At 44.9% G+C, this 46,334-nt stretch carries 41 protein-coding genes and 2 tRNA genes; 25 read left to right on the forward strand and 18 right to left on the reverse strand.

What is annotated here, in order from left to right:
* Positions 1 to 252: 252 nt before the first annotated feature.
* From CUN85_RS11450 to CUN85_RS11470, 5 genes are all read right to left on the reverse strand, one after another.
* On the reverse strand, positions 253 to 1,182 hold the full coding sequence (locus CUN85_RS11450) for an energy-coupling factor ABC transporter ATP-binding protein (protein ID WP_135390455.1): 930 nt from the start codon (positions 1,180 to 1,182) through the stop codon (positions 253 to 255).
* Between the two features lies 1 nt (position 1,183).
* Positions 1,184 to 1,942, reverse strand: coding sequence for a cobalt ECF transporter T component CbiQ (cbiQ, locus tag CUN85_RS11455; RefSeq protein ID WP_135390456.1), 759 nt, complete (start codon positions 1,940 to 1,942; stop codon positions 1,184 to 1,186).
* Between the two features lie 17 nt (positions 1,943 to 1,959).
* On the reverse strand, positions 1,960 to 2,415 hold the full coding sequence (locus tag CUN85_RS11460; protein WP_135390457.1) for a carboxypeptidase-like regulatory domain-containing protein: 456 nt from the start codon (positions 2,413 to 2,415) through the stop codon (positions 1,960 to 1,962).
* A gap of 4 nt (positions 2,416 to 2,419) precedes the next feature.
* Positions 2,420 to 3,040 (reverse strand): cobalt transporter CbiM, encoded by a 621-nt coding sequence (cbiM, locus tag CUN85_RS11465; protein ID WP_135390458.1) that lies wholly within the window; start codon positions 3,038 to 3,040, stop codon positions 2,420 to 2,422.
* Between the two features lie 123 nt (positions 3,041 to 3,163).
* The gene (locus tag CUN85_RS11470) at positions 3,164 to 4,138 is read right to left on the reverse strand and encodes a DUF4198 domain-containing protein (protein WP_235856317.1); all 975 of its coding nucleotides are present in this window, start codon (positions 4,136 to 4,138) and stop codon (positions 3,164 to 3,166) included.
* A gap of 214 nt (positions 4,139 to 4,352) precedes the next feature.
* On the opposite strand from CUN85_RS11470, the gene CUN85_RS11475 reads away from it, so the two are divergent.
* Positions 4,353 to 5,327, forward strand: coding sequence for a radical SAM protein (locus CUN85_RS11475; protein ID WP_135390459.1), 975 nt, complete (start codon positions 4,353 to 4,355; stop codon positions 5,325 to 5,327).
* On the opposite strand, the gene CUN85_RS11480 is transcribed toward CUN85_RS11475, so the two are convergent.
* The 10 genes from CUN85_RS11480 to CUN85_RS11525 form a co-directional block, all read right to left on the reverse strand.
* Positions 5,302 to 6,105 carry an SAM hydrolase/SAM-dependent halogenase family protein gene (locus CUN85_RS11480; protein WP_135390460.1) on the reverse strand — a complete coding sequence of 268 codons (804 nt, stop codon included), beginning with the start codon at positions 6,103 to 6,105 and terminating at the stop codon, positions 5,302 to 5,304. The genes CUN85_RS11475 and CUN85_RS11480 overlap by 26 nt on opposite strands.
* A gap of 162 nt (positions 6,106 to 6,267) precedes the next feature.
* Positions 6,268 to 7,554 (reverse strand): phosphomethylpyrimidine synthase ThiC, encoded by a 1,287-nt coding sequence (thiC, locus tag CUN85_RS11485; protein WP_135390461.1) that lies wholly within the window; start codon positions 7,552 to 7,554, stop codon positions 6,268 to 6,270.
* A gap of 314 nt (positions 7,555 to 7,868) precedes the next feature.
* Entirely contained in the window at positions 7,869 to 8,789 is a 921-nt protein-coding gene (aglJ, locus tag CUN85_RS11490; RefSeq protein WP_135390462.1) for an S-layer glycoprotein N-glycosyltransferase AglJ, read from the reverse strand.
* A 20-nt stretch (positions 8,790 to 8,809) separates the two neighbouring features.
* The gene (locus CUN85_RS11495; protein ID WP_135390463.1) at positions 8,810 to 9,361 is read right to left on the reverse strand and encodes a TATA-box-binding protein; all 552 of its coding nucleotides are present in this window, start codon (positions 9,359 to 9,361) and stop codon (positions 8,810 to 8,812) included.
* 140 nt (positions 9,362 to 9,501) lie between these two features.
* The gene (gene scpB, locus CUN85_RS11500) at positions 9,502 to 10,605 is read right to left on the reverse strand and encodes an SMC-Scp complex subunit ScpB (protein WP_135390464.1); all 1,104 of its coding nucleotides are present in this window, start codon (positions 10,603 to 10,605) and stop codon (positions 9,502 to 9,504) included.
* A gap of 16 nt (positions 10,606 to 10,621) precedes the next feature.
* Positions 10,622 to 11,455 (reverse strand): segregation and condensation protein A, encoded by an 834-nt coding sequence (locus tag CUN85_RS11505; protein ID WP_135390465.1) that lies wholly within the window; start codon positions 11,453 to 11,455, stop codon positions 10,622 to 10,624.
* A complete protein-coding gene (smc, locus tag CUN85_RS11510) occupies positions 11,452 to 14,976 on the reverse strand; it encodes a chromosome segregation protein SMC (RefSeq protein WP_135390466.1) in 3,525 nt (1,174 codons plus the stop codon). Before smc ends, CUN85_RS11505 begins: the two co-directional genes overlap by 4 nt.
* A gap of 46 nt (positions 14,977 to 15,022) precedes the next feature.
* Complete coding sequence (locus CUN85_RS11515; protein WP_135390467.1) at positions 15,023 to 15,847, reverse strand: hypothetical protein; 825 nt, start codon at positions 15,845 to 15,847, stop codon at positions 15,023 to 15,025.
* Between the two features lie 154 nt (positions 15,848 to 16,001).
* Positions 16,002 to 18,665, reverse strand: a complete 2,664-nt coding sequence (locus tag CUN85_RS11520) for an AAA family ATPase (protein ID WP_135390468.1) — start codon at positions 18,663 to 18,665, stop codon at positions 16,002 to 16,004.
* Positions 18,662 to 20,227, reverse strand: coding sequence for a metallophosphoesterase family protein (locus CUN85_RS11525; protein ID WP_235856318.1), 1,566 nt, complete (start codon positions 20,225 to 20,227; stop codon positions 18,662 to 18,664). Before CUN85_RS11525 ends, CUN85_RS11520 begins: the two co-directional genes overlap by 4 nt.
* A 149-nt stretch (positions 20,228 to 20,376) precedes the next feature.
* Between CUN85_RS11525 and CUN85_RS11530 the strand changes: the two genes are divergently transcribed.
* The 19 genes from CUN85_RS11530 to CUN85_RS11620 all read left to right on the forward strand — a co-directional run bounded on the left by CUN85_RS11530 (position 20,377) and on the right by CUN85_RS11620 (position 38,562).
* Complete coding sequence (locus CUN85_RS11530) at positions 20,377 to 20,853, forward strand: DUF7287 family protein (RefSeq protein WP_235856319.1); 477 nt, start codon at positions 20,377 to 20,379, stop codon at positions 20,851 to 20,853.
* 49 nt (positions 20,854 to 20,902) lie between these two features.
* The gene (locus CUN85_RS11535; protein WP_135390470.1) at positions 20,903 to 21,472 is read left to right on the forward strand and encodes a DUF7288 family protein; all 570 of its coding nucleotides are present in this window, start codon (positions 20,903 to 20,905) and stop codon (positions 21,470 to 21,472) included.
* Between the two features lie 7 nt (positions 21,473 to 21,479).
* The gene (locus CUN85_RS11540; RefSeq protein WP_135390471.1) at positions 21,480 to 22,337 is read left to right on the forward strand and encodes a hypothetical protein; all 858 of its coding nucleotides are present in this window, start codon (positions 21,480 to 21,482) and stop codon (positions 22,335 to 22,337) included.
* Positions 22,334 to 22,807: a DUF7266 family protein gene (locus tag CUN85_RS11545; RefSeq protein WP_135390472.1), complete on the forward strand. Its 474-nt coding sequence runs from the start codon at positions 22,334 to 22,336 to the stop codon at positions 22,805 to 22,807. The genes CUN85_RS11540 and CUN85_RS11545 overlap by 4 nt, the downstream gene beginning before the upstream one ends.
* Before the next feature lie 10 nt (positions 22,808 to 22,817).
* Positions 22,818 to 23,606: a DUF7289 family protein gene (locus CUN85_RS11550; RefSeq protein WP_135390473.1), complete on the forward strand. Its 789-nt coding sequence runs from the start codon at positions 22,818 to 22,820 to the stop codon at positions 23,604 to 23,606.
* An 11-nt stretch (positions 23,607 to 23,617) separates the two neighbouring features.
* Complete coding sequence (locus CUN85_RS11555) at positions 23,618 to 25,084, forward strand: DUF7289 family protein (RefSeq protein WP_135390474.1); 1,467 nt, start codon at positions 23,618 to 23,620, stop codon at positions 25,082 to 25,084.
* Between the two features lie 84 nt (positions 25,085 to 25,168).
* A complete protein-coding gene (locus CUN85_RS11560; RefSeq protein ID WP_135390475.1) occupies positions 25,169 to 25,639 on the forward strand; it encodes a DUF7287 family protein in 471 nt (156 codons plus the stop codon).
* Positions 25,640 to 25,643: 4 nt separating this feature from the next.
* Positions 25,644 to 26,282: a DUF7288 family protein gene (locus CUN85_RS11565; protein ID WP_135390476.1), complete on the forward strand. Its 639-nt coding sequence runs from the start codon at positions 25,644 to 25,646 to the stop codon at positions 26,280 to 26,282.
* Positions 26,283 to 26,309: 27 nt separating this feature from the next.
* Positions 26,310 to 27,134, forward strand: coding sequence for a hypothetical protein (locus tag CUN85_RS11570; protein ID WP_135390477.1), 825 nt, complete (start codon positions 26,310 to 26,312; stop codon positions 27,132 to 27,134).
* Positions 27,131 to 27,640, forward strand: coding sequence for a DUF7266 family protein (locus CUN85_RS11575; RefSeq protein ID WP_135390478.1), 510 nt, complete (start codon positions 27,131 to 27,133; stop codon positions 27,638 to 27,640). The genes CUN85_RS11570 and CUN85_RS11575 overlap by 4 nt, the downstream gene beginning before the upstream one ends.
* Before the next feature lie 16 nt (positions 27,641 to 27,656).
* Complete coding sequence (locus CUN85_RS11580) at positions 27,657 to 28,430, forward strand: DUF7289 family protein (protein ID WP_135390479.1); 774 nt, start codon at positions 27,657 to 27,659, stop codon at positions 28,428 to 28,430.
* A gap of 16 nt (positions 28,431 to 28,446) precedes the next feature.
* Positions 28,447 to 29,955: a DUF7289 family protein gene (locus CUN85_RS11585; RefSeq protein ID WP_135390480.1), complete on the forward strand. Its 1,509-nt coding sequence runs from the start codon at positions 28,447 to 28,449 to the stop codon at positions 29,953 to 29,955.
* A 70-nt stretch (positions 29,956 to 30,025) separates the two neighbouring features.
* On the forward strand, positions 30,026 to 30,457 hold the full coding sequence (locus CUN85_RS11590; protein ID WP_135390481.1) for a peptidylprolyl isomerase: 432 nt from the start codon (positions 30,026 to 30,028) through the stop codon (positions 30,455 to 30,457).
* 242 nt (positions 30,458 to 30,699) lie between these two features.
* The gene (gene modA, locus CUN85_RS11595) at positions 30,700 to 31,500 is read left to right on the forward strand and encodes a molybdate ABC transporter substrate-binding protein (protein ID WP_135390482.1); all 801 of its coding nucleotides are present in this window, start codon (positions 30,700 to 30,702) and stop codon (positions 31,498 to 31,500) included.
* Between the two features lie 343 nt (positions 31,501 to 31,843).
* Positions 31,844 to 32,512 carry a molybdate ABC transporter permease subunit gene (gene modB, locus CUN85_RS11600; protein WP_135390483.1) on the forward strand — a complete coding sequence of 223 codons (669 nt, stop codon included), beginning with the start codon at positions 31,844 to 31,846 and terminating at the stop codon, positions 32,510 to 32,512.
* Between the two features lie 9 nt (positions 32,513 to 32,521).
* Positions 32,522 to 33,637 carry an ABC transporter ATP-binding protein gene (locus CUN85_RS11605; RefSeq protein ID WP_135390484.1) on the forward strand — a complete coding sequence of 372 codons (1,116 nt, stop codon included), beginning with the start codon at positions 32,522 to 32,524 and terminating at the stop codon, positions 33,635 to 33,637.
* 99 nt (positions 33,638 to 33,736) lie between these two features.
* Positions 33,737 to 35,029 (forward strand): hypothetical protein, encoded by a 1,293-nt coding sequence (locus CUN85_RS11610; RefSeq protein WP_135390485.1) that lies wholly within the window; start codon positions 33,737 to 33,739, stop codon positions 35,027 to 35,029.
* A 255-nt stretch (positions 35,030 to 35,284) separates the two neighbouring features.
* Positions 35,285 to 37,702: a phosphoenolpyruvate synthase gene (ppsA, locus tag CUN85_RS11615; protein ID WP_135390486.1), complete on the forward strand. Its 2,418-nt coding sequence runs from the start codon at positions 35,285 to 35,287 to the stop codon at positions 37,700 to 37,702.
* 251 nt (positions 37,703 to 37,953) lie between these two features.
* Entirely contained in the window at positions 37,954 to 38,562 is a 609-nt protein-coding gene (locus tag CUN85_RS11620; RefSeq protein ID WP_135390487.1) for a superoxide dismutase, read from the forward strand.
* 34 nt (positions 38,563 to 38,596) lie between these two features.
* Here the strand turns inward: CUN85_RS11620 and CUN85_RS11625 are convergent, their stop codons facing one another.
* From CUN85_RS11625 to CUN85_RS11630, 3 genes are all read right to left on the reverse strand, one after another.
* Positions 38,597 to 40,279: an ATP-binding protein gene (locus CUN85_RS11625; RefSeq protein ID WP_235856320.1), complete on the reverse strand. Its 1,683-nt coding sequence runs from the start codon at positions 40,277 to 40,279 to the stop codon at positions 38,597 to 38,599.
* Positions 40,263 to 40,730 carry a cache domain-containing protein gene (locus CUN85_RS13435; RefSeq protein WP_235856321.1) on the reverse strand — a complete coding sequence of 156 codons (468 nt, stop codon included), beginning with the start codon at positions 40,728 to 40,730 and terminating at the stop codon, positions 40,263 to 40,265. Before CUN85_RS13435 ends, CUN85_RS11625 begins: the two co-directional genes overlap by 17 nt.
* Positions 40,731 to 41,096: 366 nt before the next feature.
* A tRNA-Arg gene (locus CUN85_RS11630) sits at positions 41,097 to 41,171 on the reverse strand.
* Positions 41,172 to 41,322: 151 nt separating this feature from the next.
* On the opposite strand from CUN85_RS11630, the gene ilvE reads away from it, so the two are divergent.
* From ilvE to CUN85_RS11655, 5 genes are all read left to right on the forward strand, one after another.
* Positions 41,323 to 42,201, forward strand: coding sequence for a branched-chain-amino-acid transaminase (ilvE, locus tag CUN85_RS11635; RefSeq protein ID WP_135390488.1), 879 nt, complete (start codon positions 41,323 to 41,325; stop codon positions 42,199 to 42,201).
* Positions 42,202 to 42,323: 122 nt separating this feature from the next.
* Positions 42,324 to 42,572, forward strand: a complete 249-nt coding sequence (locus tag CUN85_RS11640) for a sodium:proton antiporter (protein ID WP_135390489.1) — start codon at positions 42,324 to 42,326, stop codon at positions 42,570 to 42,572.
* 10 nt (positions 42,573 to 42,582) lie between these two features.
* Positions 42,583 to 44,496 carry a molybdopterin biosynthesis protein gene (locus CUN85_RS11645; RefSeq protein ID WP_135390490.1) on the forward strand — a complete coding sequence of 638 codons (1,914 nt, stop codon included), beginning with the start codon at positions 42,583 to 42,585 and terminating at the stop codon, positions 44,494 to 44,496.
* 59 nt (positions 44,497 to 44,555) lie between these two features.
* The gene (locus CUN85_RS11650) at positions 44,556 to 45,647 is read left to right on the forward strand and encodes an OBG GTPase family GTP-binding protein (protein WP_135390491.1); all 1,092 of its coding nucleotides are present in this window, start codon (positions 44,556 to 44,558) and stop codon (positions 45,645 to 45,647) included.
* Between the two features lie 65 nt (positions 45,648 to 45,712).
* Positions 45,713 to 45,785 (forward strand) — tRNA-Gln (locus tag CUN85_RS11655).
* Positions 45,786 to 46,334: the final 549 nt, after the last annotated feature.

The raw sequence follows: 46,334 nt of genomic DNA on the forward strand, positions 1-46,334 counted from the left end.
CAAACATAGTTCGATTTGCTACAGAAAGTGATGTAGCAAAGGGGAATACTGGCATCCCCAAAGCGGCAATGGTTAGAAAGCAATCAACCGTAGAACCCCACGCACTTTAGTCGTGGGAGTGTGTCAGTTCGGTGTGCAAGAGACTGAAAAGATTGTATTTTGAAAAAACACGGAAAATAGTAATGTATCTGCGGAGTTTTTTGAACATCATTTTATTATTTAATCTGTTAATAAATATAGATTCTCCTTATATTATTTCTTTCCGTTATTACGATGATGATTGTACGAGTTTACAACATCGGATAGCTCTTTATGGGTGTGTTCATGAACATGCAAGTGAATATGTCCATCCTTACCTTCAATGGTCCTTGTTAGGATTTGGATGGCTTCATCAAAAGACAACGGAAGATCATCCGACGAGTATCCAAAGCAATTCAATACTTTAAAAAGTTTGAAAACATCAGGTGCTTCCAGATTATTCTCTCTCAGAAGCTCCCAGTCAGAGAAAATCTTTCTTGGTGAACCTTCAGCAACTATTCTGCGATTGAGTACATAGACACGATTGGCAAGTTCCGGCAGTGCATTGACATCGTGCATGGCAATTATCGTGGTTATACCATCACGCTCATTCAGTTCATTTATCAGACTTATAAAATCAGCACGACTCTTCGGGTCAAGGTTTGCCGTGGGCTCGTCCAGTACAAGCACTTTAGGCTCCATTGAAAGTACTGCAGCAAGTGCTAGCCTTTTTTTCTGTCCATAACTTAAATTGTGAGGGACTTTCGTTTCGAAACCCTCAAGACCTACCTTTAAAAGGGCCTTGATTACCCGCTTCTTAACTTCATTTTCTTCAAGCCCCATGTTGACAGGTCCGAAAGCTACATCATCAAACACCGTTGGCATGAAAAGCTGGTCATCAGGATCCTGGAAAACAACACCGACCTCATGGATTCTCTCTTCAATTCTCATTTCAGAAATAGACCTTCCAAAAACAGTGATATTACCAGCCGGATTTTTTATGGTTCCGTTGAGGTGAAGGAAAAATGTGGTTTTACCAGCACCGTTGGGGCCTACTACCACGACCTTCTCACCTTTATAGATTGTGAGATCTATTCCTTCAAGAGCCTTCGTACCGTCTGAATATGAATAACTCAAACCTTCTACCTTTACTGCTTCTATCATATTAATACCAGTTGATAAGATGCACAGAGACAGCGATCAACACCATACATGTGCTTAATACATAATCCTTTGTGCTCATTTTAAAATTTATAAGAGCCCTTGGTCTGCCCGAATATCCCTTGGAGACCATGGCCTGGTATACTCTGCTTGTGCGGTCATAGCTTTTTATGATCAGCATACCCAGAATATTTCCGAATATGGAAAGGCCATGATAATTAGCCTTTAATCTGAAACCCTTACACTGCATAGATTCCCACATCCGGCTGAATTCATCTATTATAACGAAGATATAACGATAAGTGAACATAAGCATCTGGACCAGCATGCCGGGAACCCTGAGTGCATACAATGCTTTCATGGTCATATCGAACCTTGTAGTCGCCAGCATAGTAAAAGCAAGTGTTACCGCCGCAAGTGCCCTTATAATGATCAGAGAAGCATATGCCAAACCTTCAGTTGAAACAGATATCCCACTGATGTTCATCAGCTCCTCACCATCTACCGTAAGAGGCATGATAAGCAACAGAGGAAAAAGAAAAAAGAAAACCATTCTTATTCTCTTCAGTGCAAAGCCCATTGGTAATCTGGATACCAGTAATATTAAGATTGAGAACAAAAAGCCGTACAGGGCGATTTTCAGATCATCCACAAAAGCAAAAGAGAAAATAAGCAAAGTAAAAGTTAACATCTTGGCGCGAGGATCGAAACGATGGATGGGCGAATTCAGTGATGCAAAAGCATCTATTTCCGGATATTCCATTAAGTGCCACCTTTGAACTATTGGCCCTTGGATTTCCTTGATGAAAAATACAGTGCCAGACCTGCGATTCCAATAATATATCCAAAACCTGCAACAACGCTAGCAGATAAAGGCAATTCAGCATTTTCTGTTTCTGCAGCTGAACCACCCGCAAGATTGAAGGTCTTTTCACTCTTGTGACCGCTTTCAGAAACAACCACCCTGTATTCGGATACACCGAGCTTTGGAGTGAAATAGAACAACCCATTCGAATCGGTCCTGTCCTCAATGTACAGCTCCTCTTCTCCGTTTTTTATAGCGTAGACAGAAACATCCGCATTGGGCATGGGATCTCCCCCACCGAACCAGGCTTTTATCTCAACTTCCGTGATCTGCTCCTGAACATAGACCCGATGTGCCGAAACCCCCGGCATAAGAAGCATCAGGACCATGCCCAGTAAAACTAGAATCCTTGTTAATTTTAGATGATCCATCAGTTCAAACCTCCGTATCCACTGGCAAAAGTTCCGGCCTTACCTTCAAGAGAAAAGACACTACAGAGCCAGTGATAATCCCCTCAATTACCATTACAGGGAGATGAGCGATCAAAGCTGCATAAGCAACTTCCCTGAACTCCTCTCCGGTACTTATTAGTATGAAAGCAAGAAAGATGCCTGAAAGCAGTATTCCCAACGCACCGCACAGGGCACCCATAAATGCAACATTGATTCCTTTTCTATAGCCAAACCTGAACGTCCAGTATGAAATAAGGGCAGGTATACCTATAATAACATTGTTGGCTCCGATAGTTGTAATGCCCCCATGCTGAAAAAGGAAGGCCTGCAATGTAAGACCAACCAACATTGCAGGGAACGCAAAGACTCCAAGCACAACCCCCATGAGCCCGTTAAGAAGGAGATGGACACTTGTCGGGCCAATGGATATGTGAATAAGAGAAGCTACAAAAAAGGTACCTGTAATGATAGAGATCTTTGGGATCTGTTCAGCCATATCATACTTGTATTTGCAGCGCCAGAGGATTAAAGCGCTTAACACCAGCGTTATTGCCCAGCCGGCAGCAACAACCGAGAAAGACAACACACCATCTGAAATATGCATAATAATTACCTCATTGATATCATGAATTATGAATTTGTCTCAAATTCATATGAACTTGATTGGTAATGAATAACAACGTATAAAAAAGAAGTGATAGGGATTAGATATCCCTTCTCAATTAACCTATTCTTTCCTCATTATGGTATAAAGTGCGCCAAGAATGCCTGCAAAAGCAATTGATGCAACAAATCCGGGAGCACTTGCTGTTGTCTGACCTGATGAAGCATCATTTTCATCTGATGCCTGTTCATTTGCGCCAGAAGCAACACTCTTCTCAGGGAAAGATTCGATTACAGGGACGATGAACACACCCCTTACCGGCTGGCCCTCCTCAGGTTCCATCGTTGCCCCAACAAACCAGATTCCCGGTTCATCCAGAGTATAGAGGAAATCACCATTGTCGTTGGTCTTTGTGAGTCTGGTAAATACCATAGGTGCATCGTAGGGGAACTTCTCCTCAGCAGCCTCCACGATCTTAATACCGTCCTCCAGGGTGTGGTATATCTCCACTTCGACATCAGCTCCTGTCAGGGAAGCACCATTATTCAATGCCTTTCCGGCAAATACAAATCCCTCTTCCATACCATAAGGCCTCATGTAGGGGATGATCTCGGTGTCCTGATCTACCTCTGCATCCCATCCGACCCACATCTCCTCACCGGAGTGGATGACCGCCTTGGTAAAGTCCACCATGTCTTCGTCCACATCCTCGTATTTTACAGAGATCACCGAATCTCCCATTTGGTCAACTGTAAAAGATGTTTTGTATGCGACAAACGTACCCATGTGTCCTTCCTCATCCATTCCGTCAACGCTTATCTCCTCAACTGTGAGTTGCTCGACCGTGCTGTCAGGTTTGGTTACCGTGATTTCCGGTATGGTGGACATATCGAAGAGTATGTGTTCGTAAGGATGACCCCACATGATGTAGATTTCCTTTGTATCGCCAAGCTGTGCAATATAGTCATCCGGAGTCACATCCCATATAGTATCTTCGCTGTCGCTTGGGAATACCATTGTAAAGTGTGCACCTGCAATACCTGATGTCCAAAGAACAATTCCTGTTAGCACCAACAAAGAAAAGATATTTAGTTTCAAATAGAACCTCCTATGATCATATCTGTTAAACCTAGTGACAGTAATACAAAATAAATAGTTTTTGCTACATAATTTGTGCACAACAATATATTGTAATAACTTATCGTACTAATCAAGAATACTTTCATAAACACAACACACCAGAAATTGAAGAGCAAATGATTTTTACCTTATGTGCTAATTACAGGAAAGTACTAATTCTGGATAAATTGCCATGACAACATTCTCACCTGTTATCGCTGCAAAGGCCCTCTGGCAGATGCGGATCAGAAAAAGACCCTTCGTACTCTCCCATGCCATCAACACCAGATGCAATATGAAATGCAGGTTCTGCGAGTACTGGAAAGAGAGCGGCCCGGAAATGGAACTCGAAGACATATTTAATCTGTTAGATGAGGCAAGGGCCTTTGGCATACTCGCCTATAATGCCTGGACAGTTGAGCCGCTGCTCAGAGAGGACCTGCCAGAGATACTGGCACATGCCAGGGGCCTGGGGATGATAACCTCCCTCATAACCAATGGACTGTTGCTGGAAAAAAGAGCAGTAGAGCTTGAGAACCTTGACTACCTTTCAGTGTCTGTGGACGGCACCTCCAGTTACAGGGAAATAAGAGGAGTGGAATTTGACAGGATACTGCCAGGCATCATCAAGGCAAAGGAGAATATGATCAACCCCTTGCTCCTGAACTGTGTGATCAGCGGGAAGAATCTTGATGATATAGAAGAACTCTTGCAGCTTGCCATGGACCTGAATGTAAAGATATCATTCGAACCCATGTATGAATTCGGGAATATCGGAAATGATACCTGGGACGATCTTGGCATCCGGGACATGGAAAAGTATCGCAGGGTTGTTGACGGGATAATTGAAAAGAAAAAGCAGGGATATCCGATTATCAACTCTATCACTTATCTGGAAATGGCGAGGGACCTGAAAACCACATATTCATGCCATGCCAGTGATATTATACTGGATGTTGCCGCAGACGGGAGTATTGAGAACTGCCGGGTCCACAGGGAACCTATCGGGCATATAAGGGAAGGAATTGCGAATGTATGGGAGGCAACCAGAGAAAAGAGGAAAAAAACCTCAAATGAGTGCCAGAAATGCCTTTTCTTCGGATACGTGGAAAACAGCCTTATGTATGATTTCAACCTGGAGGTCATGAGACATTACGAGTGGATGTAGCCGCTACTTGTGGAGTCCTGACGTCTATCCTGTCGCCATTTCTAAGCCCAAGTACCGATGCCGCACTTCCCTGGTTCACGGCGATCTCAAGAAAACCATGACTCCCTGTAAGTGACAATGGCTCCCCCACATCCACGAGTCCGTATGTATGCATAAATGGCATATCCCTGCCAGACACCTTCACCACTTCACCAAAATGAACCAGATCCGATACTACGGTTCCGGGTATGTTGGTGATTACATTTCCGAAATCATCAATGTAGATAACTTCACCTGAAACAGAATTTACCCCTACCTCAACATTTCCAAAATCCAGATGCACATAGTCATCAGTCTTTTCTCCTGCACGTTCAGGCGCCACGCCTCCCGAAAGATAAGCACCTATACGGGCAAATACGTCCCTGCCATGGAAAGTTGTAGAAACATCCCCCAGTAATTCTGTACCCTTTATCCGGTAGACCTGCATATCCCCGAGCCTCAAAGCCGCCGGGACCATCAGGCCATTGTCCGGGCCTACAAAAAATTGACCACCGGAGGATATGACTATTGAATTACGCTGTGTACCCACACCCGGGTCCACGACGGCAACATGTACCGTCCCCTTTGGGAAATAATCCACCACTGTGTATAGTGCAAACGCACCGGCACGTATGTCAGCATGCCGTACCGAGTGGGTGATATCCACTATTTGTGTTCCGGGCTCCATCCCGAGAATTACCGCCTTGAGAGATGCGGGATAGAGTGAACCGAAATCTGTTGTAAGGGTCACAATTGTCATAACTGCTTATTTGCCCGTCCTTAGAAAATAAGTGTTTGCCATTGGAGACGGATCAAGCCACAGTATGAGCAAAATGCCACCAGTTAAAGAAGGTGGCCTTCTTGCTCCGATCTGAAAAAAAATGCAGTAAGTTAAAAAAAGAAATGAGAGAAAGTGATGCTATCACTTTGCAAGGTTGTAGCTCTTGTTGACAATCTTGAGTGCGCAGAAGTCACCGCACATGGTACATGCGTCTTCATCTTCAGGTGCTCTGCTACTTCTTATCTCTCTTGCGAGTTCTTCATCAAGACATAGACCGAACATTTTCTCCCAGTCAAGGTCCCTGCGTGCCCTGCCCATTGCAAGATCCCAGTTACGGCTTTCCTTGTTCTTGACCATGTCACCGACGTGAGCTGCTATCCTTGATGTCTTGACACCCTCAACAACGTCTTCGAGATTTGGAAGTGCAAGGTGTTCTGCCGGTGTTACGTAGCAGAGGAAGTCACAGCCTGCTGCTGCTGAAGTTGCTGCACCGATAGCTGTTACGATGTGGTCACGGCCTGCGCCGATATCAGACACAAGAGGACCAAGCATGTAGAACGGTTTTCCGCCGCTCATTGATTTCATGAGCTTGACATTCATCTCGACCTCGTCCAGTGGTACGTGTCCCGGCCCTTCAACAATGACCTGAAGGTCGTATTTATCGTGTGCTTTCTGTGCGCACTCTGAGTTGATGATCAATTCCTGGATCTGTGCTCTGTCGGTTGCATCATGGATGGCACCTGCACGCATTCCATTTCCTGTTGACAGGGTTACTTCGTGCTCCTTGAGAATCTCACACAGATAATCGAAATCTGCAAAAAGCGGGTTCTCCTTCTGGTTATGAAGCATCCATGTGCTCATGAAAGCTCCGCCACGGGAACAAAGACCGCCGAATCTTCCGTGTGCCTTCAACCTGTCAAGGACAATGTTGTTGATACCAGTGTGGATAGCCATGAAGTTCGTACCGAGCTTCGCCTGTTCCTCTGTTGCATGCCAGAGATCGTCTTCTGTCATGTGAACAATGGAACCGTCCCTCTTTGCTGCGGTGATGAATGCCTGGTAGAGTGGCACTGAACCTACCGGAAGGGATATTGCATCACAAACCTTTTTCCTGATACCAAGGAAATCTCCACCGGTACCCAGCTCCATAAGTGTGTCTGCACCAGCTGCTTCTGCTGCCTTGGCCTTTTTAACTTCCATTTCTTCATCAACAATATCCGATGATGCACCAATGGATGCATTGACCTTTGTCCTGAGTCCCTCACCGATACCGCATATCCGGATGTCCCTGTAAGGGGTCATGGGGATTACAATTCTTCCTGCAGCAATTCCACGTCTGATGAATTCAGGATCTTTGCCTTCTTCTTTGGCAACGATCTTCATCTCTTCTGTGATCTTACCATTCTTTGCATCTGTTACTATTGTCATGATCTGTTCCTCGGTATTTGATGTACCTTAGAATATCCAGATCGTATATAACACTTTTTAAAAAACTAACTTTAGCTAAAGTCAAGTTTAGTTTAGTGCATTGGAATATTAAACTTTAAGATTGCAATTCAAATAGAAATAAGACAGAAAACAGCATCATGCAAACTATTGAGTGATCGGAACATAGATAAGATGATTTACCACTTATTTTAAACAAGTAAAGTATATCTTATAAGTACTCATAAAAACTTGAATTGGCCATTAAAGATGCAACAAAAGCAGAAAAGAACAGAATGAAAGAGAGGAAAAATAATCTATTCATTCATATCTTCTGAAAGTTTACGCAGTGCACGCATGTGTTCCCTGTGGAGGGAAACGACAAGGTCGCTCAGCATACCAAACACAAACATCTGGAAACCGGCAATTATGAGAAGAGCCGTAAGTACGCTGAGTGGAATACGAGTGATGCCCTGTAGCCATTCGGAAATCACGAAAAGACCCGTAATAAAGCCGGCCAGGATAAAAAACCCGCCGATCAACCCGAAATAGAACATAGGATTATGCATTTTTGCCATTTTATAGATGGTTCTGGCAATCCTGAACCCGTCTTTCACCGGATTGAGCTTAGTGCTGGCTTTTGAATGTCTTTCCAGATAGGAGATCGGGACCACTTCGATCCTGTGATCCCTTTTAACGCTTTCAATTGTCATCTCAGACTCTATCTCAAAGCCGATTTCCTGTAGTTCAAAAGATTTTATCGCCCTGCGGGTATAACCCCTGTAGCCGGAAAGTATATCGTCGAGCCATTGACCGTATGCGAAACCGAAGAATTTATTGAGAATGCGATTACCCATACGGTTCAGGCGTGTAAAGGCCCCGGCATCATAGTCAGCAAACCTGTTGCCTATGACCTGGTCGGCAAGGCCTTCCCTGAGAGGTTTCAGAACTACGTGTATATCACTTGCCAGATAGGTACCATCCCCGTCTATCATGACAACATAATCACTGTTAATCAGTTCAAAGGCCTCCTGGATGGCCTGACCCTTGCCCCTGCCACTCTGGACAACGACTTCTGCACCTTCCGCTTCAGCGATATCGCGCGTCCTGTCTGAACTATGTCCATCTATAACGAGAATATTGTCGAAACCTTCGGACCTGAAATCCTTTATAAGCTGTCCGATAGTGGCCTCTTCGTTTAACGCTGGTATAAGGACACAAACATCTTCGTTTGACAAAGAACTCACATTTGTCCTTTTTAGAGCAGTCCCATACTGTCTAGTTGCTGTCTTACGACTTCAACACCCTGCTCACAGTTCTCAGGGGATTTACCACCTGTAACCACCAGTTTGCCTGAGCTGAAGATCAGTACTACGACCTTCGGATCATCAATACGGTAGACAAGTCCCGGGAACTGTTCGGGTTCATATTCAATGTTCTCAAGACCAAGACCTATTGCGATTGCATTCAGATTGAGCACTGCCTGAAGGTCAGCAGAAGCAACGATGTTCTGTACGGTGATTTCAGGATCATCTATGGTCTTGATGCCAATACCATTGAGCTTTTTTGCCATATTGCCTATTACAGTGTGGACATCAGCTACGTTCTTTGCCCCTGTGCATACCACCTTTCCAGATGTGAAGACCAAAAATGCAGCCTTGGGGTCAGAAACCCTGTACACAAGTCCGGGGAACTTCTGTTTATTATACTCAGCGCCCTCGAATTCTGCCTCTATCTTGGTAAGGTCGAACTCCTCTGCAAGTTTAGTAGATGCTACTACATTTTCAATCTTTATGTTATAATCTGACATGGTATATCCTCGTATTTAAAGCGGAGTAATATTCAGCAATTGAGTATATAAACTTATACCCTCTTATTTATATAGCTTTTTAAATAGATGCACAGAATTTACAAGATACCTATAATACAAACAGTATATCCGGATAAAGATCAAGATTCAAAATCCTTCATGCCAGCTATCACAGCATCATATTTCTTACATACCCTCTCGATAAGATCACCATCAAGATTCCGATGTGTTGGCACCATTATATCAGCCCCTTCGCTCACATCCAGCCCTTCCCCGGACAGACCATAATCAGGTGCTATGACAATCCCGTCCGCAGAAACCCCGATACGCAAGTCACTTACGATGCGTGCAACCATATCGGTTGTCGGTTTTACTTTCTTACTGAATACAAGAGCTTTAGAAACGTACCTTTCCCTCATATCCTCTATCAGTTCGATATTATCCCGCACTTTCCCGGGGTCCGAAACATTTTCCAGGGACCTGATCGCAGCGACAAGGTCGTCGAAGGTTGTAGATCCGACCTCGATGATCTCACCATCGTAATGTTTGCTGACCTGCTCGGTATATCCCCTGGATATCACCAGTTTATACACATCTGCAAGTTCCTCCAGCTCCTCTTCAGTAGGCTTGTATGCATCGATCACCCTGAAATCCCTGATACCACACATTTCCATAAGGGATGCATACATCGGAGTCACACCAACGAACCTGCGGCCAAGCCATTTATTGAGACCACTTTGGCCACTCTGCACCTTTGAGAGTTCCACGATCTTTTTCTTAACAAGTTCAGGATCATTGGATTCAAGTCCGAAGTAGTCAGCGAAGAGAGGAGTCGTACGGAGCAGTTTAGTCCTGCCATGGGGCACAGCCTCCACAAGTCCTCTCTCTTTAAGCTCACGTATATGATCATAGGCCGAGTTACCCCTCATATCGATGAGCTCAGACTGGATAAGGGGTTGATGGTAAGCGATCATCGAAAGCGTACGAAGCATGGGCGCACTCAGTTCCTTTGGAGCCAGTGGCCTCACAATGTCAGCATATTCGGGTTTGACCTGCATTACATAGCGTTCCCCGAGATCCAGTATCTCAACACCGCTTTCACGACCTGCATATTCACTGATCAGTTTTCCGATGAAAGGAGCGACCTGCCTTTTGGGTTTGCCCACCAGTTTTGATAAGATTGCTATGTCAAGTGCCGACCCTGCAGCAAACAGAGCCGCTTCAATTATTTCCCTGTCTTTCATGATCCATACACATCTATCAGGCAATAATTCCCATATTGTCGGCCGGATATACATACAGTTCACCGAACAATTCTTTTTGTGACAGCCACACCTTTTTTTCAGTAGCCAGGAAAAGAAGGGACACATAAGTCATTATATTCTCGGAACGGTTGTCAACCATTAGATCGGAAAGTACTACGAACTCCTTTTCAGCCAGGTCTCTGGTGAGCCTTTCACCGAGTGTTTTTACACGCCCGAGGATATCTTCCTCATGGGCTATCCCGAGTACCTCATCCGTAGTGACAAAAGACCTTTCTTCAATTTTGCGACGGACCCTACGGTCCTTCCTTCTGGTCTCGACCTTCTCTGCTTTCTGAAGCTCCAGGATGAGCTCCTGCAACGTAACAGGACGGGTGGCCCGCCGCCTTATGGGGAGTTTTGGAACAGGATACTCCTCAACATCATAGAAATCAAGTTCATCTTCGAGCATCTCAAGGTCATTCTCATCCTCTTGATCCTGCACTATACCCGTGGATTTCATTCGCAGAAGGATTGATGCATATAACAGGGTCCTGCCGGATATCCGAAGATCCGTCATCTGCATCTGCTCTATGCGCTCAAGGAACATATCGGTCACATTCATGATATCGATATCCCAGGGATTGATATCTCCATTCTTGGCAAGGTTCATAAGAATCTCGACCGGCTCACTGAGCACGTCATCTGAGAATTCAAGCAGAGACTCATCTACACCAAGCGACCGGAGAGTCTCCATGAATTCAGGATCGATGGTACCAGGAAGAGGAATCTCCGTTAAAGGAACTACTTCCACAGACTGACCAATGTCCGCATCTTCAATGACTTCATTCAACGCAACTTCACTCCCGTGATACTTGTGATATTATTTTCCTGCATGGCGACACCTATTGTCCGTTCTGCAGCCTCTATCATTGGTTTCCTGAGGGAGACCACGATGAATTGTGCATCAGCAACAGCTTTTTTAACACGTTGTGCAACCCTTCCTGCATTGGCACCGTCCAGGAACATATCGATCTCGTCAAATGCATAAAATGGAGCAGGACGATACTGCTGGATGGCAAATACAAAGGAAAGAGCTGTCAGGCTCTTCTCTCCTCCGGACATTGCCTCAAGGCGCTGTAATGTCTTTTCTTTTGGTTGTGCTTTAAGGGTCAGTCCTCCTGAAAAAGGATCGTCATAACTGTCAAGCACAAGCGCTCCTGTACCGTCCGAAAGCTCATTGAATATTTCCTTAAAGGGCTCGTTTATTCCATGATATGTGACCATAAAGGTATCTTTTTTAAGCTCTTCGTACTGCTTTATTCTTTCAAGGATCTGTTCCCTTTCCGTTGAAAGAGTGTCACGCCGTGTGACAAGCTCGTTAAGCCTCAGTTCCACTTCATCATACTCATCGATGGCACGCATATTCACAGGTTCGAGCTTCTCCATCGCCTTTTCAATTGAAGATATCCTTGTGCGCACGGTCTCATAGTTCGGGACCTCCTCACTTTCCTCGATACCACGCCTGAGAAGCTCTTCACTTAGTTCCTCTATCTGCTCTTCAAGTGCAGCCTTCGTGGCATCCAGCGCAAGTTTCTGACGATTGGCTTCGACATGTTTTGATCTGGCCTCATCGAACAGTTTCTTCACGGAGATGTGTTCAGCATGCAGCCGGGCGCGTTCCTGCTGGAGTTCCTTTAGCTCTTCTGCGAGTTCAGCCTCACGCTGTCTTTTCTCCAGAAGCGCACCTTCCAGTTCACCGATCTGCTCGTTCAACTGCTTAACACGTTGTTTATGAGTAGACTTCTTTTCATCCATAGCCCTGATCAGTTCCCGGTTCTCTTCTATCTTTGAAGTCGAGTAGTCCCTGTCGAGTTTCAATGCGTTGACATCCGATTCGATATCCCGTACCCTGCCATCAAGATGCCGGATCTGCTCGTCAAGCTGCTCTGCCTGCCGGCTGAGTTCCGGAACCTCGGATCCTGCAAGTTTTTCTTCAAGTTTGGATATATCATCCTCCAGAGATTCAACAAGCATGCTCTTTTGCTCTTTAAGTGAAACAACAGTCTCCATCTCTTCCCGCATTTCCTTACGGGAGACCTCTATCTCAAGGAGTTCGGAATTCTTTGATTCAATGAGCTGGGAAAGGCGTTCACCACGTCCGGCGATCTCCTCGATAAACATCTCCTTTTTCGATATATCATTATCATGGTCATGGATCTCGCGGTTCACCTGTGCGATATGGCTCTCGATCTGGTCGAGTTTCTTTATAGCCGTGCTTCGCCTGGAATCGTACTCAGTGATCTTTTCCGCAAGTTTTACGAGCTTATCCTTCTCGGAAGCCGCAAATGAGAGACCGCTTGATCGCTGTTTCGAACCTCCCACCATGGCACCGCTCTTCTCGACTACATCACCTTCAAGTGTCACCATCCTCAGGCCGCCCATCAGACGACGGGCATTTGTCAGGGTGTCGACGATAAGCGTGTCCCTGAAAACGTACCAGAAGGCGGGTTCGAACTTAGGGTCAAAGTCAATGAGGTCCAGAGCATAGCCGATCACTCCTTCCCTGTCAGAGAGATTCTTATATGGCCTGCGTTGCTCCAACTTGTTCAGGGGCAAAAATGTTGCTCTTCCACCCCTTCCACGTTTGAGAAAATCGATCGCGCGAGCTCCGTCTTCGTCATTCTCAACAACAATGGCCTGCATCCTTCCACCTGCAGATATCTCAAGGGCTGTGGAATATTTCTGATCCACACTTCCAAGTTCGGCAATGGTCCCGTATATACCAGGCAATCCATGGTGTTTTTTCTCATTCATCACCATTTCGACTGCCTTAGAATAGTTGCTGTGGTCCTCAGATGCCCTTACACGGACCTCGATACGTGCATAATCCTTCTCGTAGGTGCGCAGTTCATTCTCAAGGTCCTTGATAACAGACTGTATCTGAGCACGGTTACGTTCGAGATCATCGATATCCCTGGTCAGTGTGTCTATTTTCTCATTCAGTTTTTCAATGTCATATTTTACCGATAGAGTGTCACTGTCAGAAGACTTGGCTTTGGACTTTGCATCCTCTATCTCACTTTCGATATCCCTCACTTCAGCAGACTTTCGCCGGAGTGCATCCAGTAACCGGTCCTCCTGACGCATCAACTCATTCTTTTCGTTCTTTGCAAGTTCAAGCCCGGACTTCAGCCCGGAAACCTCATCCCGGGTCTGTGCAAATTTGGCATCAACATCAGCAATCTTGCTCTGCAGGATCACCCTTTCAGTCTTGCGTTCCGACATCTCGGCAAGGATACCGTCTTTGCGCACGGATTCCTCGGATATCCGCCCGTCGAGTTCTTCAAGCCTGCCTTTGATCTCATCGATCTCGACAAAGGTCTTCCTTCTTCTGGACTCGATATCCTCCATCTCATTGTCTGCAAGCTCGATGCTGCCATTGCAGCGTGATATCTCACCCCTTATCTCCTCAATGTCCTTCTTGACCCGGATCTGCTCGTCCTCTCCCATTTTGTGGATAGTGGAAGTCATATCTTCCAGGGCGTTCTCCAGTTCCTCTACTTTTTTCTGGCGTTCCTCAAGTGCCTGACCAAGCTTATCAAGCACACCTTCCTTTGACAGGATATCAGCTCCCACAGAATCCAGTTCGACCTTTGCATCCTTGAGCTTTGCAAGGAGTACAAAACCCTCGAATTTCATCTTCTCTTCTTTGAGGGACTGATAATTGAGTGCCTGATCACGCTCAGCCTTAAGTTTTACGAGTTGCTGACCGACCTCTTCGATGATGATATCGACCCTTTCGACCCTCTCACGAACGATCTCAAGCTCGTTTAGTGCGCGGTCTTTCTTACTATCGAACTCTGCGACACCTGCAATCTCATCTATGATCTTCCGTCTTTCCACAGGAGTCATATTGATTATGCGAGTAACATCACCCTGCATAACCACATTATAACCTTCAGGAGTCACACCTGCCTTTGCCAGGTGGTTATGGACATCCGTGAGACTGACAGCCTTGCCATTGAAGTAAAAATAGCTGTAATAGCCGCTATCTGTTTCACGTATCTTCCTGGTGATCGATATCTCATCACTGGCGATTGGCATCGTACGATCCGTATTATCGAACTTGATGGTAACCTGGGCAAAATCAGGTTTCCTGGAACTGTCACCATTGTAGATAAGATCGGTGAGCTTTTCAGCCCTCATGGTCCTGGAGCTGGAAAGCCCGAGCACGAAAAGGACACCGTCTATAATATTAGACTTGCCGCTACCGTTAGGTCCGGAAATTGTGGTAAAGCCTTCAAAAAACGGGATCTTTACCTTTTTACCGAAGGATTTGAAGTTGATGAACTCAATTTCCTTGATATGCACGTGTTTCCCCTTTTATTAATAAAGGTCTTATAATGCCGGACAAGGACTATTTCCTGCGGGTGATAATAATCACTGCATCTTCATCATCCCGAGCTTCAACGGTCTCATATTCTGTTTCAGTCTGCCTGCGTGCACTCTCTTCTTCGGCAACGATATAATCACATGGCTCACGTTGCCCCTCCCCGTTATTGCGCACTTTCCGTTCCTCATCGGTCTCGGCAACTATATACTCAGAAGGTGGCTCAGGCTCCTGCACCCCTGGCTGAAAAGCAGGAGCAGCATCACGCACTTTAAAACGTAAATTCGAAGGACGAGAGGCAGGAGCACTGTTTTGTGAAACTTCGGGCTCATCGGTTGATCTTATGGACACCTTAGAGCTGGCCCTGCTGACAGGAGCAGCCATTTCCGGCGGAGCATGAGGCGTGATCGGAGCAGTGATCACCGGAGTTTCGGAATAAACAGGCTCAGAGGAAGGACCGGGCGCCCTTACCGGATCAGCAGGTTCATTTTCAGGCCGATATAGCCGGGGCTCCGTGTTCTCCATGGCCTTCCCGGGAGCAGGTGTGATCTCCTGTGGCTTAGTCTCCTCTTTCCTGTGGCTGGAAACGGAAAGTTCTCCAATGGAACGAAGCATGGATTTCTGGTCAAGGAGTTCATCCATTATCCCATTCAGATTGCTTGTCAGTGCCTGAACCTTATGTTCAAGCTGAACAATGCGGTTGTTGATATCCATATCGGTTTTCAGGTCGCTCCTTATTTCCCGGAGGATAGAATCACGTAAATTGATCTTTATATCCTCGATTTCCGTCTCTTTTTCCTTTAACTGGCGCTCAAGCCGTTCAATTATAAAGTCTCTGTTTTCAGAATTCATTAAATACCTCGCAAATCCATTCGGTCCCTCATTAAGTGTTTCAAAAATCTTGCGTTAATATATGGGTAAAAGTATAATATAATTTATGGTTGTAATTATCATTTTTCCAGGTTTTACAGCTTTTCCGGTCAAAGAACCCATCATAAGCCTGAACCTATTTAGCATAAATTGATGAGCTATTGGAGATCGGGTCCTTCTCCACCATAAAAACGTTATCTGCAGAGTCGATCAATGATTCATCATGGGATACTACCAGAATCTGCCCCACACCAATGTCGCGCATCATATCTATGAGTTTGATAAGCTGTTGCACATGTCCCCGGTCCAGGAAGACCGTAGGTTCATCCATTATAAGTGGTGGAAGCCCTGAGTCTTCCCCCGATATACCCAAAGAGAGAAGGCGGTATATGGCGCATCTGAGTACCAGATTGAATATGGCCCTTTCCCCGCCGCTCAACAGTTTAGGTTCAAGGGGAGTTCCATTCTTCTCAAACACAGTCAGATTATATTCATGATCAAGCCTGATATGCGAGTAGGCATTGTTCGAATACATGAAAGCGAATATCTCGTTGATAAGAGCATCCAGGATGCCTATGTTATTCGAGCGTAATTCCGCACGGACACGCATGTACATAGCCTCCAGACCTTCTGCATCCTCATAAACTGCATTCAGGTAAGCGGCCTTGTTTCTGAGGACCTCAAGCGTCTTTTTAAGCTCGCTCATGCGCTTCAGATCACTCTCAACCATTCCGGCCTGCTTTGTCAGACCTTCCCTTTCCGCTGTTAATTTCCCGATCTGCAAATTTATGTTCCTGAAAGCGTTTTCATAATCATTTAACAGGGATTCGAGTTTAGTAATATCAAGCCCGCCCATCTGTTCATCAACTTCTGCAAGATGGGCCCTTTTGTCAGCGGCCTGACTGTCAAAAAGCGAGATCATCTCACGAATACCCGTTATCCTCTCCTCCATCTTGTTTATGTCGGATACGGCCTTTTCGATCTCAAGAAGATTGTTTCGCACATTCCTTGCGACCTTAAGGTTTTCAAGGGACCTTTCATGTTCCTTGCGAGATGTCCCAGCATCCTGCTCCAGTTGAGAGACTTTGCTCTTAAGCTCTTTCAGAGAACTTTCAAGATACGTTTTTTGTGAAAGAATCTCCTCTTTCTTTTTTTCGTGATCTGCAATATTAAACTGGTATTCTTCCAGTAACTTTTTCTGGTTAGATATCTGATCATTCAGGGACTTTATCTCACGTGTTTGGTACTCTATCTCGGTTTTATGCACCCTGGCTTCCTTTACCCTGCCAAGTTTAGACTCCAGATCTTCCTGCTTCTTCTTCAACCCAGACAGATCCACAGTAAGTTCCTTTTGCTTAAGCAGATCTGCCCGGCTTGTCTCTTCGATGACCGAGCCATGAAGGTCCTGGCTACAGGTCGGACACTTACCTTTGCTCAACAATTCCCCGGACTTTTTGATTCTCTCCTGCAGATCAGCAATCTTCACCGCGATCTCCCTCTCCTTTCCATAAAGGTTCTTTAGCTGGTCACTCACCAGATCGAATATCTCTTCGATGTTCTCCAGCTTTTCAGGAGTGAGGCCCATGGATTCAATCGTTGACAGAACTGCAGACCTTTTTGTCCCGGAGTCTTCGACCATCTTTTGTAGTTTTTTGATCCCGGCCTCCACAGAAGAGATCTTTTCCCGGACCTGAACTCCGGATTTTTCCAGCTGGACAGTTTGCTTTTTATTCTCTTCTATGGAGGTGGACAGGCCTGATAGCTCCTTTTCATGGACCGCTTTGTCCTTGTTGATGTCACTTAATTTGTCCCTCATTAAGCGCTCTTTACGATCCAGGTCCGATATCACAGCTTCAATATCATCATTATCTGTGGCATCCAGCTTCAATCGCATCTCTTCGGTGCTCTTTGCCGTCTTTTCAACAGTATCTTTCCGGGATCCTATATCCTTAGATATGGATTCTATCTGGGCATAGGCCTGCGTTCTTTTCTCACCGAACCCTTTTATCTGCGCCTGGATAGAACTCTTCTTATCTGCAAGTTCCCGGAACCTGGATATCTTCTGTGAGGTCTCATCTTTCAGAGATAGTGCACGGTCCCTTTTTTCATTAAGAGAGGTGATGGAATCCTCAAGTCCCCTGGAACGCGAAAGCAGTTCTGCCAGCCTTTCGGCAGGTTTTGAATCCTCAAGTTCCTGTATATCGGCTGTCATGTCCCTGATATGCCGTTCAGAATCCCTCTGATGGCGACCCACGCCAATACGTGCGCTGGATGCACGTTCCCTGTATTCTTCCAGTTTACCAAGTTTTAGCAGGTCATCAATCATCCTCTGTCTGTCCCTGGGCTTTGAATTTATCAGGACATCGATCTCCCCCTGTCTAATATAGACACAGTTCCTGTAGGCTTCCTCGTCCATATTAAGGAGAGACTTGACAGCTTCATAGGTACGGGACGCCTGGTCGAAGATAATCTCCCCGTTCTTTTTAAGAATAGCACTGGTATTGGAAGCACGGCCCTTTTCCGGGTCGTTCCTGAAGGTCTGCTCAATAGAATAGTCATTTCCATTCTGCTCGAATTCAAGCACTATAGATGCTCTGGTCGCACCTTTGCGTATTAGATCAGAGAGCACGAAGTCCTTATCAAGTGTCTTACTTCCGAAAAGGCAGGTGAAGCAGGCCTCAAGAAGACTGGACTTGCCACTGCCGTTAACTCCCGAGACCACAGTCACACCATTCTCAAAGGAGAGATCCAGGCTTTCATAGCTCCTTATGTTCTGGATCGTCAGCCTTTTTATCATCATAGGTAGTCACCAAGATTATACTGCCTGGGTTTGTGGTCTGTTTTCTCTTTTGAAGCTTGTTTTTCTTCAGAAGGTGATGTATCCTTTTTTACTTCTTCTTTTGCCCCTTCGTGGGCTTTTATACCACTTTCAGGCATATCCTTTTCATATTCTGTGGCAGGCGCATCTTCTTCACAAGCGTATTCCTGTTGTGAACCTGCCATCTTTTCAACCACGGTTTCAGACGAAGTAGTCAGCCCCTGAACGGCATTGACCTCCTCTGTAGAAAGCTCAGCCAGTTGCCCGATGCTTTCTGTGATATGTTCTTCGACAGGCTTTCCGGCTTTACAAATAGTATCAACTTCATTATGAGCTAGTACCGTCACCTCAGGCCTTTCCTCTATAGATGCGGGAAGTTCATCAGTTACCTTGGACCTGGATACAACAATATCAGAGAAATCAGTACTGTCCATTAGTTTCCCCAGCTTTTTTTCCACTTCAGCATCGACCTTTGTCTTTACTACTGTCGGGTCCCTGACAATCTCATCCACCATTAGACCGCCATCAGTAAGATGCATTTTTCTAATCTCCTCCTTTACCGCATCATCCGGGTCGGCAAAAGAAACAGGCATCCGGGCATCATCCAGAGATATCTCGCCTGTCCGGAGGTCCCTGATACCCGGGACAAGGGCTTTGCGGGAGAGCAGGAACTTCTCCACCTCGCTGAATATGACTTTGACACCGGGGTCTCCCGATATATTGATAAAGACGACCTTTTCCTCTATGTCGTGCTCCTTTATAGCTGCAAATATCTCATCATAGGCATCTGAATCCTTTTCAAGATGGACCGGAATGAAAACGAACTCCCTTGTCGGAATGATACGTCTGCTGATATCCACTCCTGCCTCACTTACAGATATTATATTGTAAGAGCGCGGCTCCCGCTCAGAAGTGCTGTTGCGCTCGGTACTGCCGCAATACGTTACCCAGACATTGTCCACTTTAATTATTTCGTGTTTATGGTTATCTCCAAGGAGCACTGCGTCCACATTGAACGGCAGGGCATCTATGACTTCATGCATATCCCATTCCCCGAACGGGAAAGGTTTCATGAGCTGATGCATCACAAGAAGATTATGCCGTGCGTCGGCAGGCGTATCATCAAACACTGTATAATCAAACAAAGGTATGCGGGATCTGGGAACACTGTCTATACCATATATCGCCACGCCTCCCAGCTTAAAAGGTGTGGTTCCAAGGCGTGTGACAAGCCCCATAGTTCCGAAAAGGTCCAGCCATTGGGTACTCTGTTTGCTCTCATGATTCCCCACGATCGCCAGCAGAGGTATATCGGCACTTTTCAGTTTTGAGAAGAGCTCCATCGCCCCGAGTATATCATCCAGTGTAGGGTTCCTTGAATCGAAAAGATCACCGGCATGCACTACTGCATCCGCCTTCGCCTCAATGGCATCATCTATTACCCTGGAAAAGGCGTCCATGAAATCCTGTCTGCGCGCTTCACTATGATACTGGCGATAACCTAAATGTGTATCCCCGGTGTGGATAATCCTTATCTCATCCATCAGGAGGTATCATATGCGCTCCCCGCTTTTAAGATTGCCTGTCCACGCAGAAGCAGGCAACTTCATTACATAATTAAATTTAACTTAGAGTTACTTTGTCGGATTATAAATAACCATTTATTTTTATACAATGGGTAAGTATATTAAAAATGGGAATTATGGATACTAAAGGTCAGATCACCATAGATTATCTTATCGGTATCACAGTTTTTTTATTTGCAGTTGTATTTGTGTTCAGTTATACTTCCGGGATCTTTACACCCTTCCAGTCCAATTCCGACGAAGTTACCCTGATTGCTGACAGGATATCCACAACTATTGTGGAAAAAAGGATGAGTGCAATGGATGAGACAGTTCCCAATCTTGTCAGCGGAGCAAGAGTTGATGAATTCTTTACAGAACTTAATACAAGTTATGATTCCACTCTGGACTCACTGGGCATGAACGGCAGTTACCTTCGATATGACCTCAATATCACATTAGAGAATGGTACGTCCCTAATCGATTCGGCAGGAGAGATAATTCCTGCAGAGGTCAACGTGGGACAGACAAAAAGAGTAGTCCTGTACAGGAATGAGAGTACAGGGAACACCGAACTTCTTATCATGTCCTTCAGGGTGTGGTAAAATCAAAATAAAATCATCCTCTCTTACAAAATATGATCAAAATGGTCAGATGCATACCCTTGAAGCCATCATGGCTGCAATGATAATGTTTGCGATTATAGTTTTCACAGTACAGGCAACTTCACTTACTCCTCTCACATCTTCCACGGCCAATGCTCACATAGAAGCCCAGCTCCAGACAATGGGGCAGGACATGCTCAATGCCCTTTCATATTCAGCCTATGGCAATGATTCTGATCTGAAGACGGATATACTGAACTGGGACGGCGAGCAGTACGTCTGGAACGGGACAGCCTACAGGACAGTAAGATCGCCAACTTACGAACTTCAATCCAGTTCGCTTGCCCGGACACTCGAATTCATCGCAGTCAGGAGAGGTATCGCCCATAATGTACATTTCAGCTGGGTAAATGAAGAAGGCATCGCCGTATCTCACAGATACATCTACAACGGAGACCCTTCGAATAACGCTGTAATGATATCTAAAAAAGTCCAATTATCCGATGCCGACGTAGACAAAACGACGGGTTTCGAGGCACAAACAGGCGTACCGGATGCAAGTAATGAAACGGACTTTTACAATATTATCAACGTAAAGATGACACTCTGGAGGATGTAGTGATCCCATGAAAAAGCTAGATGATTCCGCCCAGTTGCTACTGATCGCAGGGTTTGCCATCGGTGTAGGCATAGTTGTAATTACAGTTATGCTGAACAACGTGATATATGCCAGCAACATGGCGTCGGAATCAAGCATTGATACCTCCCGCTACGATATTGCAAATGCCATCCAGACCACTACAGAGGCATATCAGGATGCCTACATTTACAGTAGGCAAAACGGGAATAACAGTACTCTCTATGAAGAATACATTAATTCCTATACAAGAAAAGTCAGTCAGAACTATGCAACAGGAGGCTTTACCTTCCACCTGCAGAACCATAATTATTCAGAACCTTACTACACTCACAACGGGCTTGCAGGCGGGAAAGGGAACTGGACCCTGGTGAATAATGTAAACACAACTGAATCGTTCTTTATCACCCCAAAAACATCCACAATGGGAAATGAGTCAAATCCACTTGTCTTCGAAGCGGTAAATCAGAGCGGGAGCAGCTTGTGGTCCATCAAGATGTATAATTCAAGTGGCAATGTAAACATAACCGTCACAGTCGGTTCACTAGCACCTAACTACAGTAACAATACCGGAAGTAATCCCGAGCTTAATATAACAGGCAATAAAATCAATAATGAGACTTTTATTTTCAACTATTCTGCCTCCACGGAAGGCCAGGATTATTCAATAAACATCTATAACGCCAGCAATACCATTGGCATGTGCACAATATCCGGAAACCTCACATCAGGCCGGTCATTTACGCTGATGAGGCACAATGTGGCTAACCCTACCCTGAAGATGAGTTCCAGCCGGATGAGCGTCAACCGGACGGTGCCGGTCCTCCTGCCGGGAGGAATACCATGAAAGGACTATCCGGCGATGAGAATGCCGTATCCGTTCCGATTGGGTTCATACTCACATTCTCCATAACGGTCCTCGTGCTGGTAGTTACTCTGACATCATTCTATTCAATGATGGACCAGGCAGAGCAGACAGTGATGCGCGATGAGTTCGAGATTCACGGAAGCGATATTGCTGTCCGTATAGCAGCTATAGATACAACAGTTGCCATAGCAGAAGATGCCGGCTCCGGTATTCAGGAGATCAGTTACAGACTATCCCTGCCGGACAGGATTGCAGGAAAGGAATATTCAATAGAGTTCTCAAATATTACAAATGATATTATCATCGCATCTGAGGAAAGGGATGAAACCAGAGTTAAGGTACCTTATTCCACTGAAGATACAACAGTTACCCCAACCACGCTTTACAGTTCAAAGGGCGAATACCTGATAGTTTACAACCCGATCACCAATACCATTGACATATCCTGAGGATGAGTGCATGGACAGCAGGAAAAAGAAAGGAAAAAGCATTGTTGAATCCGAAGATGCTCTTTCGGAAGTACTTGGGTTCAGCCTCACCCTTGGGTTGATGGTCCTGGCACTTGCCGTAATTGGTGTTGCAGGATATCCTATGCTCGATCAGATGCAGGAAAGAGGACATCTGCTCAACATAGAACAGAGTTTCTCGGTACTGCAGCCAAACATCAACAAAGTGGCATACGGAAAAGCACCATCCCAATCGGTGGAGCTTAAGATGTACGGAAGCCAGGTATCGGCAACAGGTACCAGTTATATGAATATGAGTATGCAAGCATGGAACAGTACGAGTTCGGATTACGACACTCCTTCTCTGGAAAGACAGATGAGAAAGATAGAGAACCAGTATGGAGAAAATTTCATTGCCTATGAGAACACCGGGGTATGGGCCAGATATCCACAAGGAGGGTCAGTGATCATCTCAAAACCTGATTTTGCATATCACGACAATGTATTACTTGTCCCGATGGTCACCATTTCAGGTTCGAAGAGCGTGTCAGGTACAGGGCTGACACGTGTGATCTCCCAGGGCGGACAGACATCTGTGTCGGTGTACGAGAATGTATCAGCTGTCACCATAACCCTAACCAGCGATTACTACGAAAGTTGGGGAAGATACCTTAATGAAACGCTGGAAATGGACATAAACAATGTGGACTCCGGGAATAATACCATATCTGCAAGCCGGAATTATAATCCTGGCATAGATGTGATTGTAACATTATCCCCGATGAGTGTAACTATAGAGTAGAAGGTGTCATAATGGTTAAAAATTTACTCCGGTCTGAGAAAGCTGTGTCTGCTGTAGTAGGAGTGATGATTATTCTTGCACTGACAATCACATCCATAAGTGTCATCCTTTTATATTCCGCACCTTCCATGGAGAACATGCAGGACATGGCCAGCGCCCAGAGAGCGGAGCAGGCATTCACTGTATTCGATTCCAGGACCAGCAAGGTAGCGCTGGGAGAATCACCAAGCCAGACCACATCATTTTCTATAATGGACGGAAGTGTTAGTGTCAACGGAGATGAGCAGGCATATCAGAACAGCCAGATAGTTGTGGTGTGCACCCAGCTTGACAGTACCTCATGGCATACTAACTACCGTAATAATAGATACAAATGGAACAGCTGGGAGGGTTATGAGAGTGAAGACAATGTAACTGTGTTCAATTCAAGCTTGGGAAGCATCACCTACATCCAGGGAGAACGCCTCATAGGTTATGAGGGCGGAGGTGTGTGGTCAAAATATCCTACCGGAAAAGCTGTTATGATATCACCCCCGGAGTTCCACTACAACGGAGAAACTCTGACACTTCCGATTATGAAAATATACGGAAATGAGGTATTCAGCGGAAAGACCGATGTCGCGGTGACTGTAAGCTCCGATAATATGCCTGTAGTACTATACCCAGACAATATAGACAGAGTAAATCCCTTGAATTCCGATAAAGTACTGATCTACATAAAAAGCGAATTCTACACTGCCTGGGCCGAGTATGCAGATTCCCTGACCTACGCCAGTGCAGAGACAGATGATGCAAACCAGACAGCTGTGGTGGAATTGGAAGTGCTCCCGGAAATGGGAAAGGATCAGTTGAAACAGGCTTTCAAAATCGGTTCTCTCAACAACACAAATCCTACGCCATTGTATGATTTTGCGTTAAATCTGGAAGCAAAATCAAGTCAGGGACTGAATCCGAACAATTACCAGATAGCTGCTACCTCCGGCACGAAGACTTTAACATACTATATACAAAAAACCGGTAATGATAAGTTGACAATAGAACTTGCTTATGAAGATACTGCCACAAATGGAGGCATTGAGAATTGGGAAGGAGCAAATAAGAATGAGGATGCATTTCCAATAAATGATTCAAAAGAAGACTCTTCTGCTACGGTAGATTTGTTGAGTGAATCCATTAACATGATATATACTTCAAATGAAGCTGATTTTTCATGGGGCCCTGAAAGTTCCGTAAGTATCCCTCCGGACCTCTATATCACAAAAAGCCAAAACCAAACTCAACTATTGTACAATATATCCCAGCATTACATGAAGCTTCTTACAATGGATGGCTCTGTTAAGTTTAATATCCAGTCGCCAGGACAGTCGGATCCTGTAGATTACTCGGAATCAACACTCAACTTGTTCTATGACGGTATGCCCGGCAGCATAACTTACCTTCATGTAAGCAGAAATGATCTTTCAGTCGCACTCAGTTAGAGAATGTTGTTGAGAGAACAACAAACTCTTCATATATTTGTTGATCATCTTTTTATATAATTAAGTTAATATATATGAGGTAGTATGGATAATAACGGGCAAATGCACATTGACTACCTGATCGGTATTGCAATATTCCTGGTCAGTATCATTTTCGTATTTTCATATACAGCAGGGCTTTTCACACCGTTCCAGTCGAACTCGGATGAAGTCACTTTGATTGCCGACAGGGTCTCGACAAATATTATAGAACAGAATATGAGTGCAGGTAAAGCAGGGGCAACTACTCTCCTGAATGGTACCAGAGTAAATGATTTATTCAATTACACGGACAGCAATTATCAGAATACTCTTGTCTGGCTGGGCATGGATGGAACTTACCTGAAGTATGATCTCAATATCACATATGAAGATACTGCAGGAACAGTCATCCGATCTGCCGGTGAAACATTACCTGTTAACGGGAATATAGGACAGACCATTCGAGTAGTGCTGATCAGAGACGAAAAAACGGGAAACACATCCCAGGCGATTATAGCTGTGAGGGTGTGGTGAGATTATGGCAGACAAAGAAAGCTGTGATCGCTTAAGATCAGATTCATCCGCCCAGTTACACACACTTGAAGCCTTAATGGCATTGTTACTTATTATCGGAGTGATTGTTTTTACAGTCCAGGCAACATCCCTGACACCGCTCACATCATCCACTGCAAATGCACATATTGAAGCCCAGCTGCAGATACTCGGTCAGGACATACTGAATTCCCTTGATTATGCTGAGTACGGACAGGACTCCCCCCTTAAGAAGGACATATTGGACTGGAATGGAGCCCAGTACACATGGAACTCCACAGAATACCACGCAAACACAAATAGAGTGGTGAATAGTTCGGAAATTATGCTAAATAGCTCAACTGCAACGATACTGGAATCTATTGCAATTAAAAAGGGAATAGCACATAATCTGGAGATCACATGGATAGAAAAGAGCGGTACGTCCAGAAGCATGCCTTATATCTATAACGGAGAGCCTTCAGACAACGCTGTGATAGTCACTAAAAGGGTACTTTTGTCGGACTCTGATTTCCCAGGTACGAACTCATCAGACTTCAGATCAAATACAGGTATTGTGGATGCAGATGATACTACGGATTTCTATAATCTCATAGATGTGAAGTTGACGATGTGGCGTATGTAACTGGTTATAAAATGGCAAGTGGTAGATATGAAGAAATGGAACGATTCTGCACAAATGATATTGATTGCCGGTTTTGCCATAGGAATCGGTATTGTAGTCCTGACAGTGATGCTGAATAACATCATCTATGCAAGTAACACTGCATCAGAGGCAAATATCGAGACAAACGTGTTCGATTTTTCAAGCACAATGAAGGTAACCACTCATGCTTACGAAAAGGCATATGAGGCAAATTCGATAGATAATGCATATATTTTTAATTATACCCGTAAAATGGCAGAAAGCTATGCACTTGCAGGCTTCATATTCACCCTAAGCAATGATTCCTTACAGGAACCATATTTATCACAGAACGGGCTCAACAACGGCAATTCCGACTGGGTGGTCATTGACAGGGTAAACCGAACAGATATTTTTGAGATAGGAATAAATACATCCAGACTGGGAAACGAATCAAAACCCTTTGTAATAGAAGCACTTAACCAGTCCGGCATGTTCTGGTCGGCCAGAATCTGCAATTCCAGCGGCACATTTAATCTTACTGTTACAAACAGTACAGACATACTGAGGACTGAGAATATTGGTGGCGGCAGCCCATCATTGAACATAACTAATAACACACCTTTTGATTTTCATTTTGACACCCTGACGTCAGGTGAACAATACAGGATAAGATTCACAAACGGCAGTCAGGCAGGCGGTACCTTCTCAATATCAGGAGAGCTTACCAACGGACAGCCCTTTGAGATCAAAAGGTACCATGTGCTCAGTACCACTATGTCACTTAATAAGAACGGGCATATGGAAATGAATGTGACCATACCTGTTACATTACCGGGGGGACAGATATGACCAGGAGATCTGCGACAGGTAAACTCGCACGTGACGAGAGGGCAGTATCCATATCATTTGGATTCATACTCACACTCTCAATAACAGTGATAACTACGATCGTCCTTATCAGCTCATTCTACGCCATGATGGACAGGGCAGAGCAGACAGTGATGCGCGATGAGTTCGAGATACATGGCAACGATATATCGCTACAGATATCGAATATCGATACTGCGGTCCAGATCACCAACAATGCCGGAGGAAAAGTTGAAAGCATCACCTATCAGCTGACACTACCAGATACGATAGCAAATGAACAGTATTCCGTAGAGTTCTCCGACCAGCCTAAAGAGATCATCTTTGAGTCAGGAGGAAGAGATGAGACAGGAGGAAGAGATGAGACACGTGTTAAAGTACCCTATACGACCCATAATACCAACGTCACGCCAACAAAACTGTACAGTGGTTCAAATGATTTCTTGGTGCATTACAATGTCAGTTCAAATATGCTAGAGATACATTAGCCCGGGAAGGAGTTTCATGAAAAAAAAGATTACAAGATCGGAAGATGCAGTTTCTGAAATGGTGGACTTCAGCATCATCTTAAGTATAATGCTCCTTGCCACAGGAATAGTAGTAGTTGCTGGCGTGCCCATGCTGGAAAACACACAGAACACACAACATACGGAGAATATCAGGCAGGGTTTTGAGGTACTTGCACTTAACATGAACAAAGTGGTTCAAGGGAACGCACCTTCACAGTCAGTAGAGATGAAAATGAATGGAGGGTCCTTGGCTGTTGCCGGTGACAATTATATTGCTGTTGATTTAACTGTATGGAACTCTTCAGCAAACGCTTCTGAGATACAATCTGCTGTGGGCAGCAGAATAAAGATGATCAAGAATAGTTACCAAGGTAACACCGTCTCTTATGAGAACACTGGCGTATGGGCGAAGTATGGAAATGGACAGGCAGTGATTGTCTCAGAACCGCGCTTCACCTATGCAAATAACGTTCTGGTCATACCCTTCGCCAAAATTAATGGTAGAGATCATCTGTCTGGCTCCGGCCTTGTCCGGGTCACTGCTGATGGCGGAAGGAGAAACGTAGATAGTTATGAGAATGTATCGCAGGTGAACATCTCGGTGACAAGTGATTATTTCGAAGCATGGGGCAGATACCTCAATGAAAGTATGCAGATGTCAATAGTTGCGGTAGATAGTACTAATAAAACTATAAATGCTAGTAAGGAATACATTCCTAATATAGATGTATATGTAACAAGTTCACCAATAACAGTCACTATCAATTAAAAAGGGAGCGGAAGCCTTGAAAAAAATATCGAAAAATGATACTGCGGTTTCATCAGTTATCGGAATCTCAATAATACTTGTGATTAGCCTGTTATCCATCGGCCTGTTGCTCCTTTATACTGCTCCTTTGATAAGTGAAACGCAGAATATGGCTAAAGCCCAGAAGATAGAACAGGCATTTACTGTTTTTGACTCAAGAGTAAGTAAATCATCACTTGGCGAATCTCCTCTCCAGACAACTGGACTTTCCCTCATGGGAGAGAATGTTGAGGTACATGGAACCCAGGATTCTTACAACGAGAGCAGTATAATGATCGTACTGTTGTCTTCCAATTCATCTTGGTACAGTAGTTTCTATCCGCAGCGTGGAGTATGGAATGCATGGAAAAACTACGAGGGTGAAACAGACTTTGCAGGATTTAACGCTTCCATGGGAAAAGTAAGGTATTATTCCGGGGACAGAGTCATAGCATATGAAGGCGGAGGAGTCTGGTCCAGATATCCATCAGGAGGAACTGTAATGATATCGCCTCCTGAATTCCATTATAACGGCGAGACTCTGACTTTACCGGTTATGAAAGTGAACGGGAACGACTCCACGGGAGGAAGCTCTAATGTTAACATTAACGTAGGATCTTCCAACGTGCCTGTCCTTCTCTACCCCAATACCAGTATGAATGCAAATTTCACGAACCCCCTTAACTGCAATAAGATCCTGATATACATCAACAGCGAGTTCTACGACGGATGGGCAGAATATGCGGAAACCCTTACATCCACTACTGCAACACTTGACCATGAGAATCAGACAGCTATAATCGAAATGGATACAAGACCTGAAATGGGAACATTCTTTTTAACTAATCCATCATTCAAAATTGCTGCTCTGAACCACACCAACACCACACCATTCAGCAACTTTTCATTTTATTTTTATGTTGATGGGAGTGCCGATTTCTTCAAGTCTTCAGGAATGACTTTAACTGCTACCTCAGGAACAAAAACCCTTGTATACAGTTTCTATAAGAATAACCTTGGTGGTAATGTAATATTGGCCGCAGCCCCGTCCTTTACTTCTTATGCGATTGAATATAAGGACAGTTTGGCAGGAATTAATGAAATATGGGAAAGTGATCCTAACAGTTACTTTACCGTTTATTCATTCCATCAAGGTAATACAAAGTGGGCAAATTGCACAGTAGATCTTCTCAGTGATTCATACTTGATGAATTACGACAGCAATCATCCAGATTTTTCCTGGGGTCCTGTCAGCTCCACATCAACAACACCAGACCTATATATTGTAAAAGGTAACGCAAACAGTACCCAGTCACTGAATAATATAACCCAGCACTATATGCGACTCTTGGCACAGGACGGTACTATCGAGTGTACCTGGGAACAAAAACATAATGAAAAAATAGAGGTTGATGATTCCACATACACCCTGAATTATGACGGTGGAGGTGCTATACTCACCTACCTGCACATCACAAGCAATGAACTTAATGTGACTCTTGAATGAGAGATGGGGCCGGTTTACAGAAACCCTTAAATCGACCCCTGCCATTAACAAATCTCATCAAGGTGAAATCATGAAGAAAGCGATTATCGAGACCGAAAAGGGTAACATTGTACTGGAACTGTTTGAGAAGGATGCGCCCAAGACCGTGGCTAACTTCGAGAAACTGATCAAGCAGGGATTTTATGACGGGCTTACTTTCCACAGGGTGCTCCCAAACTTTGTCATCCAGGGTGGATGCCCGAAAGGCAATGGTACAGGTGGCCCGGGTTACTCAATTAAATGTGAGACAAAGGGCAATCCACAGAAACATGGCACAGGTGCACTTTCAATGGCACACGCAGGAAAGGATACAGGTGGAAGCCAGTTCTTCATCACACACTCACCACAGCCACACCTTGACGGCGTACACACTGTATTTGGCAAGGTGATCGAAGGCATGGATGTTGTCAACAAGATCAAGGCAAAGGACAAGATGAAGAAAGTCACCATCGTGGAAGAATAATCTCCTTTTGCAGCGTCTAAGATGCTGCCATCCTCTTTTTGTAAGATGACTTTTTTATTGTGGAATGTAGCCGAACTGACTTATGTAACTTTATCCACTTGTTTATACATCTTTAACAGAATCTATTTTTAGAAAATTATATATACTAAAATGCGGAAGGTAAGCGTTGTATATGACCAAACATAACGATATTTGAGATATCTTCAGTGCTAATTCCGGCCATAGAAAGAAGGATACTAATCATGGCACTAAACAAAAATTCCATTCTGGCTATTGCAGTTATACTGACAATTGCACCCTTTGTGAGCGGATGTACAGACACGAGTATAGAACAGGCACAAGATACAACCATAACAGTGTCTGCCGCCGTAAGTCTCGCTGAGGCTTTCACTGCAATGGAGAAAGAATTTGAGGCGGAGAATCCAAGTATAGACCTCATGTTCAACTTTGCCTCATCTGGCATGCTCCGGTCACAGATCGAAGGTGGAGCACCCATTGATGTATTCGCCTCTGCCGCCCAGGACCAGATGGACATGCTTGCAGCAAAGGGATTGATCTACGATGATACAAGAGAGGATTTCGTGGAAAATTCCATTGTGCTGATAGTTCCAAAGGGCAATAAATTCGGAATTACCGGCATGGAAGACCTGAGGAAACCGGAAGTAAAGACCATAGCCATCGGAAATCCGGAAACAGTCCCCGCAGGGAAGTATGCAAAGGAATCCATGACCACCGCAGAAATCTGGGACAACGTTTCAGGCAAGATGCTGATGGGAGAAAATGTTAAGCAGGTGCTTGTCTACGTGGAGCGTGGAGAGACCGATGCAGGATTTGTGTTCAGCACAGATGCATTAACCGCACAGGCAGGTACAATTGAAGTTATCACTTCAGTGCCTGTGAGCACACCTATTACCTACCCGATAGCTGTTGTCTCATCCACCACCCATCTGGAAGAATCACAGAAATTCGTAGATTTCATCACGGGAGAAAATGGCAGGATCATACTGGAACAATACGGCTTCAGTATTCCCAATAACGGTTGATCTGGAATGCTTGATCAGATATGGTATCCTAGGAGTAACATTTAAGATATCAATGTTAGCCACTCGCATAGTAGCAATGCTGGGCACCATTATATCGTACACCCTGACCAGAAAGGATTTTCATGCAAGTGGCTCTGTGCCTGGAGCTTTCATAGGTAGTAGAATACTTATTGGTATGGTTCAGGCACATTGCACATAATGTGAGGGATGACCCTGTTGATTTCTGCCATCAGAATATTCACTAAGAGAAGTAAATTGCAGGTTCATTGATGTTCCGCAACAAAAGTAAATCTATATTGGGAACATATGAATTTGAAGTACATATATTTTGGAATGTTAACCGATGATAGAACAAATCTGGTTTCCCCTTGTGATTACACTGAAAATAGCCGTATTATCTACTCTTGTAGTAGCAGTGGTAGGCGTGGTGATATCATATGTACTTGCAAGACGTGATTTCAAGGGGAAATGGCTGGCAGATATCCTTGTGACCCTGCCTCTTGTACTCCCCCCTACCGTAACAGGTTACCTTCTGGTAGTATTGCTGGGAAGAAACGGTGCCCTTGGTAATATCATATACAATCTCACCGGATGGAGTATACTTTTCACATGGGAAGCGGCAGTCATTGCAGCTTTTATCGTATCGCTTCCACTTATGGTCAAAACCACTGCAGCTGCCATTGAGGCAGTGGACAGAGAATTCGAGTATGCCGCATTCACCCTTGGAAGAAAGGAACTCGAGACCGCACTTTTCATAACACTCCCCCTTGCCAGAAAAGGCATACTTGCTGGGATCGTCCTGAGTTTTGCCAGAGCTGTGGGAGAATTCGGTGCAACGCTCATGGTTGCCGGGAACATACCCGGAAGAACCAACACAATGTCGCTCTCGATATACAGCGCATTCCAGGGAGGCAACAACGAACTTGCTAATATGCTGGTGATAATACTGGTGGTTATATCACTGCTCTCCATGGCCATTACTGCAAAACTTGTCAATACATGGAAAGTATGAGGTGTTAGTATGGGCATGAGAGTTGATTTCAGAAAACGGTACTACAGAAAAAAAAGCGACAGGAAAAAAAATATAGAAGCTGCTTTTACACTCGATGCCAAATTCGAGGTGGGAGATGAACTGGTGGTACTTTTCGGACGCTCAGGTTCCGGGAAGACCACCGCACTCCAATGTATCTCGGGACTGCTGGAACCCAATGGAGGCAAGATAGTTGTCAACGGCAAAGTGTATTTCGATTGTCACAAAAGGATTGACCTCCCGGTACAGGAGAGAAGCCTCGGGTACGTGTTCCAGAATTACGCGCTGTTCCCGCACATGGATGTGAAAAAGAACATTGCCTACGGATTAAAAGGATGGAGCAGTGAAGAGAAGGAGAAAAGGGTTAATAAGATGTTGCAGCTGCTCCATATAGAAGGCCTGGAGAACAATTATCCTTCACAACTGTCCGGCGGACAGAAACAAAGGGTCGCACTGGCACGAGCCCTTGCACCCAAACCTGATGTCCTCTTACTTGACGAGCCGTTCTCAGCACTGGACATGGTTGTCCGCATGAAACTCAGGGAAAAGATAAAACAGATTCAGAGAGAGCTTGGTATCCCGGTGCTTTTCATTACTCACAACCATGTGGAAGCTTTTACAATTGCTGACAAGGTTGTCATTTTTCATGACGGACGCGTACAGCAGCTTGGTACCCCGGAAGAGGTCTTTTACCATCCGAAAAACTACCATGTTGCAGAACTTGTAGGCATGACCAATATTTTCGATGCTGTGGTCAGGGCAGTAGATGTCCCATCAGGCACTGTCCTGCTCAAAAGTGAAGAGATGCTTATAAGAGTAAAGGATTCCGGACTTAAAGAAGGTGAGACCACATCCTGGGGAATCCGGCCTGAGAATCTGCGCATCCTGCAGGAAGAAGAAACAGGAACACAGGAAAAGAACATTTTTAACGCAACTGTGAAGAGCATTGTAAATAAAGGATCGAGCAAATTGATCGCGCTTGAAATAAAGGAACACAAGAAACTACTTATTGCAGAAGTAGCAAATCAGTTTTTCGAAAATATACAACTGGATACTGGAAATGCATGCAAGGTTGCAATCGACAGGAGCAGGGTCGTAGTCTTTTAGATGAAAGCCTGCACAACTTCAGGAAATGATCAGTTACGGACATTATGACAGAACATCCCAACAGGTTTTTAAAACAGAATTCCGTTTTTTTATGAGATAATGAGTCTGATAGAAAAGATTTTCGGGAAAAAACAGAAAGAAACAGAAACCGGACCTTTAAGGCTTGAGTTCAACAAACTGCCGGATCTTATCAGTGCGCAGTACAGAAAAAATCGGGATGTATCAGCACCGGTTATCGAAAAGAAGTACAAAGAGATCGGCAGTTCGGTCAGAGATATAAAGGATGCCAGAAAAGAACTGCTTGATGCTGAAGCGATCGCGGACGCCAATAAAAGAGCGGAGAAACTGGGAGACTCTAATCGTGAAAATGTTGCCCATAATCTTAACCTGATTATTGAAAAGATCCGCGTACCCTCAAATAAAGACCCGAAAAATGCCTTAGTGTTCTTTGAAGATTCCAAAGCCACCATGAAAAATGTATTGGACAACACCCGCAAGAGCCAGTTATATATTAAAGCTCTGTACCCCACGGAGTTTGAAAATATAAATCTCAGACTGGCAAATCTTGAAAGTCTGCTGGATGAGCTTTATGAGATGATCAGGGATGACAAAAATAAGATAGATGCCTTCGAAAAGCTTCCTCAACATATGGAAAACATCAGCCAGAAAGAAAAAGAAGCTCAACTGAGTCGGAAGAGGATCCTTGCTCTTGAAGAAAAGTACGAATCCGCAAAAACGGATCTGGTAAATGCCGGTTCCGATATCGCGAAACTCAGGAACAGCAGTGAATTCCAAAAGGCAAATGATCTTGAGAACAATATCAAGGCACTTGAAAATAAGATATATGCTGTTAACTCGGATATCAGAAGATTGTTCACGCCCATGTCCAAGGCACTTTCCAGGATGGAAAAACAGGATAAGAACGAGATGCACGTACTGTCACCCGAGAACAGAAAGGTGCTCATCATGCTCAAAGACGATCCCGCCTCGATCCCGGAAAAAGAGCTTGGACCATTTCTTGATATGCTTGAAAAGCGCATTCAAAGCAGGGACCTGGGACTTAAGGACCCGATGTATGAGAAGATACTCAGGCAAATCCATAAGTTAAAAGAAACAACAGCCATGTCAGACCTGCGCGAGCAGAGCAAGATGTATTCATCGGATATTGAAACACTGACAGCTGAATTGAGTCGGCTGGATATCTACAGAGAGATGGACCTTCTTCAGACTCAGGAATCGCAATACAGGGATTCTATCGGGCTAATATTGAGCAACATGGAAGCAGAGCATAAACACCTGGAAGAAATCGAAGAGCATCTGGAAATATCAAGGTCCATACTGAACTCTGAGGTAAAAGAGATCTTCGGGCAGGATGCTGAAATCGTTTACTGAGATACTTGCTGTGTGAGATCCAGGTCAATTACAGTTTGTATATTTTTCCCATAATTGATAGCAATGTGGCGCAAAGATGCGAATTAAAAAAGATTCTACTTTGCATCCTGCAATATTGTTGACTCCATGATAGAATCCATAAAGTCGAGACAGAGTATCTTTTATAATGCCTGAGTAACCCCGGTTCCCAAAAACATATACTTCTGGAAAACAATCATTGTATATACAGGGCTATTCCAGAGTTAGGGGTTTAATATGGGAAACAGCAATTATATTCGATGGTTCGAGGATATTACAATAGATGATGTTCCCCTGGTAGGAGGTAAGAATGCTTCCCTTGGGGAAATGTACAGGGAACTGACAAACAGGGGAGTCAAGATCCCGAACGGGTTTGCGGTCACTGCGGATGCCTACTGGCATGTGCTCAAATCCGCCGGAGCGCTTGAAAAGCTCAAAAATATCTTTGAAGGACTGGATACAGAAAATGTCCACGACCTCTCTGAGCGGGGGAAAAAGGCAAGGAACATTATTCTTGATGCCGGCATTCCTGACGACCTCTGGAACGAGATAAAAGAGGCCTATGATAAACTCAGTGAACAGTACGGATCCGATACCGACGTGGCGGTGCGCAGTTCTGCAACAGCTGAAGACCTTCCCAATGCCTCCTTTGCAGGCCAGCAGGAAACATACCTGAACATTCACGGATACCATTCACTCAAAGATGCCTGTAGCAGATGCTTTGCATCGCTTTTCACTGACAGGGCGATATCTTACCGTGTTAACAATAATTTCGATCACTTCAAGGTCGGCCTCTCTGTAGGAGTGATGAAGATGGTGCGTTCAGACCTTGCATCCAGCGGAGTCATGTTCACAATAGATACGGAAACCGGTTTTGAAGATGTGGTTTTCATTACAGCAACCTACGGCCTCGGAGAAAATATCGTTCAGGGACTTGTGAACCCGGACGAGTACTACGTATTCAAACCCACCCTGAAGGAAGGTCTCATGCCTATCGTCAATAAGGCACTTGGTGAAAAGGAGATAAAGATGATATACGGCCAGGGTGATTCCAGGGTGCTTACCCGGAATGTGGATGTCCCGGCGGCTGACAGAAGACGTTTTTGTATCAACGATCAAGAGATACTCCAGCTTGCCAGCTACGGGGTCACCATAGAAGATCACTATTCTAAAAAGAACGGAAAGAGATTACCCATGGACATCGAATGGGCAAAGGACGGGGAGACTGGAGAAATATTTATTGTTCAGGCAAGGCCCGAGACTGTACAGTCACAAAAGGAAAAAGATACACTGGAAACATACATACTTGATGAGAGGTCGTCGATCATTGTAACAGGCCGAAGCGTAGGTAGTAAGATAGCTACCGGCAAGGTGCGTGTCATCCAGGGTGTGTCAGAACTTTCATCTTTTAAGTCAGGAGAAGTGCTTGTTGCAGATACTACAACACCTGACTGGGAACCAGTTATGAAAAAAGCTGCAGCAATCATCACAAATAAGGGCGGGAGGACATGCCACGCAGCCATCGTGAGCCGTGAACTGGGAATACCTGCGGTGGTTGGTGCGGGAAACGCCACAGATAAATTAGAGTCGGGCATGGAAGTTACCTTAAGCTGTGCGGAAGGAGATGTAGGGAAAGTGTATGAAGGGGCACTTGAATTCCATACAGAAAGTGTTGACCTCAAGGAGATAGAAAGTGCTAAAACTGATATTATGATGAACCTGGGCAATCCCGAGGCAGCCTTTGGGCTGTCAATGATCCCTAATAGCGGCATAGGACTCGCAAGGCTGGAGTTCATCATCTCAAACTACATACGGATACATCCCATGGCACTCGTGCACCCCGAAAAGGTAGAAGACACTTCTAGTCTTGAGGAAATCGAGAACCTCACAAAAGGTTATGAAAGCAAAGAGGACTACTTCGTGGAGAAGCTCTCCTTCGGGGTGGGAACCATTGCAGCTGCCTTCTATCCCAAACCAGTTGTTGTGCGTATGAGTGATTTCAAGTCTAACGAATATAAAAGCCTGCTAGGTGGAAAGTATTTCGAGTTCGAGGAGAACAACCCCATGCTGGGCTTCAGGGGCGCTTCCCGGTACTATGATGAGAGATACAGGGAAGGTTTCGCACTCGAATGCAGAGCAATGAAAAGGGTCAGAGAGGAAATGGGACTTACAAACCTTATTCTTATGATCCCGTTCTGCAGGAGGATCGAGGAAGCGGAAAAAGTACTTTCGGAGATGAAGAATCATGGTCTTGAAAGAGGGAAGAACGAACTGCAGATATATGTCATGTGCGAGATACCAAGCAACATTCTCCTGGTAGATGAGTTCAGTAAGTACTTTGACGGCTTTTCCATTGGTTCCAACGACCTGACCCAGCTGACCCTGGGTGTTGACAGGGATTCGGAGATACTTGCCGAAGCCTTTGATGAAAGGGATGAGGCTGTGAAGAAAATAGTATCCATGGCTATAAAGGGAGCAAAGAGAAATGGCAAGCACAGCGGACTTTGCGGACAGGCACCAAGTGATTTTCCGGAGTTTGCGGAGTTCCTTGTAAAAGAAGGCATAGACTCCATATCCCTTAATCCCGATTCTGTAATGAAAATCGTGCCACGCATAAGGCAGGCCGAGAAAGAAATGGAAAAAAGGGATGGATGACCAATAGACCTCTGAGCCATGGAAGATTCTCCACATATTGTTTTTATTATGCATGATTCAAAATGCTTATATGACACAAATAATAAATGAATAATAAGATTGTCCATTAACACAATGGCAATCTGCACTGGAGAGGGGACTGCAGTTTAACCGGCTACGCTATCTTTGAGCGCAGGGGGCCTTTAAACAAAGGGTAAACCAGTTTCCGTTTTACAGAAACCAGGCTATTAAATTAACAGAAGAGGGAAAAGATGGGGAACAAACAATACACACTACCGGACCTGCCGTACGGTTACGCAGAACTGGAACCATATATTTCAGAAGAACAGTTGAGAACACACCATGATAAGCATCACAGTAGCTATGTCAAGAAGGCTAACTCAATCATGGAAAACATGGAGAAGGCAATAAAAGAGGACAGGGACTATGATGTCAAAATGACAGCAAAGACACTGGCATTCAATATTGGAGGGCATGTCCTGCACAGCTACTTCTGGCCGAGCATGGGACCTGAGAACAAGGTCAGCAAGGAACCAGTGGGAGAGATCGCAGACCAGATCAAAGCCGATTTCGGGAGTTATGAGCGCTTCAAGAAGGATTTTTCAGAGGCAGCCTCAACAGTGGAGGGTTCCGGCTGGGTAGTACTTACATACTGCCATACAGTAGAAAAGCTTGCGATAATGCAGGTGGAGAAACATAACGACGTCGTTTTCCCGGAATATCCCATCCTTATGCCACTGGATATGTGGGAGCACGCATTCTATATCGATTACAAGAACGAGAAAACCAAATTCATCGACGCTTTCTGGAACATAGTCAACTGGGATAAGATCGATGAGAGATTCAAGGCATTAAAATAAATGTCTTTTCTTTTTTTCAGGGAAGAAACATATTCTAAGTCTCTTGCTTACGCGGAATCACAAAAGTGAACGTACTTCCATTTCCGGGGCTGCTCCTGACCCATATCGTGCCGCAGTGCATTTCCACGAATTTCTTTGCAAGTACTAGGCCAAGGCCTGTCCCCCCATACTCTCTGTTAGTATCAGGATCAAGTTGCTTAAAGGGCTTGAACAGTTCTTTTTGCTGTATTTCAGATATCCCGATACCATTATCCCTGACACTGACAGATAAATCATTTAAGCTGCAATCGACAATAATTTCAATGCTGCCACCTGCAGGAGTGAATTTTACTGCATTGCTGAGAAGATTAAACATAACCTTCCTGATCTTGAGTTTATCAGCATAAATATCGCAATCCGGGATATCACCTGTCACTAAAAGATCAATATCTTTATTTTTCAGCAATGGTTCAAGAGTTTGCACGAGTTCACCTAACAGCTCATTTATCCTGAAAGTCTCCGGATCCAGATCCAGTTTACCTGCCTCTATCTTCGATATGTCAAGGATGTCATTTATGATATTGAGAAGATGCCTTCCACTACGGTTAATATTAGCAACGTATTGCTTCTGCTTTCGATTTAATTCCCCGAATATCTCCTCGCTCAGCATATCTGAAAAGCCGATTATGGAATTCAATGGTGTGCGGAGCTCGTGACTCATGTTTGCAAGGAACTGGCTCTTTGTCTGGTTAGCTGACTCGGCCATCATCTTTGCCTCAACAAGGGCTCCTTCTGCGTCCTTACTTTCAGTAATGTCAAATATTATACCCTGAAGGTAAACAATATCCCCTTTACTGTCCCGCTTTATAAGATTTCTTTCATCTACCCAGCGAACCTCCCCGGACCCTGTCAGTATTCTGTATTCCTGCTGGAGCCCATTTACACCCTCTTCAATTTTGCTGTTCAGCTCATTAAGTACATTTTCGCGATCATCCGGATGAACAATCTCCCCATACCAGACATGTCCACTAACCACCTCTTCTGGAGAATAGCCAATGTTCTTTATGCCATCAGAAACCAGTTCAAAAGGCCATTCACTCGTAAATCCGGATTTGAAGACTATAACCGGGCTACTGTCAATTATTTTCTTTATTTCTTTCATGGATGTGGCAGATTTTTCCAGCGCCTCCAGTATATTGTTCAAACCTTCTGGAATTTCTTTAAAGTCAACATCCACATCCGTATCTGCCCGACTGCTCAGTTTGCCTTTCAAGGCTTCTTCGGAGATATTCTGGAAATCCCTGACAATTCTGTTTATCGGATGTGTTATCGAACTTGCGATCAGGAACGCTACGCATCCCATGAAAATGGTTGAGATCACGGAGATGGTCATCAGTTGCTGGTGCAGATCGTTGACACCAGCGAACATCTCTTTTTCAGGGACTACGATTACAAAGGAGGAATCACCTGAAATTACAGGTTCATAGAACATCACAACATCCTTGCCGGTTGTCGGATCGAGCATCTTTACATTCCCACCCTGACCGTTTTTGATATCATCTGCCATCTCCCGGAAGGCAGGATCATCCATATCCTGAATTTTGTTGAATCCGATCCACTCTTTTTCAGTGGGGCGGGACATAAGTATTCCTGTACTGCTTACCATGAAAGCATAGCCGGTATCAAAGATAGTCACATTGCTGACAATGCTGTCGATATAGTCAAGAGAGAGGTCCACCCCCCCCAATCCCTGTAAAAGTTCCGTTCTCTGTGATCGGAGATACAAAACTAACGATTAGATCCCCTTCATAGAAATAGGGCTCTGTGATGACATCAGTACCAAGATTCTTAGGAAGCTGGTAGTAATCGGACGTTTGATAGTACAGCAGAGGATCAAGTCCGACAGTACCATTAAGCTTGTTCCAGTAAGGTATGAACCTCCCGGCCTCATCGTGGCCAGGAGAAAGCGCATATTCGGCATCCATCCCATCAAATGCATCGATCTCATAGCATACATAGGTACCAAGCAGTTCCGGGTTATCCAGGAGAATCTGCCTGAGCATGTTATTCACTTCACTGCGGTCACTTCCTTCATACTCTTTCATGGTACTGGAAATGGTCCGTGCCATTACCATGCTTGCGCGCATGTCCGTATCGAACCTGTTGGCATAATTCTCAACTGTGATCATGGATTGCTGGTAAGCAAGCTCTGTCTGCTAATCCCTGACAGTGGATGTGATAGCCATTGTGGCCCCTGTCATGACAAGTACAGTCCCAATAGTGATAAGCAGTAGTAATTTTGTCTCAAGTTCTACATTTTTCCATTTCATGCCAATTGAATATCAGGGTACTGTTGATATTTTCAATAAAGATCCAAAGTAACTCCAGAGTAACTTATCATCATACATATTTTAATCTTTATATAAATAATATACTTTTATTATATTACTATTTGGGACTACCTATCTAAAAAGTAGCAATTCAGACTCATACGTACATGGGTGTATGACAGGTTGGATATATCCGGAATTAAACAGTATCGGAAAAATAAAAAACGATCCCGAAGGGATTTGAACCCTTGACCCTCGGGTTAGAAGCCCGATGCTATATCCTGGCTAAGCCACGGGACCGCGCATAATGCTTGCAGGGGTACGAAATAGACGTTTAAACATAAAAGCCTTTTGTGCCATGTGAACCAGTAGCTGATCCGGCAAGATATAGTGAATACAAATATATAATAGTTTGACATCAAAACTACCATCAATTTGATGAGGCTTTATAATGAGTGAACTTATGATCTATAATAACGGTGATTTCGTCCCAAAATCAAAGGCAACAACCTCTATATACGACCACGGGTTCCTTTACGGAGATGGTGTGTTCGAAGGTATCAGAGCCTACAACGGACGGGTCTTCAAGTTAAGGGAGCATGTTGACAGGCTCTATGACTCTGCAAAAGCAATAGCCCTCAATATCCCGATGTCCAAGGAAGAGATGGAAGAAGCAATTCTGGAAACGCTCAGAAAAAACAATCTGAAGGATGCATATATCAGGCCGATTGTATCAAGAGGCATCGGAGACCTGGGACTCGACCCGAGGAAATGCCCAAAACCCAACGTTTTTATAATTAGCCAGGAATGGGGCGCAATGTACGGAGACCTCTACGAGGTTGGCCTTACAGGAGTTACCGTTGCGGTCAGAAGGAACTCGGCTGATGCACTTTCCCCGAATATCAAATCGCTCAATTACCTGAACAACATCCTCGCAAAGATCGAGGCAAACGAAAAAGGCGGCGATGAAGCTATTTTCTTCGACGGGAACGGCTATCTTTCCGAAGGTTCCGGAGACAATATATTCATTATAAAAAACGGTAAGGTCTACACCCCCCCGACCATCAACAACCTCAAGGGAATTACAAGAGCTGCTGCAATTGAGCTTCTCAAAGAGATGGATATCGAGGTCTGTGTGGAGAATCTAGGACTTTTCGACCTCTATACAGCTGATGAGATATTTGTCACGGGTACGGCTGCAGAAGCTGCCCCTCTTGTCAAGGTAGATGGCCGAGACATCGGCGATGGAAAGCCAGGGCCTATTACAAAGAAGATGATAGATGCTTTTGAGTATATTACCCAGAATACAGGAACCCCGATCTATCCTTAAATCTTTTTTTAAAGGGGTTCCCCTTTTTCTATTTCCAAGTTTTCATTATTTCCACATAATTATATATTAATATTATAATACTATACTCTGAGTAGAATGATAAACCTGAACGAGGAATAAGAATGGACATAACTGGAGAAAAAGGCAAAGTAGTGATGAAGAACCTCAAATACCTCAATGATTCGGTAATGGCGATATTGCTGCTTATGCCCGTTACCCTTGTGATCACCTTCGAAGCCCTGGATTCAACCCACAACCTGAAGATACTTTCACTTGTCACGTGGGTCGTATATCTCATTGGCCTGTGGTACGTTGCATCAAGGGTCTTCAAACTTAACAAAACGCTTATAGGGTATCTCGACGAAGAATAAGCCGAGCATAATGGAACGTAAGGAATTCAGAGAACTCACTCCTGTAAAAGAAGCAAGGAAGCTAATCAGCCGGATCATTGCCAGACCGGGAATTCAGACCTTAACAATAGAGAATTCTGCGGGGCGCATATTAGCCGAAGACATTTTCTCACCCGTTGACGTACCTGCATTCAACCGTTCTGTCAAAGACGGTTATGCAATACGCGCCAAGGATACTTATCGGGCAAGCGAGCCCGAGCCCATGGAGCTTAAAATGACGGCATCCATACCTGCCGGATGTGCTGACAGCTTTTTCGTAAATGACGGTGAGACTGCTGAGATCTCCACGGGGGCACCCATCCCCGAAGGGGCAGATGCAGTCGTGATGGTAGAGCAGACAAAGCAGATAGATAGTACCGTATTCATTTACCAGCCGGTATACATCAATGAGAACATCATGAAGGCAGGTTCTGACATCATGAAGGGCGAGCGTGTGCTCAGGAAGAATACCCGTATCGGCTCCAGGGAGATCGGGGTGCTGGCTTCAGTGGGTATGAAAGAGGTCCCTGTGAAAGAACTGCTCGTGGGAATTATTTCGACAGGTAACGAACTCATAGAACCCGGGAACACACTCGGCAAGGGACTGATATTCGACGCCAACTCATATGCTATAGCCGCAAGCGTGGAAGAGGCAGGAGGGATACCAAAGATATATGGCATTATCCCTGATGACTGGAAGCTGATGGAAGAGGCCCTGTACAGGGCGATCAGGGAGTGCCATATAGTCCTCACATCCGGCAGCACTTCTGCGGGCGTCGGGGACATTATGTATATGATCATTGAGGAGAAGGGAGAAACACTAACCCACGGGATTGCTATCAAGCCCGGTAAACCTGTGGTCATCGGTATGATAGAAGGCGTTCCCACAATCGGCCTGCCTGGAAACCCGACCTCGGCACTCAGTATATTCAATGAGTTCGTAGCACCCATTATCCACAATTCTCTTGGGACCACACCGTCCTTCAGGACAAAGGTCCGGGCAGTCATGGGTACAGGCATCCGTTCCGGAGGACGTGAGGAACTATTTCCTGTTGGGGTCGTCCGGGGGAGGGCCTACCCTGCAGACAAGACATCAGGGGCCATCACAACCCTTTCCGATGCAGACGGAATAATCGAGATCAAAGCAGAGACCGAATACATAGAGGCCGGAAGCCCGGTTGAAATCACAATGTTCGGGAACGTGAGAAGCCCGGACCTTATGTATGTGGGTGGGCAGTGCCCGGGGATCGATCTTCTGGAGGAAACTACAGGGATGGTCTTCAGGATGCTGAACATGAGTTCAAGTGCGGGATTTACAGCCATTGCGGGGGCAACCACTGACATTGCAGGCGTGAACATGCCCGCCGATCCAGATGGTGAATATAACCTTCCGACTGCCAGGAAGATGAACCTTTCAGGAACCTTACTGGTAAAAGGTTACAAGCGAGAGATGGGGCTGATATTCCGCCAGGGTACCAGGATATCAGGACTTGAGGACCTGGCAGGGTTGCGGTTTCTCAACAGGAACCGAGGATCAGGAACAAGGGCTGTACTTGAAATGGAACTTGGTCTTCTGGCAAAGGAAAAAGGTATTACAAGGAACGAACTCACAAAGGATATCGATGGTTACAATTCCGGTTCGAAGACACACCGCTCCGTCTGCGATGCAATAAAAGATGGCAGGGCGGATGTGGGATTCGGACTGAGGGCTGCTGCCAGGGAAGCAGGACTTGGTTTCCTGCCTGTTACTGAAGATGAGTTCGATCTTTTGATAAGGGAAGATGTACTTGATGTCCCGGAGATACGCCTGCTCTTAAAGACCCTTACCTCGGAAGAGTTCTCAAAGAGCCTTCCTCCGGGCATGCGGACATATGAAAGAACAGGCGAGATGATAAGTTCATTCTGAACCTGGCGGCAAAGTGGCCGGGAAAATCTTTTTTAGTTTAAATGTTATGGTAGGTGCAAATGAGCATACACGAAGATATTCAGGCAGTAGAGGAAGAAATAAGGAAAACGCCATATAATAAGGCTACTTCCCATCACATCGGCAGGCTCAAAGCAAAGCTTGCCAGGCTGCGTGACGATGTTACGAAAAAGGCAGCAGCCAAGGGAGGAGGGGAAGGTTACTCGGTCAGGAAATCCGGGGATGCCACTGTAACTCTGGTGGGTTTCCCTTCTGTTGGAAAATCCACACTCCTGAACAAGCTGACCGATGCAAATTCAGAGGTTGGTGCCTATGAGTTCACTACACTTGATGTTATACCAGGAGTACTTGAATACAAGAATGCTACCATCCAGTTACTGGACGTGCCAGGACTTGTGAAGGGGGCAGCCAGCGGGCGCGGGCGCGGCAGGGAAGTTATATCGGTGGTCAGGAACTGTGATCTTGTACTGTTCCTGCTTGATGTGTTCCAGCCCCAGCACCATGATGTGCTTACCCAGGAACTCTATGATGCAGGCATACGCCTGAACCAGAAAGCACCAGATGTAGTTATCAAGAGACAGGACAGGGGAGGAGTCAGCATCAGCAGTACCATCGATCTCGAACTTCCTGATGACCTTATCAAGACGATCCTCGGAGAATATAAGATACATAATGCCCACGTACTTATCAGGGAGAATATCGATGTGGACCAGCTTATAGATGTGGTCATGGGCAACAGGGTCTACATACCTGCGATCGTTGCTATCAATAAAGTGGATATGGCAGATGAATTCGTTCTGGAGGAAGCAAAAAAAGTTTTCCCTGATGCCACTTATATCTCGGCTAATGAGGAAAAGAACCTGGATGCTGTAAGGGATCTTGTCTACGATTCCCTGGACTTCATACGCGTATATCTGAAACCCCAGGGTGGTCCCGCAGATATGGAGGAGCCTATGATAGTCAGGAAAGGCATAACCGTCGGAGAGATATGCGACAATCTTCATCGTGACTTCAGGAGAAAGTTCAGGTATGCCCATGTATGGGGAAAATCAGCCAAGCACCCCGGACAGAGAGCCGGCCTTGATCATGTACTGTATGACAAGGACCTTCTGACACTTATCATCGCAATGTGACGGCAAAATGCCCGTCTTGCATAAAAAATAAGTACCATGATGCATTTATTCTGCTAAGCCAGCGTAGTCCCGTAGGGTAGTGGTCAATCCTTCCGGCCTTTGGAGCCGAAGACGGTGGTTCGAATCCGCCCGGGACTACTTGAATATTTTGAGGTTTCTGATGCTGTTTCTTGAGTAATACCTAGTTCACTTTCAATTCGTTCAATTCTCGAAATTAGGGCAGATTGGTCTAATTGTTGCACAACATTTTCAGGGATATCGAAATCGTCGTTTAAAGAAATAATAAAGACTGGTTTTCCATTGTGTTCTGTTTTGAGAATATGTGCAGTTTCACCAATGATGTGTTCATAAGATTGAGGCAGCCTGATAATAGGATAAACGGTTTTTTCTCTGGGACTATGTTTAGAGATTTTAAACTTGCCAATTGGCTCCATTTTCAATCATTCCTAGAACATCTTATGTTGCACAACAATATAAAGTGTTGCTCAACATGCACCCACCATTAGAGTTCAAAATTATAATTTCTGCACGCCAATTAAAAAATCGTTTTTGAAAAATTAGGTAATCCACTATCATTCAGTTGATGTTATGTAATATGAATTAGACATATTTTCATCATGGGGAAACGGGGACCAAAACCAAAATACACTAATGTTGCTTGTCCTAATGAAGACTGTGAATATTATG

Origin of the sequence: Methanolobus halotolerans (assembly GCF_004745425.1) — an archaeon.
Taxonomy (GTDB): domain Archaea; phylum Halobacteriota; class Methanosarcinia; order Methanosarcinales; family Methanosarcinaceae; genus Methanolobus; species Methanolobus halotolerans.

Coding starts and splice junctions, on each gene's coding strand:
- CUN85_RS11450 (WP_135390455.1), bottom strand. CDS start 1,182: ATGATAGAAGCAGTAAAGGTAGAAGGTTTGAGTTATTCATATTCAGAC.
- cbiQ (WP_135390456.1), bottom strand. CDS start 1,942: ATGGAATATCCGGAAATAGATGCTTTTGCATCACTGAATTCGCCCATC.
- CUN85_RS11460 (WP_135390457.1), bottom strand. CDS start 2,415: ATGGATCATCTAAAATTAACAAGGATTCTAGTTTTACTGGGCATGGTC.
- cbiM (WP_135390458.1), bottom strand. CDS start 3,040: ATGCATATTTCAGATGGTGTGTTGTCTTTCTCGGTTGTTGCTGCCGGC.
- CUN85_RS11475 (WP_135390459.1), top strand. CDS start 4,353: ATGACAACATTCTCACCTGTTATCGCTGCAAAGGCCCTCTGGCAGATG.
- CUN85_RS11480 (WP_135390460.1), bottom strand. CDS start 6,105: ATGACAATTGTGACCCTTACAACAGATTTCGGTTCACTCTATCCCGCA.
- thiC (WP_135390461.1), bottom strand. CDS start 7,554: ATGACAATAGTAACAGATGCAAAGAATGGTAAGATCACAGAAGAGATG.
- CUN85_RS11495 (WP_135390463.1), bottom strand. CDS start 9,361: ATGTCAGATTATAACATAAAGATTGAAAATGTAGTAGCATCTACTAAA.
- scpB (WP_135390464.1), bottom strand. CDS start 10,605: ATGAAAGACAGGGAAATAATTGAAGCGGCTCTGTTTGCTGCAGGGTCG.
- CUN85_RS11515 (WP_135390467.1), bottom strand. CDS start 15,847: ATGAATTCTGAAAACAGAGACTTTATAATTGAACGGCTTGAGCGCCAG.
- CUN85_RS11520 (WP_135390468.1), bottom strand. CDS start 18,665: ATGATGATAAAAAGGCTGACGATCCAGAACATAAGGAGCTATGAAAGC.
- CUN85_RS11525 (WP_235856318.1), bottom strand. CDS start 20,227: ATGGATGAGATAAGGATTATCCACACCGGGGATACACATTTAGGTTAT.
- CUN85_RS11530 (WP_235856319.1), top strand. CDS start 20,377: ATGGGAATTATGGATACTAAAGGTCAGATCACCATAGATTATCTTATC.
- CUN85_RS11535 (WP_135390470.1), top strand. CDS start 20,903: ATGCATACCCTTGAAGCCATCATGGCTGCAATGATAATGTTTGCGATT.
- CUN85_RS11540 (WP_135390471.1), top strand. CDS start 21,480: ATGAAAAAGCTAGATGATTCCGCCCAGTTGCTACTGATCGCAGGGTTT.
- CUN85_RS11545 (WP_135390472.1), top strand. CDS start 22,334: ATGAAAGGACTATCCGGCGATGAGAATGCCGTATCCGTTCCGATTGGG.
- CUN85_RS11550 (WP_135390473.1), top strand. CDS start 22,818: ATGGACAGCAGGAAAAAGAAAGGAAAAAGCATTGTTGAATCCGAAGAT.
- CUN85_RS11555 (WP_135390474.1), top strand. CDS start 23,618: ATGGTTAAAAATTTACTCCGGTCTGAGAAAGCTGTGTCTGCTGTAGTA.
- CUN85_RS11560 (WP_135390475.1), top strand. CDS start 25,169: ATGGATAATAACGGGCAAATGCACATTGACTACCTGATCGGTATTGCA.
- CUN85_RS11565 (WP_135390476.1), top strand. CDS start 25,644: ATGGCAGACAAAGAAAGCTGTGATCGCTTAAGATCAGATTCATCCGCC.
- CUN85_RS11570 (WP_135390477.1), top strand. CDS start 26,310: ATGAAGAAATGGAACGATTCTGCACAAATGATATTGATTGCCGGTTTT.
- CUN85_RS11575 (WP_135390478.1), top strand. CDS start 27,131: ATGACCAGGAGATCTGCGACAGGTAAACTCGCACGTGACGAGAGGGCA.
- CUN85_RS11580 (WP_135390479.1), top strand. CDS start 27,657: ATGAAAAAAAAGATTACAAGATCGGAAGATGCAGTTTCTGAAATGGTG.
- CUN85_RS11590 (WP_135390481.1), top strand. CDS start 30,026: ATGAAGAAAGCGATTATCGAGACCGAAAAGGGTAACATTGTACTGGAA.
- modA (WP_135390482.1), top strand. CDS start 30,700: ATGGCACTAAACAAAAATTCCATTCTGGCTATTGCAGTTATACTGACA.
- modB (WP_135390483.1), top strand. CDS start 31,844: ATGATAGAACAAATCTGGTTTCCCCTTGTGATTACACTGAAAATAGCC.
- CUN85_RS11605 (WP_135390484.1), top strand. CDS start 32,522: ATGGGCATGAGAGTTGATTTCAGAAAACGGTACTACAGAAAAAAAAGC.
- CUN85_RS11610 (WP_135390485.1), top strand. CDS start 33,737: ATGAGTCTGATAGAAAAGATTTTCGGGAAAAAACAGAAAGAAACAGAA.
- ppsA (WP_135390486.1), top strand. CDS start 35,285: ATGGGAAACAGCAATTATATTCGATGGTTCGAGGATATTACAATAGAT.
- CUN85_RS11620 (WP_135390487.1), top strand. CDS start 37,954: ATGGGGAACAAACAATACACACTACCGGACCTGCCGTACGGTTACGCA.
- CUN85_RS13435 (WP_235856321.1), bottom strand. CDS start 40,730: ATGATCACAGTTGAGAATTATGCCAACAGGTTCGATACGGACATGCGC.
- ilvE (WP_135390488.1), top strand. CDS start 41,323: ATGAGTGAACTTATGATCTATAATAACGGTGATTTCGTCCCAAAATCA.
- CUN85_RS11640 (WP_135390489.1), top strand. CDS start 42,324: ATGGACATAACTGGAGAAAAAGGCAAAGTAGTGATGAAGAACCTCAAA.
- CUN85_RS11645 (WP_135390490.1), top strand. CDS start 42,583: ATGGAACGTAAGGAATTCAGAGAACTCACTCCTGTAAAAGAAGCAAGG.
- CUN85_RS11650 (WP_135390491.1), top strand. CDS start 44,556: ATGAGCATACACGAAGATATTCAGGCAGTAGAGGAAGAAATAAGGAAA.